This is a genomic window from Limnohabitans sp. Rim8 (assembly GCF_945901735.1).
Lineage (GTDB): Bacteria > Pseudomonadota > Gammaproteobacteria > Burkholderiales > Burkholderiaceae_C > Limnohabitans_A.
Window position 1 is genome coordinate 111,716 of the sequence record NZ_CAMDLM010000002.1, and the last position, 57,671, is coordinate 169,386.

At 57.6% G+C, this 57,671-nt stretch carries 50 protein-coding genes, 1 tRNA gene and 1 pseudogene (1 of these 52 cut by a window edge); 37 read left to right on the plus strand and 15 right to left on the minus strand.

The features are described 5' to 3' along the window. The 7 genes in view from Q0O99_RS01780 to bchF are tightly spaced (at most 13 nt apart) and all read right to left on the minus strand, a layout consistent with a single transcriptional unit that may run on beyond the window. A protein-coding gene (locus Q0O99_RS01780) for a BCD family MFS transporter (protein WP_293747921.1) crosses the window boundary here: on the minus strand, positions 1 to 358 show its 5' end (the start). Its footprint begins 1,079 nt before the window's first position; only the first 358 of its 1,437 coding nucleotides appear in the window; the start codon lies at positions 356 to 358; the stop codon falls past the left edge of the window. Beyond that, positions 355 to 1,053: a magnesium protoporphyrin IX methyltransferase gene (bchM, locus tag Q0O99_RS01785; protein WP_293747923.1), complete on the minus strand. Its 699-nt coding sequence runs from the start codon at positions 1,051 to 1,053 to the stop codon at positions 355 to 357. Before bchM ends, Q0O99_RS01780 begins: the two co-directional genes overlap by 4 nt. Before the next feature lie 11 nt (positions 1,054 to 1,064). Continuing rightward, positions 1,065 to 1,973, minus strand: coding sequence for a ferredoxin:protochlorophyllide reductase (ATP-dependent) iron-sulfur ATP-binding protein (bchL, locus tag Q0O99_RS01790; RefSeq protein WP_293747925.1), 909 nt, complete (start codon positions 1,971 to 1,973; stop codon positions 1,065 to 1,067). Next, on the minus strand, positions 1,970 to 5,767 hold the full coding sequence (locus Q0O99_RS01795) for a magnesium chelatase subunit H (RefSeq protein ID WP_293747927.1): 3,798 nt from the start codon (positions 5,765 to 5,767) through the stop codon (positions 1,970 to 1,972). Before Q0O99_RS01795 ends, bchL begins: the two co-directional genes overlap by 4 nt. After that, the gene (bchB, locus tag Q0O99_RS01800; protein ID WP_293747929.1) at positions 5,736 to 7,322 is read right to left on the minus strand and encodes a ferredoxin:protochlorophyllide reductase (ATP-dependent) subunit B; all 1,587 of its coding nucleotides are present in this window, start codon (positions 7,320 to 7,322) and stop codon (positions 5,736 to 5,738) included. Before bchB ends, Q0O99_RS01795 begins: the two co-directional genes overlap by 32 nt. A 13-nt stretch (positions 7,323 to 7,335) precedes the next feature. Beyond that, positions 7,336 to 8,625 carry a ferredoxin:protochlorophyllide reductase (ATP-dependent) subunit N gene (locus Q0O99_RS01805; protein ID WP_293747931.1) on the minus strand — a complete coding sequence of 430 codons (1,290 nt, stop codon included), beginning with the start codon at positions 8,623 to 8,625 and terminating at the stop codon, positions 7,336 to 7,338. Then, a complete protein-coding gene (bchF, locus tag Q0O99_RS01810) occupies positions 8,622 to 9,125 on the minus strand; it encodes a 2-vinyl bacteriochlorophyllide hydratase (protein WP_293747933.1) in 504 nt (167 codons plus the stop codon). Before bchF ends, Q0O99_RS01805 begins: the two co-directional genes overlap by 4 nt. Before the next feature lie 52 nt (positions 9,126 to 9,177). On the opposite strand from bchF, the gene Q0O99_RS01815 reads away from it, so the two are divergent. From Q0O99_RS01815 to Q0O99_RS01835, 5 genes are all read left to right on the plus strand, one after another. Continuing rightward, positions 9,178 to 10,134: a B12-binding domain-containing protein gene (locus tag Q0O99_RS01815; protein ID WP_293747934.1), complete on the plus strand. Its 957-nt coding sequence runs from the start codon at positions 9,178 to 9,180 to the stop codon at positions 10,132 to 10,134. Between the two features lie 78 nt (positions 10,135 to 10,212). Continuing rightward, positions 10,213 to 11,607: a transcriptional regulator PpsR gene (gene ppsR / locus Q0O99_RS01820; RefSeq protein ID WP_293747936.1), complete on the plus strand. Its 1,395-nt coding sequence runs from the start codon at positions 10,213 to 10,215 to the stop codon at positions 11,605 to 11,607. Positions 11,608 to 11,684: 77 nt separating this feature from the next. Continuing rightward, complete coding sequence (gene chlG, locus Q0O99_RS01825; RefSeq protein ID WP_293747938.1) at positions 11,685 to 12,608, plus strand: chlorophyll synthase ChlG; 924 nt, start codon at positions 11,685 to 11,687, stop codon at positions 12,606 to 12,608. After that, positions 12,605 to 13,951: a BCD family MFS transporter gene (locus tag Q0O99_RS01830; RefSeq protein WP_293747940.1), complete on the plus strand. Its 1,347-nt coding sequence runs from the start codon at positions 12,605 to 12,607 to the stop codon at positions 13,949 to 13,951. Before chlG ends, Q0O99_RS01830 begins: the two co-directional genes overlap by 4 nt. Beyond that, positions 13,948 to 15,156 carry a geranylgeranyl diphosphate reductase gene (locus Q0O99_RS01835; protein ID WP_293747942.1) on the plus strand — a complete coding sequence of 403 codons (1,209 nt, stop codon included), beginning with the start codon at positions 13,948 to 13,950 and terminating at the stop codon, positions 15,154 to 15,156. The genes Q0O99_RS01830 and Q0O99_RS01835 overlap by 4 nt, the downstream gene beginning before the upstream one ends. Positions 15,157 to 15,308: 152 nt before the next feature. On the opposite strand, the gene bchO is transcribed toward Q0O99_RS01835, so the two are convergent. The 3 genes from bchO to bchI are packed head-to-tail and all read right to left on the minus strand — an operon-like array spanning position 15,309 to position 19,155. Continuing rightward, positions 15,309 to 16,211, minus strand: a complete 903-nt coding sequence (bchO, locus tag Q0O99_RS01840; RefSeq protein WP_293747944.1) for an alpha/beta fold hydrolase BchO — start codon at positions 16,209 to 16,211, stop codon at positions 15,309 to 15,311. Between the two features lie 7 nt (positions 16,212 to 16,218). Continuing rightward, positions 16,219 to 18,105, minus strand: coding sequence for a magnesium chelatase subunit D (locus Q0O99_RS01845; protein ID WP_293747946.1), 1,887 nt, complete (start codon positions 18,103 to 18,105; stop codon positions 16,219 to 16,221). A 9-nt stretch (positions 18,106 to 18,114) separates the two neighbouring features. After that, a complete protein-coding gene (gene bchI / locus Q0O99_RS01850; protein WP_293747948.1) occupies positions 18,115 to 19,155 on the minus strand; it encodes a magnesium chelatase ATPase subunit I in 1,041 nt (346 codons plus the stop codon). Between the two features lie 281 nt (positions 19,156 to 19,436). Between bchI and dxs the strand changes: the two genes are divergently transcribed. The 11 genes from dxs to ccmI all read left to right on the plus strand — a co-directional run bounded on the left by dxs (position 19,437) and on the right by ccmI (position 29,734). After that, on the plus strand, positions 19,437 to 21,314 hold the full coding sequence (gene dxs, locus Q0O99_RS01855) for a 1-deoxy-D-xylulose-5-phosphate synthase (RefSeq protein ID WP_293747950.1): 1,878 nt from the start codon (positions 19,437 to 19,439) through the stop codon (positions 21,312 to 21,314). Continuing rightward, the gene (gene hemA, locus Q0O99_RS01860; protein ID WP_293747952.1) at positions 21,315 to 22,568 is read left to right on the plus strand and encodes a glutamyl-tRNA reductase; all 1,254 of its coding nucleotides are present in this window, start codon (positions 21,315 to 21,317) and stop codon (positions 22,566 to 22,568) included. Positions 22,569 to 22,645: 77 nt separating this feature from the next. Further along, on the plus strand, positions 22,646 to 23,260 hold the full coding sequence (ccmA, locus tag Q0O99_RS01865; protein WP_293747954.1) for a cytochrome c biogenesis heme-transporting ATPase CcmA: 615 nt from the start codon (positions 22,646 to 22,648) through the stop codon (positions 23,258 to 23,260). Then, on the plus strand, positions 23,257 to 23,925 hold the full coding sequence (gene ccmB, locus Q0O99_RS01870; protein ID WP_108352454.1) for a heme exporter protein CcmB: 669 nt from the start codon (positions 23,257 to 23,259) through the stop codon (positions 23,923 to 23,925). The genes ccmA and ccmB overlap by 4 nt, the downstream gene beginning before the upstream one ends. Positions 23,926 to 23,943: 18 nt before the next feature. After that, entirely contained in the window at positions 23,944 to 24,705 is a 762-nt protein-coding gene (gene ccmC, locus Q0O99_RS01875) for a heme ABC transporter permease CcmC (protein WP_293747959.1), read from the plus strand. Then, positions 24,702 to 24,896: a heme exporter protein CcmD gene (ccmD, locus tag Q0O99_RS01880; protein ID WP_293747961.1), complete on the plus strand. Its 195-nt coding sequence runs from the start codon at positions 24,702 to 24,704 to the stop codon at positions 24,894 to 24,896. Before ccmC ends, ccmD begins: the two co-directional genes overlap by 4 nt. Beyond that, a complete protein-coding gene (gene ccmE / locus Q0O99_RS01885) occupies positions 24,893 to 25,345 on the plus strand; it encodes a cytochrome c maturation protein CcmE (RefSeq protein ID WP_293747963.1) in 453 nt (150 codons plus the stop codon). Before ccmD ends, ccmE begins: the two co-directional genes overlap by 4 nt. 16 nt (positions 25,346 to 25,361) lie before the next feature. Continuing rightward, a complete protein-coding gene (locus tag Q0O99_RS01890; protein WP_293747965.1) occupies positions 25,362 to 27,290 on the plus strand; it encodes a heme lyase CcmF/NrfE family subunit in 1,929 nt (642 codons plus the stop codon). 15 nt (positions 27,291 to 27,305) lie between these two features. Further along, the gene (locus Q0O99_RS01895) at positions 27,306 to 27,893 is read left to right on the plus strand and encodes a DsbE family thiol:disulfide interchange protein (protein ID WP_293747967.1); all 588 of its coding nucleotides are present in this window, start codon (positions 27,306 to 27,308) and stop codon (positions 27,891 to 27,893) included. A gap of 18 nt (positions 27,894 to 27,911) precedes the next feature. Then, positions 27,912 to 28,409, plus strand: a complete 498-nt coding sequence (locus tag Q0O99_RS01900) for a cytochrome c-type biogenesis protein (protein WP_293747969.1) — start codon at positions 27,912 to 27,914, stop codon at positions 28,407 to 28,409. After that, complete coding sequence (gene ccmI, locus Q0O99_RS01905) at positions 28,406 to 29,734, plus strand: c-type cytochrome biogenesis protein CcmI (protein ID WP_293747971.1); 1,329 nt, start codon at positions 28,406 to 28,408, stop codon at positions 29,732 to 29,734. The genes Q0O99_RS01900 and ccmI overlap by 4 nt, the downstream gene beginning before the upstream one ends. A 97-nt stretch (positions 29,735 to 29,831) precedes the next feature. On the opposite strand, the pseudogene Q0O99_RS01910 reads toward ccmI, so the two are convergent. After that, positions 29,832 to 30,209: pseudogene (locus tag Q0O99_RS01910) on the minus strand (uroporphyrinogen decarboxylase family protein); the annotation flags it as partial. 265 nt (positions 30,210 to 30,474) lie between these two features. On the opposite strand from Q0O99_RS01910, the gene dusA reads away from it, so the two are divergent. After that, complete coding sequence (dusA, locus tag Q0O99_RS01915) at positions 30,475 to 31,503, plus strand: tRNA dihydrouridine(20/20a) synthase DusA (RefSeq protein ID WP_293747973.1); 1,029 nt, start codon at positions 30,475 to 30,477, stop codon at positions 31,501 to 31,503. A gap of 1 nt (position 31,504) precedes the next feature. Here dusA and Q0O99_RS01920 read toward each other — a convergent pair whose 3' ends face one another. Further along, entirely contained in the window at positions 31,505 to 32,140 is a 636-nt protein-coding gene (locus tag Q0O99_RS01920) for a GntR family transcriptional regulator (RefSeq protein WP_293747975.1), read from the minus strand. A 184-nt stretch (positions 32,141 to 32,324) separates the two neighbouring features. On the opposite strand from Q0O99_RS01920, the gene scpA reads away from it, so the two are divergent. The 7 genes from scpA to Q0O99_RS01955 all read left to right on the plus strand — a co-directional run bounded on the left by scpA (position 32,325) and on the right by Q0O99_RS01955 (position 40,511). Continuing rightward, positions 32,325 to 34,502 (plus strand): methylmalonyl-CoA mutase, encoded by a 2,178-nt coding sequence (gene scpA / locus Q0O99_RS01925; protein WP_293747977.1) that lies wholly within the window; start codon positions 32,325 to 32,327, stop codon positions 34,500 to 34,502. A gap of 51 nt (positions 34,503 to 34,553) precedes the next feature. Continuing rightward, positions 34,554 to 34,886, plus strand: coding sequence for a hypothetical protein (locus Q0O99_RS01930; protein ID WP_293747978.1), 333 nt, complete (start codon positions 34,554 to 34,556; stop codon positions 34,884 to 34,886). Beyond that, a complete protein-coding gene (locus tag Q0O99_RS01935; RefSeq protein ID WP_293747980.1) occupies positions 34,883 to 35,290 on the plus strand; it encodes a hypothetical protein in 408 nt (135 codons plus the stop codon). Before Q0O99_RS01930 ends, Q0O99_RS01935 begins: the two co-directional genes overlap by 4 nt. A 2-nt stretch (positions 35,291 to 35,292) precedes the next feature. Then, positions 35,293 to 36,336, plus strand: a complete 1,044-nt coding sequence (gene meaB / locus Q0O99_RS01940; protein WP_293747982.1) for a methylmalonyl Co-A mutase-associated GTPase MeaB — start codon at positions 35,293 to 35,295, stop codon at positions 36,334 to 36,336. 17 nt (positions 36,337 to 36,353) lie between these two features. Then, the gene (locus Q0O99_RS01945; protein WP_293747984.1) at positions 36,354 to 37,886 is read left to right on the plus strand and encodes an acyl-CoA carboxylase subunit beta; all 1,533 of its coding nucleotides are present in this window, start codon (positions 36,354 to 36,356) and stop codon (positions 37,884 to 37,886) included. Between the two features lie 91 nt (positions 37,887 to 37,977). Further along, complete coding sequence (locus tag Q0O99_RS01950; RefSeq protein ID WP_293747986.1) at positions 37,978 to 40,026, plus strand: acetyl/propionyl/methylcrotonyl-CoA carboxylase subunit alpha; 2,049 nt, start codon at positions 37,978 to 37,980, stop codon at positions 40,024 to 40,026. Further along, a complete protein-coding gene (locus tag Q0O99_RS01955) occupies positions 40,026 to 40,511 on the plus strand; it encodes a VOC family protein (protein WP_293747988.1) in 486 nt (161 codons plus the stop codon). Before Q0O99_RS01950 ends, Q0O99_RS01955 begins: the two co-directional genes overlap by 1 nt. A gap of 55 nt (positions 40,512 to 40,566) precedes the next feature. Here the strand turns inward: Q0O99_RS01955 and rsxB are convergent, their stop codons facing one another. The 3 genes from rsxB to Q0O99_RS01970 form a co-directional block, all read right to left on the minus strand. After that, positions 40,567 to 41,253: an electron transport complex subunit RsxB gene (rsxB, locus tag Q0O99_RS01960; RefSeq protein WP_293747990.1), complete on the minus strand. Its 687-nt coding sequence runs from the start codon at positions 41,251 to 41,253 to the stop codon at positions 40,567 to 40,569. A 5-nt stretch (positions 41,254 to 41,258) separates the two neighbouring features. Beyond that, complete coding sequence (locus tag Q0O99_RS01965) at positions 41,259 to 42,860, minus strand: polyhydroxyalkanoate depolymerase (protein WP_293747992.1); 1,602 nt, start codon at positions 42,858 to 42,860, stop codon at positions 41,259 to 41,261. Positions 42,861 to 43,029: 169 nt separating this feature from the next. After that, positions 43,030 to 44,226 carry an amino acid aminotransferase gene (locus Q0O99_RS01970; RefSeq protein WP_293747994.1) on the minus strand — a complete coding sequence of 399 codons (1,197 nt, stop codon included), beginning with the start codon at positions 44,224 to 44,226 and terminating at the stop codon, positions 43,030 to 43,032. A gap of 130 nt (positions 44,227 to 44,356) precedes the next feature. Between Q0O99_RS01970 and uvrB the strand changes: the two genes are divergently transcribed. The 13 genes from uvrB (at position 44,357) to istB (ending at position 57,669) form a co-directional block, all read left to right on the plus strand. Continuing rightward, the gene (gene uvrB, locus Q0O99_RS01975; RefSeq protein WP_293747996.1) at positions 44,357 to 46,474 is read left to right on the plus strand and encodes an excinuclease ABC subunit UvrB; all 2,118 of its coding nucleotides are present in this window, start codon (positions 44,357 to 44,359) and stop codon (positions 46,472 to 46,474) included. A gap of 114 nt (positions 46,475 to 46,588) precedes the next feature. Next, positions 46,589 to 47,125, plus strand: a complete 537-nt coding sequence (iscR, locus tag Q0O99_RS01980; RefSeq protein WP_108352476.1) for a Fe-S cluster assembly transcriptional regulator IscR — start codon at positions 46,589 to 46,591, stop codon at positions 47,123 to 47,125. Between the two features lie 20 nt (positions 47,126 to 47,145). Beyond that, complete coding sequence (locus tag Q0O99_RS01985) at positions 47,146 to 48,363, plus strand: IscS subfamily cysteine desulfurase (protein WP_293747998.1); 1,218 nt, start codon at positions 47,146 to 47,148, stop codon at positions 48,361 to 48,363. A 111-nt stretch (positions 48,364 to 48,474) separates the two neighbouring features. Continuing rightward, positions 48,475 to 48,861: a Fe-S cluster assembly scaffold IscU gene (iscU, locus tag Q0O99_RS01990; RefSeq protein WP_100174076.1), complete on the plus strand. Its 387-nt coding sequence runs from the start codon at positions 48,475 to 48,477 to the stop codon at positions 48,859 to 48,861. Position 48,862: 1 nt separating this feature from the next. Continuing rightward, positions 48,863 to 49,186, plus strand: a complete 324-nt coding sequence (gene iscA / locus Q0O99_RS01995; protein ID WP_108352478.1) for an iron-sulfur cluster assembly protein IscA — start codon at positions 48,863 to 48,865, stop codon at positions 49,184 to 49,186. A gap of 82 nt (positions 49,187 to 49,268) precedes the next feature. Continuing rightward, the gene (hscB, locus tag Q0O99_RS02000; RefSeq protein ID WP_293748003.1) at positions 49,269 to 49,787 is read left to right on the plus strand and encodes a Fe-S protein assembly co-chaperone HscB; all 519 of its coding nucleotides are present in this window, start codon (positions 49,269 to 49,271) and stop codon (positions 49,785 to 49,787) included. Between the two features lie 16 nt (positions 49,788 to 49,803). Further along, positions 49,804 to 51,669, plus strand: a complete 1,866-nt coding sequence (hscA, locus tag Q0O99_RS02005) for a Fe-S protein assembly chaperone HscA (RefSeq protein ID WP_293748005.1) — start codon at positions 49,804 to 49,806, stop codon at positions 51,667 to 51,669. Between the two features lie 14 nt (positions 51,670 to 51,683). Beyond that, positions 51,684 to 52,022, plus strand: coding sequence for an ISC system 2Fe-2S type ferredoxin (gene fdx, locus Q0O99_RS02010; protein ID WP_108352481.1), 339 nt, complete (start codon positions 51,684 to 51,686; stop codon positions 52,020 to 52,022). Between the two features lie 13 nt (positions 52,023 to 52,035). After that, positions 52,036 to 52,746 carry a DNA polymerase III subunit epsilon gene (gene dnaQ, locus Q0O99_RS02015; RefSeq protein WP_293748007.1) on the plus strand — a complete coding sequence of 237 codons (711 nt, stop codon included), beginning with the start codon at positions 52,036 to 52,038 and terminating at the stop codon, positions 52,744 to 52,746. Positions 52,747 to 52,852: 106 nt separating this feature from the next. After that, positions 52,853 to 52,927 (plus strand) — tRNA-Val (locus Q0O99_RS02020). A 529-nt stretch (positions 52,928 to 53,456) separates the two neighbouring features. Beyond that, positions 53,457 to 54,983, plus strand: coding sequence for a caspase family protein (locus Q0O99_RS02025; RefSeq protein ID WP_293748009.1), 1,527 nt, complete (start codon positions 53,457 to 53,459; stop codon positions 54,981 to 54,983). Positions 54,984 to 55,343: 360 nt separating this feature from the next. Beyond that, positions 55,344 to 56,864 (plus strand): IS21 family transposase, encoded by a 1,521-nt coding sequence (gene istA / locus Q0O99_RS02030; RefSeq protein WP_293748011.1) that lies wholly within the window; start codon positions 55,344 to 55,346, stop codon positions 56,862 to 56,864. Continuing rightward, entirely contained in the window at positions 56,857 to 57,669 is an 813-nt protein-coding gene (gene istB, locus Q0O99_RS02035; protein ID WP_293748013.1) for an IS21-like element helper ATPase IstB, read from the plus strand. Before istA ends, istB begins: the two co-directional genes overlap by 8 nt. Positions 57,670 to 57,671 lie beyond the last annotated feature (2 nt).

Sequence of the window (57,671 nt, forward strand, 5' to 3'; positions counted from 1 at the left end):
GCATGACCGCAAGCCCCAAAAATTGAATCATGGTGCCGCCCCACATGTAAGGCACTCGGCGCCAGCCAAAGGCGGAGATGTGGACATCGGATTGGTAGCCTGTGACCGCTCTGAAAGGCGCCACCAGCAGGGGAAGGGCCAACATCAAGGACACCAACCAAGCGGGGACGAACAATTCCACAATCATGACCCGATTCAGCGTGCCGATCATCAAGGCCGTGGTGATGCCCATGGTGAATTTGAACAGTGACAAACGCAACAAACGCGCCATCGGCAAGCCAGGGCTGGCCACATTCGCAAACGGCAGCCAATTTACCGGCATTTGCTTGGCAAACTTGGCAAACGGTTTGGCTCTCATGAACGGATCCACTCCATCGCTTTGGATTTGTAAAAACCACTGGATACTCTGTGCGCGCGGGCACAATGCCAGTCATTCAATGACTCGTGTGTCTTCATGAGATCGGCAATGCGTGTCTCAGCCATCGGCTCCAGCCATGGTGCACGGTCTCCCCTGGGGAGCAAACGACCTACAGAGATCATCAAGGCCAACATGGGTGTGCGGGGTGCAAAGGTAAACACAATGGACTGGCTGGTGCGCTCAGCCAACTGTGCCAGTGCATGGACAGCATCTTCGGTGTCATAGTGAATGATGGAATCCATCGCCACCACATGGTCAAAGTGCCCCAATCCTTTGTCGAGCATGTCGCCGCTTTGAAACTCAACCAAATGTGCGACATCCGCTGGAATTCTTTCACGCGCCAGTTCGACCAAGGTGGGGGACAAATCAATGGCCATCACTTCAGCGCCGAGACGGGCAGCCTCTACAGCCAAAGCACCTGTGCCACAGCCTGCATCCAAGATGCGTTTGCCCTTGAGGTCTTGACCTAACCATGACACCAAAGTCGACCTCATTTGATCGCGCCCTGCACGCACTGAGGCGCGAATGCGGCCCACCGGCGCATCGGAGGTCAATTTGGCCCACGCGGCAGCGGCTGTGCGATCGAAATAGTTTTCGATTTGGCCGCGGCGTTGTTCGTATGTGATGTCGCTCATGGTTCAAAGCCTCAATCGAAGCCCAACAGGTCAAAAATATCCCGGTCTTTCATGGGCACCGCAGAATAGGCTTCTCCGCCCAACCACATGTTCGCCGCCAGTCGCATGTATTCTTTTTGCACGGCCTCGAGTTCGGGCGAGTGCTCCATCTCAAACAGGGTGGATTTTTTCAAACGGCTGCGGCGAATCACATCCAGATCGGGGAAATGGGCGGCCAGCTTCAAACCGATGCGGTCGTTGTACTTGTCAATTTGATCGGTGGCCGCACTGCGGTTGGCAATGACACCCCCCAAACGCACGTTGTAATTTTTGGCTTTGGCACCAATGGCTTGCACAATGCGGTTCATCGCGAAGATCGAATCGAAATCATTGGCGGTCACGATCATTGCGCGATCGGCGTGTTGCAACGGTGCGGCAAAACCACCGCACACCACATCGCCCAACACGTCAAAAATCACCACATCGGTGTCTTCCAGCAGGTGATGCTCTTTGAGCAATTTCACCGTCTGACCGACCACATAACCGCCGCAGCCTGTGCCTGCGGGCGGGCCGCCGGCCTCTACACACATCACGCCGTTGTAACCCTCAAACACAAAGTCTTCCACGCGCAATTCTTCTGCGTGAAAGTCTACGGACTCCAGCACGTCGATCACGGTGGGCAACATTTTCTTGGTCAAGGTGAATGTGCTGTCGTGCTTGGGATCGCAACCGATTTGCAGCACCCTTTTGCCCATTTTGGAAAAGGCGGCCGACAAGTTAGACGATGTGGTGCTTTTGCCAATACCGCCCTTGCCATAAATGGCAAAGACTTTGGCGTTGCCAATTTTCACATCCGGGTCCAGCTGAACTTGTAAGCTGCCCTCTCCATCCAATTTTGGATTGCGTTTCACTGTGGGAAACGGTAAGGTTTCAACGTTCATGCGGGAACTCCTTCATATACACCTTCTAGGCGATCTTCCAATTCGTCACTGGCTTGGCGAAGTGCTTGCAAGGTTTCGGCATCGGGCTGCCAATAGTTGCGTTCAGACGCTTCGATCAAACGGTTGACCACGCGGGCAGAGGCCGTCGGATTCAGTTTGGCCAGGCGATCACGCATGGCGGGGTCCAGCATGAATGTCTCAGACAGTTGCTTGTAAACCCAGGGTTGTACTTGGCCAGTGGTGGCTGACCAACCCATCGTGTTGGTCACATGGGCCTCTATTTGTCTAACGCCTTCGTAGCCATGCTCCAACATGCCTTCAAACCACTTGGGGTTGAGCATGCGGGTGCGAATTTCTATAGACACTTGTTCTTTAAGTGAGCGCACAGCGGCATTGCCTTTGGTTTGATCGCCGATGTAGACGGGCGGTGTTTTGCCGCCTTTGGCCATCTTCACCGCTTGGGTGATACCGCCCAAGGTGTCAAAGTAGTTGTCCACGGTGGTGACGCCCAACTCGACAGAATCGAGGTTTTGGTAGGTCAGTTGCACATCGGCCAAAGCGGTTTGCAAAAGCGCTGTTTGCTGCACGGCACGACCTGTGCGGCCGTAGGCAAAGCCTTTGCGGCGCTTGTAAGTTTCAGCCAGTTCGCCTTCATCGTCCCAGCGGCTGCTTTCCACCAGGTTGTTGACATTGGAGCCGTAAGCGCCTTCGGCATTGCCGTAAACCCGCAAAGACGCAGTTTCCAAAGTGCAGCCATGCTCTTGCTGATAGGCCAGTGCATGCTTGCGGACCCAGTTCATTTCCAGCGGCTCGTCCGCAGATGCGGCCAGATAAGCAGCCTCTGCCAGCAGCCTGATCTGCAAAGGCATGAGGTCGCGGAAGATGCCTGACAGCGTCATGATCACGTCAATGCGAGGGCGTCCCAATTCCTCTAAGGGGATGAGCGTGGCACCTGCGATGCGGCCATAAGTGTCAAAGCGGGGCATGGCGCCCATCAAGGCCAAGGCCTGTGCAATGGGCGCGCCTTCGTTTTTCAGGTTGTCGCTGCCCCACAGCACCATGGCAATGGATTCTGGCAAAGGGTTGCCATCGGCACAGTAGCGGTCAATCAACAACTGGGCGTGTACTTTGCCATCCCGAACGGCCATGGCACTTGGAATTCTGAAAGGGTCAAATCCGTGGATGTTGCGGCCCGTTGGCAACACAGCCGGTGTGCGCAAAATATCCCCGCCCGGTGCAGGCCGAATGTAGCAAGCGTCCAAAGCGCGCAGCATGGCAGAAACTTCGGTATCCACAGCCAAATGCGCTTGAGGTTCCACCAACGCACGCAAAACATCCAAGCTGGGGTGGTTGCGTGTCAATCCGGCGGCCACTAAAGCACGCTCTGGTGAGTGTCCTGCCACCAAGGCCTCGACAGCTGCCCGCTCCAGTTGTATGCCATGGTTGGCGTCGGCCATGGCCAACAACATGTCAACCTGTTGTGCTGGGCTTGGCACACGACCGGCCACATGCAAACCATGTGGAATCAGCGTGTACTCCAGCTCCAGCACTTGTTCAGCCAAGTGCATCACTGTGATGTCCAATTCAGAACCCATGACGGCGGCGTCCCACGCAGGCTCTGCAGGCACCAAATCCAGTTCTGCAGCTTGCGCTTGGATGACCACGGCCAAATCAACACGCTCGGCATCCACACTGGCGATGGAGCGCCAACGCTCAAGCGATGACTTCAGTTCGTTCAAACCTTTGTACAAACCCGCTTGGGTTATGGGTGGTGTCAGGTAGCTGATCAAGGTGGCGCCAGATCGACGTTTGGCAATGGCACCTTCTGATGGGTTGTTGGAGGCATACAAATAGATGTTGGGCAAATCGTCAATCAAACGATCGGGCCAGCATGCGCCGCTCATGCCAGATTGCTTGCCCGGCATGAATTCCAGCGCACCATGGGTGCCAAAGTGGAGCACCGCATGGGCTTTGAAGTCTTCACGCAAATAGCGATAGAAAGCAGAGAAGGCATGCGTAGGTGTCAGACCTTTTTCAAACAACAAGCGCATCGGATCGCCTTCGTAGCCAAAGGACGGTTGCACGCTGATGAGCACATTGCCAAACTGTTTACCCAACACAAATATGGAACTGCCGTTGCTCAACTGACGGCCAGGTGCGGGGCCCCACTGCGCTTCAATCTCTTTGAGCCAGCGCTCACGCTTGATGTGTTCGTCAGCAGATATCAAAGCATGCACATTGGCATCTGCGCCGTGTTGAGCAGCGTTACCGTGAAGCAAGGCATCGCGCAAATCGTCCACACTTGCAGGGACATCGACTTGATAACCCTGCACCTTCATGGCGTTCAGGGTGTGCCACAAGGACTCAAAAACAGACAGAAAAGCAGCTGTGCCGATGTTGCCTGCATTGGGCGGAAAGTTGAACAGCACAATGGCCACGTTGCGGTCTTGCCGCTGGCTGCGTTTCAAGGCCACCAACTTGCTGACACGCGCCGCCAACATGATGGCGCGCTCTGGACACGAGTGCATGTCTTGCGCGTTGGTACTTTCACCAAAAGTACAAGCATGGTGACAGCCTGTGCAGGTCACGCCTGCTGCGCCTGGGCGTCCACCAAAAACGATGGGGCTGGTGGAGCCGTCCAGTTCTGGAATGGCCACCATGATGGTGCTCTCAACCGGCAACAAGCCACGGTCAGAGCCGCCCCATTGGTCAAGCGTCTGAAATTCAACGGGGTGCGCCGCCACGTAGGGCACATCCAATTTGGCCAATACCTCTTCTGCGGCTTTGGCATCGTTGTAAGCAGGGCCACCGACCAGCGAAAAACCACTGAGCGAGACCACGGCATCCACGCAGACTTGGCCGTTTTTGATGAAAAAAGCATCGATCGCTGGGCGGGAGTCCAAGCCGGCTGCAAAAGCCGGAATCACGCGCAAACCCTTGGCCTCCAAGGCAGCAATCACGCCATCGTAATGACCCGCATTGCCCGACAGTAAATAGGAACGCAACAACAAAATACCGACGGTGCCTTTGACAGGAATGCCTTGCGGTAAGGGCAAGGCATGGGGGTCTTCACTGAACCTGCCCGTCATGCGGGGGTGGTACACACCCACCTCGGGATAGTCCACAGGGGCTTGAACCTTGACCGAGCCTCGCAGTGATTTGCGAGGGCCATCGGCACCGCGGTCAATCAGGTGGCGCACCATGTTCAAGACATTGTCGTCCGAGCCACCCAACCAATACTGAAGGGTGATGAAGTACGAACGCACGTCTTGCGCTGTGCCTGGAATGAAGCGCAACAACTGGGGCAAGCGGCGCAGCATTTTCATTTGTGCAGCGCCACCTGCTGCGGGCTTGTCTTTGCTGCCGCCACGCAGTTTCTTCAACAAGGCCATGGGGCCGCTAGCGGGTTTACTCATGTCAAACTGACCAAAGCGTGTCAGTTGCGTGACTTCTGTGGCACTGGCCATGCAGACCATGGCATCGCAGTTCATGCGACGGGCGCGCAAATCGTCCAGGATGGGCAAAAAGTGGTCTTCAAGGAACAGCATGCCGCACAACACAATGTCGGCAGAGGCAATGTCGGCCTTGCATTTGGCGATGAGCGCATCGTTGCCAGCGTATTCAGAGGCCGCATGCAAATTCCAAGTCAGGCCTGGAAAGTCACGCTTCAATTGGTCATTGGCGCGGTTGAATGAACTCGCAAAGTGCGTGTCCATGGTCACCACCACCAATTTGATGGGTGTGGTGTCTCGCAGCAGCGGTTTACGACTGTGAGAAGTGAGCTTTAGATTCATAAAGTGTCTCCGTCGTGATCACCGAGATGCCGCGTTCGGTGGCGTATCTCTCGGTATTCCGCCGGGCCTTGCCTCGGACGAAAAATGGTATTTTTTTGAGCTCTTTCTCTGCGCCTGCATCCCAAACTGATACGGTGATGCTTTCTGAAGTGGTGGATGCATTGGTTTTTTGTGCCTGATCCAAGGGCATCGCTTTCGTTGTGTCTTGAAGGCTTTGCGCGTGAACGCCACCACCCAGGTGGGAGGGCGCAGCATCTTCATGGAACTCAGAGTCGCCACGAAACATCCCAATCAAGTGCTCTTCCAAGCCCATCATCAGTGGGTGGACCCAGGTGTCGAACAGCACGCTGGCGCCCTCAAAGCCCATTTGCGGTGAGTAGCGGGCAGGGTAATCTTGCACATGCACTGGCGCTGAAATGACCGCACACGGCACACCCAAGCGCTTGGCAATGTGGCGCTCCATTTGGGTGCCCAGCACCAACTCAGGATTCAATTGCGAAATGTGTGCTTCTATTTCCAAATAGTCGTCGCTGATCAATGGCTCTACACCGTAAATCTTTGCGGCGTCACGAACTTCCCGTGCAAACTCTCGGCTGTAAGTGCCAATGCCCACCACCGTGAAGCCCATTTCTTGCGCTGCCACTTTGGCGGCGGCCACGGCATGTGTGGCATCGCCAAACACAAACACCCGTTTGCCCGTCAAGTAGTTGGAATCGACCGAGCGGCTGTACCAGGCAGCTCGCGACACGGCCTTGGACAAGGTGACTTCTGGATCGAACCCGGCAAGTTCCGCCACTTCCCGAATAAAAGCACAGGTTGCGTTGTGCCCAATGGGAATGGTTTTGGTGAAGGGCTGTTGAAAAGTACGTTGCAGCCACTGCGCGCTCAATTGGGCAATTTCAGGGTAGAGAACCACATTGAAATCGGCATCGGCCAGGCGCGCGATATCGTCAGGCGTGGCCGTCAAAGGGGCCACCACATTGATCTCCACGCCCATGTCGGTCAGCAGCTTGCGTATCTCTGCCAAGTCATCGCGGTGCCTGAATCCCAAGGCGGTGGGGCCCAAGATGTTGCACCGTGGCTTGGCAGGTTCTGCCCTTTGTTCGGCGGATTTGGGAGCAGCCAGGTGACGAACCAGTTGGTAGAAAGTTTCTGAAGCGCCCCAATTTTCTTTGCGCTGATACGACGGCAACTCCAGTGCCACCACCGGTATCGGCAATTGCAGGGCTTTGCACAAACCGCCTGGGTCGTCTTGAATCAATTCGGCCGTGCAAGAGGCACCCACCAGCATGGCTTTGGGGGCGAATCTCTCAAACGCATCGCGCGCAGCGGTCTTGAACAATTCGGCGGTGTCGCCGCCCAAATCACGCGCTTGGAATGTGGTGTAAGTGACGGGCGGGCGTTTTTGCAAGCGCTCGATCATGGTGAACAGCAAATCGGCGTAAGTGTCACCTTGCGGTGCGTGCAACACGTAGTGCACGTCCTCCATCGCCGTGGCCACCCGCATCGCGCCCACATGTGGCGGTCCTTCGTAAGTCCAGAGTGTCAATTGCATGGTGTGGACTCCTTTATGCGGCCAAGCGCAATCGGCGCACCAAAGGTCTGGTGAAGAGCTCGGCCAGATCGCCCGCTTGGTCAAAGCCCTGAATGGGGGTGAAGACCAATTCAATCGCCCACTTGGTGGTCATGCCCTCGGATTCCAAGGGGTTGGCCAAACCCAAGCCACACACCACGATGTCGGGGCGCAGATTTCGGCATCGGTCCAGTTGCTTTTCTACATCTTGGCCTTCAGAGACCAAGGTGCCTGCGGGCAACCATGCCAATTCCTTGGCCATGTGCTGGCGGTGCAAGTACGGTGTCCCCACTTCTAGCAAACGCATGCCCAGTTCGCGTGATAAAAATCTGGCCAAGGGAATTTCCAGTTGCGAGTCAGGGAAGAAGAAGATGCTTTTTCCATCCAAGTGCAGTTTGGCTTTGGCCAGCGACGCCATGGCCCTGGCTTGGGGTGCGCTCACAGCGCCTTCAAACCTTTCAGGCGAGACCTCAAATGCCGTGGCCGCTGCTTGCAGCCACGCCCTGGTGCCTTCCACGCCCAATGGGAACGGTGCGGGCAACAGCTTGGCGCCACGTTCTTGCAGAACTCGGGCGGTATCGGCCAAAAAGGGTTGCGCCAACAGCAAGCGCGTGTGGGCACCGATGCTGGGTTGGTCATCGGCACGGCGCGGCGGGAAAAAGCGCACACGTTCAATGCCCATGTGGTTCAGAATCCGCACAAATTGGTCTTCCACCACATCGGCCAAGGTGCCGACGATCAGCAATTCAGGGGCGGGATTCAATGCGGGTGTTCGAAGTTCAGGCACCATCGAGGCCAAGCAAGCATCTTCACCTTGCGTGAAAGTGGTTTCGATGCCGCTGCCCGAATAATTCAGGATGCGCACCGAGGGAGCGTATTGCGTTGACAGCCTTGAGGCTGCACGCGACAAATCCAGTTTGATCACTTCCGAAGGGCATGAGCCCACCAAGAACAGCAATTTGATTTCGGGGCGGCGCGACAGCAGTTGATTGACCACCCGATCGAGCTCGGTATGGGTGTCTGCCAAGCCAGCCAAATCGCGCTCGTCGATGATGGCGGTGCCAAAACGGGGTTCGGCAAAAATCATCACGCCAGCTGCCGACTGAATCAGGTGGGCACAGGTCCGTGAACCCACCACCAAAAAGAAAGCGTCTTGGATTTTTCGGTGCAGCCAGATGATGCCGGTCAATCCGCAGAACACTTCTCTTTGCCCGCGCTCGACCAGCGGGATGACATCGGTGCAGCCTTGGGCGGATTCGGCTCGAATGGGGATGACAGGGCTCATGAGATTGCCTGCGCATTAGAAGCCATGGTTACTGCGGGGATTTTTTGCAGTCGGGCCATGCGCAATTTGCGAATGTATTGCGCCGCATTGATGGAATAGGTGCCGTAAGCGGCGAGTGCCAGCCACAGTTGCTCAGTGGAAGACCATTGGCCTTGCCACCATACCCACAGGTAGGCGGTATGCAAGGCCAGGACCACCATGCTGACCAGGTCTTCCCAGAAAAATGCGGGTGCAAACAAGTATTTGCCGTAGACCACTTTTTCCCAGATGGAACCCGTGACCATGATGGCGTAAAGCACCAGGGTCTTGATCACCACCGACGCCAAGGCCCAATCGGTGTGCTCACCGGTTTTCAGGCTGTTCAACACCAAGTACAAACTGACCAAAAAAACCAAAAATTGAACCGGCGCCAAGACACCCTGGACCAGCGTCCACTTCGTTGCATCACGCCGAGCGCGTTGCTCTGGCGTGTACAAAGCTTGGGGTTGGGACTGCTGCATTTCTGACCTTTTTGAACATCAACTGAGCTCACTTTAAGGACTGAAGCAGTGAGTGTCAATAAAAATTGACAATAACTGTGACATTCAGGGTTTACACCTAAATGGGTTGGCGCCAATTTACTTCACACTAGAGCGTCAATTCGAAGAAGAGGTGGTTGTAGTGGCTCAATTTAAATTTGAGAAGGCGGCTGTTTCTCAGAACAATCGGTGGACGTTTGAAAGTCAAGTTTCAAAGGCCAACTTTCGTCTGGGCGCCAGTCCACGTCTGGTTGGTGGCTCGACGTTTGACCAAAAGTCAGCGCTCGATCACCGCCAGGTGGTCTTGCTGGCTGAGGCTGCCCTCAAAAGCATGGATGAAACTCGTGAGACCTTGATGGGGTGGCACCGCCAGGGCCACGCATTGGTGGACATTTACCTGAGCGGCATTGGTCTTGCAGCCCAATTATTGGGGGAGCGTTGGTTATCCGACGAGGTCGACTTTGTCCACTGCACCATTGCCCATTCTCGGCTGCACCAAACTTTGCATGAATTCAGCGCTGAATTTCTATCGGAAGGCTGCGCAAAGCCGAATGGCTTGAACTTGCTGCTGATGACCGAACCCAGCTCACAGCATGGTTTGGGGGTTTTCATGTTGAGTGAATTTTTCCGTCATGCGGGCTGGAACGTGACCCTCAGTGCCCCACAGGACATGGCCGAATTCAAGCGCACCTTTCATTCAGATTGGTTTGATGCGGTGGCCCTGTCCCTGTCCACGGATCGGCATTTAGACGCCGTGGCCCAGGCGTTGTCAGACATCTTGCCCTTGGTGGTGAATCCGAATTTGAAAGTGTTTGTCGGTGGTCCCATGGCGCAGATTGCGCCCTTGAGCCTGAGTTTCTCTGGAACCCATCTGTTGAATTGCAATGCCGCCCAAGCCGTGGCTATTGTGACGCAGTCGGTCAAAAAGACCGATCGTCAACCAAATGTGACATCGGGACTGTCCAAAAATTCCCTTATTCCTAATGTGTGATCTCAGCACATACCACAGTGAGTATAATCACCCTTATATGTAAAGGGTTTTTCTGCCCAACATCACTCAAAGTCATCCATGAACATTGATCAGCTCGAGCCACACACTTTTTCCAAGTTATTGGGAGTGGTGTCGGATTTGAGCCTGATCATCAATGGCCAAGGTGTGGTCGAGGATGTGTCAACAGGACAAGACACAATGGCTTCCCTGGGCTGCCAAGCTTGGATTGGCAGGCGCTGGACAGACACGGTCACGGTGGAAAGCAAACAAAAGATACAAGACTTGCTCCGAGTGCAAGCCGATACCCCGTCCCTCCTTTGGCGGCATGTGAACCATCCCACCCCCTCGGGTGGGGAGGCCGCCATCCAGTACATCACGGTCAATATCAAAGGGCAGAAGCTGCTGGCCGTGGGGCGCAACATGGAGCGTTTAGCCGAACTGCAACGCCGTTTGGTGGAGACGCAACAGTCGGTGGAGCGTGATTATTTGAGACTGCGGCACATTGAGGCGCGTTATCGGGTTTTGTTCGAAACCTCCCCTGAAGCCGTGATGATGGTCGATGCCCATTCTTACCGCTTGTTGGAAGTCAATGTCGGTGCGCAAGCGCTTTTCAAAGACGCTGGCAAGCGCTTGGTTGGGCGTGATTTTCGTGAATGTTTCTTGGTGGGGAACCAGGGTGAGGTTCAGGCCTTGCTCAGGACCGCGCTGGCTACCGGTCGGATTGAAATGTGCTCAGCGAGCATCTTCGGTTCATCGTTGGTCATGACGGTCTCTGCCACGGTCTTCAGGCAAGAAGGAGGTGCTCAGTTTTTGGTGCGATTGACCCCGCAAGAAGGCTCGGCGGCTTTGGGCCTGGAATCAGACACGTCGGCCGTTTTGAGCCAGGCCATGGCGCATTTCCCAGATGGCTGGCTGCTCACGGACACTTCAGGCACGGTCAAAAGTGTCAATGAAGAGGGTATGGCCCTCCTGGGGTTGACGGCCGCATCCCAAGTGATCGGACAACCTCTTGAGCGCTGGTTGGTCAGGGGCGCAGTCGATTGGGGTGTTCTCAGTACTTCGTTGAAGCAACAATTGACGGTGCGCAATTTCGCCACCGAAGTGACCACGTTGTCGGGCATGACCTTGCCCGTAGAAATTTCGGCGGTGTATTTGGCCAAGCCTGAGCCTTTGTACGCTGTGTTTGTTCGCGACATGGACCGCCGCATGCAGGGGACTTCCCTTGCTGCCCAGGCGCTTCCCAACCCCTTTTTGGAGCTGTCGCAGTTGGTGGGACGTCGCCCCATCAAGGACATTGTGGGCGATACGGTGGACACCATTGAGCGCATGTGCATTGAGGCGGCCTTGGAGCTCACGCACAACAACCGCGCCTCTGCCGCTGAAATGTTGGGGCTATCGCGGCAAAGCCTGTATGTCAAGTTGCGTCGCTTTGGCATTTTGTCGGACAACGACCCTGATTCATCAGCCCTTTGATGACTGAGTGTCTCAATTTTTTTACACATCGTGTAAACATTGATTGACAACACCGGAAGTCTTCTCATAATGGGCGCATGGACACCCAGAGCCTTGAACTGACAAAACCACTGATCCGGCCGCGTTTGCGCACCGTGGCGGAGTTGCTCAAACCGATCACTTGGTTTCCACCGGTATGGGCTTTTGCATGTGGTGCCGTCGCTTCGGGCCAAAGCCTGTCAGACCATTGGTTGTTGATTTGTTTGGGGCTGATTTTGACCGGACCCTTGGTTTGCGCCAGTAGCCAAGCGGTGAATGACTGGTTTGATCGCCATGTGGACGCCATCAATGAACCGCAAAGGCCCATCCCTTCAGGCCGCATGCCTGGCCAATGGGGCTTGGGCATCGCTGTCTTGTGGACGGTTCTGTCTTTGCTGTGGGCCACCTTAATGGGCACCTGGGGCTTTGTGGCTTGCGCACTGGCCATTGCCCTGTCTTGGGCCTACAGCGCGCCACCAATGCGGCTGAAAAACAACGGTTGGTATGGCAATGCGGCATGTGCACTCAGTTACGAAGGCTTGGCATGGCTGACCGGCACGGCCGTCCTGTTGGGTGGTGCGTGGCCGGGTGAGAAGGCGATTTACTTGGCCATGCTGTACAGCTTGGGTGCCCACGGCATCATGACCTTGAACGACTTCAAGGCCATCGAGGGAGACCGGAAAATGGGCGTGGCCTCTTTGCCCGTTCAGCTGGGGGCCTCGGGCGCGGCGCGCGTGGCCTGTGTGCTGATGTGGCTGCCCCAAGTGGCGGTGGCTGCGCTCCTGGTGCATTGGCAATTGCCTGGGCATGCCTTGGCTGTGCTGGTCTTGAGTTTCTTGCAGTGGCCCTTGATGTGGAAATTTCTGAAGCAACCGATTGAGCGGGCTCTGCATGTGAGTGCTTTTGGGGTGCCCTTGTTTGTCAGCGGCATGATGGTCAGTGCCTGGGGCTTGCGTCAGATCAATGCGCTGGGGGTCTCATGAACGCTCAAACCTTTGGTTGGTTGGACATCATCCGTTTGGGCCTGATCCAAGCCTGTTTGGGGGCTGTGGTGGTGGTGACGACCTCTACCCTCAATCGCATCATGGTGGTTGAGTTGGCGCTGCCCGCGTTGTTGCCGGGGTTTTTGGTGGCTTGGCATTACGCGGTGCAAATGGTGCGTCCACGCATGGGCTTTGGCGCAGACCAGGGTCGGCGCAGTACGCCTTGGATGATGGGGGGCATGGTCGTCTTGGGGGTGGGCGGTGTGCTGGCGGCCTTGGCCACCTTGTGGATGGCGACTTCGCTGTGGCAAGGCATGGCCTTGGCCATGCTGGCTTTCAGTCTGATCGGCTTGGGTGTGAGCGCCTGTGGCACGTCACTGTTGACGCTGATGGCCAAGCGCGTACCGGCTGAGCGTCGGGCGCAGGCGGCCACCACCGTGTGGCTGATGATGATCATGGGTTTTGCCATCACCGCTGGCGTCGTTGGCAAGCTGATTGACCCCTACACACCCGATATATTGTGGCGGGTGTCGGCAGGCTTGAGCATTTTGACCACGGCGCTGACGGCCCTGTGTCTTTGGGGTTTGGAGAAACCCGATGCACAGGGGGTGTCCGCGAAACCCAGTATCCCTGTCAATTTCAAGCGCACCTTGCAGGGCATTTGGGCCGAGCCGCAGGCGAAAACCTTCACGATTTTTATCTTCCTGTCGATGCTGGCCTACAGCGCGCAAGATTTGATTTTGGAGCCGTTTGCAGGGGCTGTTCACGGCATGTCGCCTGGCCAGACCACGCAGCTTTCTGGGTGGCACCACATGGGGGTCTTGGTGGGCATGCTGTCTATGGCAGCGGCCAGTTCGCGCTGGGTTGCTGGGCGCCTGGGTTCTGTGCAGGTCTGGATGTGGGGCGGTTGCTTGCTGTCTGCCTTGGCCACGGTGGGCTTGTCCCTCTCGGCGACAGCCACCTTGGCGATGCCCTGGCCCATCAAAGCCAATGTGATTTTCTTGGGCGTGGCCAATGGCGCGTTCTCCATTGCCGCCATTGCCACCATGATGCGTCTGGCGGGTGAAGGCGGTTCTGGCACCGAGGGCACGCGCATGGGCTTGTGGGGCGCTGCACAAGCCATGGCGTTTGCCATGGGGGGATTGGTCGGCACCGGTGCGAGTGATTTGGCGCACTGGGTGTTGGGTGAGTCTGAGTCCGCTTATCAGGCGGTATTTGCATTTCAAGCACTGATGTTTTTGGCTTCAGCATGGGTGGCTTTGCGCGTTCGCACAGCGTACGCCACGGCCCAGCACAAAGCACAAGATCATCAAGTCTTATGGAAAGATGGGGCAACCACATGACAGCAACTGATTTTGATTTCGTCGTCGTTGGGGGCGGCCCGTCTGGCGCCACCGCTGCACATGATTTGTCGAGCGAGGGTTGGCGCGTCTTGTTGCTGGACAGGCAAGGGCGCCCCAAGCCGTGTGGGGGTGCCATCCCCCCTCGCTTGATCAAGGACTTTGATATTCCAGACCATTTGCTGGTGGCCAAAATCAAATGTGCCCGCATGATCTCGCCGGCGGACAAGCAAGTCGACATGCACATTGACAACGGTTATGTGGGCATGGTGGACAGGCAAGATTTTGATGAATTTTTGCGCGTGCGTGCGGCGCAATCGGGCGCGATTCGCCAGCAGGCCATTTTTGACAAAGTTGAACACGATGCCGAAGGCACTTTGTGGGTCGAGTACACACCTGTCTCAGGCAAGGAGCATGCGGCCATTGAGCCATCCAAACCGGTCAAGGTCAGCGCCCGAATGGTCATCGGTGCCGATGGGGCGCGCTCTGAAGTGGCGAGGCAACAAATCCCATTGTCCGATCGCACAAAGTATGTGTTCGCTTACCACGAGATCATCCAAGCACCGTTGGAAAAGCAATCGCACGATGGCGAGCGTTGTGATGTTTACTACCAGGGCGAAGTTTCACCAGACTTTTATGGCTGGGTATTTCCGCATGGCAAAACCATGAGTGTGGGCACGGGCAGTGCCGACAAAGGTTTTTCTTTGCGCGGTGCAACAGGCCACCTGAGAAAAGCAGCCGGGCTCGCCGACATGCCCACACTGCGTCGTGAAGGGGCACCGATTCCTCTGAAGCCCTTGCCGCATTGGGATAACGGCCGCGATGTGTTGGTGATCGGCGATGCGGCGGGGGTGGTGGCACCCTCTTCAGGAGAGGGTATTTATTACGCTATGGACTGCGCGCGCACCATGGCGCATGCAGCGCACATGGCTTTGAAAACAGGTGACCCCAAGTGCCTTAAAAAAGGCCGTCAGCGCTTCATGAAACAACACGGCAAAGTGTTTTGGATTCTGGGCATGATGCAGTATTTTTGGTACCAAAATGACAAACGGCGTGAGAAGTTCGTCAAAATTTGCGAAGACAAAGACGTGCAGCGGCTCACCTTTGAGTCCTATATGAACAAAGAGCTGACCCGCAGGGATCCCATGGCGCATTTGAGGATTTTCCTGAAGGACACGGCCCATTTGCTGGGACTGGCCAAAACCTGATGGGGGCGATGACTGAGGGCGCAAGAAAAACTCGGGCAACCCTCAGGTCAAGGTGCTGCTGGGCGGGCCTATGTTCATGCGGGTGAATACCGTGCCGCCCATGTTTGGGGCCGATGCCATCTCCAACAACCCCCTCAAGGTCTTGTCTTTCCTCAAGGGTTTTGTGCCCAAGCCCGACCGCAGTCTTTGAAAATCAGAGCGGCTGTTCCCTGAGGGTCTTCCTCATGTGCCAAGTGGCCCAAGTGGTGCTGCAGATGCAGTTTGGCGTGTGGCATCAAACTGCAGGCTTCTTGCGCCAGTTGGGGCGGCACCGTTTTATCGGCCGAGCCGACCAAAATCGACACCGGGTTGGCGATGCGGTGAAGGGCGGTGGACAAAGCTTGCAGTTTCCAAGCGGCCATCATGGCCAGCACACTGTGCACGTGGCCTGGGTGACCGAAGACACGTCGGTAAAGGGCCATGCCTTCCTCGTCCAGTTGTGAGCCCGTTTGTGCCATTGATTTGGCCAACAGGGCGGGGCGGTTGGCCAATTTGGCTGTGGCCCAAGCAGACAGGGGATTGAGGGCGGCCAATTTGGCGGTGGGGCCGAAAATCCAAGAAGGCAATCCGGGAATGGGCAGCCAAGCCGGATTCATGCCAATCAAATGCGTCTGCGACAGCGCGCCTTGGTGCAAGACCATGTGGGCGGCAATGGCCGCACCTGCGGAGTGGCCTGCGATCACGGTGGGCGTGATGTCCATTTGCAGCAGCAAAGCCCTCAGCCCTTCGGCCATGCCGTGCAGTGACAGACTGTCGCCACTGCCTCTGCTGGTGAAGGCGTGACCGGGCAAATCTGGCGCAATGACTTGAAAGTGTTGGCTCAGCAAGGGCATCAGTCCACGCCAGCTGAAACTGCCCGAACCTGTGCCGTGCAACAGCAACAGGGCGGGGCCTTGTCCCATGCGCTGAACATGCCATCGAACTCCACCCGCGTTGACAAAATGGCTCTGCGCCGAATGAGGCCAAGCGTGGCGATGTTCGGCCCAGTCCATGGTGGGGTAAAACCGCTTGTACATCATGCGCTCAGAGTCGTCTTAAGTTGTCCATCGCCGAGGCCATCCGTTGCGCTTGAACCTGCGGCATGGGCAGGTAATTGCCCCCCATGGTGCTGGCCATGTTTTGCACTTGCGCATCCGGTTTAACCGAGGTGTCTATCCACATGGACCGGTGCCCAGTGAGCCGCCACTGCGTCGCCCACTGAACCGCATCGGCTTGGGCTTGCGCGCGCCCACCCACCCCGGCCAATGAGATATTGGCGCGGCCGTCACTCAAGACCACCAACAGGGGGGTGACCCCTTGCCTGTGCAACTGCTGGGCTTGCTCGCAGGCCATTTTCAGTGCCAAAGCCAAAGGCGTTCCACCGCCGCCGGGCAGTCCCGTCATGGCCCGCTTGGCGCGCACCAATGAGCGCGTCATGGGCAACAGCAATTGGGCTTGCGCGCCTCTGAACGCCACGATGCACACGCTGTCGCGTCGGGCGTAGGATTGTTGCAACAGCAGTTCCACCGCCCCTTTGGCTTCTGCCAGGCGTTGCAGTGCGGCCGAGCCGGAAGCGTCCAGGGCCAAGATCAGGCAGGTGGCGCTGTTTTGTTGGTAACGGTGGACATGAAAGTCTTCTGAACGAATGGCCACGCGGGCTGTTTGGGTGCCGTTTCTCAATCGCTGCTTGGGTGCAGCAGCGCGCAAGGTGGCCAAGACGTGCAAGCGCGCCAGCCCGCCCGGTCGGCCTGGCCGAGGGGGCAGGGGTCTGCCGCGCTGCATGCCTGATCGCACGGTGCCGCTGCGCCCCGAGCTTTGGCCGGTGTTGCTGCCTGTCTTGGTCATCAGGCGTTCCAAAATATGAGAAGGCAAACTCGCCAGCGCGGCCGCGATCAGCAACTCCTTCAGATCTTGGGGACTCGGTTGATTCACCGCTGCGCTGTCCTGTTCGCTTTCATCGGAGGAGGGCGGTGGTGGGTCTTCCTGTGAAAGGGGCTGATCGGGCTTGGTTTCTGAATCTGACGCAGGCTCTGAAGCCGTTTGGGGCTCAGGTTCTTGGGGTGTGGTCTCAGTGGGGTCGGACGCGTCTTCAGGGGGGATGGGCCATAGGGTCGCCCGAGGTGCCAACACAGCGCGGGTGGCAAATGCCAAATCAGCTTGCACCACTTCGCTTCTCAAATGCAAGGCGGCGTGGACGCAAGCCACCCTCAGGGCCAAGCTGGGCACACGCAAGGAGTCGATGCCCAGGCCCATGGCGGTGGCGCAGATGGCCGTGGCCTGCTCATCGTTGAACTGCATGCGCTGCAGCAATGGGCGCATCTCGGCCAAGGACTGCGCCGGCAATACGGCATGGACAGCAGCTTCGTCGCTGTCCTTGTTTTGTAACGCGAACGCCAGATCGGAGACCGCGGAGGGGGGCAGTTCTTGCAGGTTCAGCCATAGCCCCAGGCGTTCTTGCAGCGCCGGGCTGATGGGCGGATCGTCGCCCATGGACTCGTCCAAGGCAACGACACCAAAGGTGGTCTGAACGGGCGGACTGGCGCTGTCGCTCATGCGCAGCGGTGGCAAGCATTGGGTGTCCATGGCTTGCGTCAATGGGGCCATCAAGGACGCAGGAAACCGCTCCGCCATGCTGATGCAAACCAAGCCCTGGTGAGCCTGCGCCAACAAACCCGATTGCAGGTGCAACTGACCGGTTTGCAGCGTGTGCGACAAATCGATGCCCCCCAACAAACGTTCCAAGTCGATACTGCCTGGCAGCTTGATGGTGTTCATCTTTGTGCCGGCGAGCTGTCGCAGCCATTGATCGCGCACAGGGCCAAAGGGGGCTCGAAGCCACACACCGCCAAAGCCGTGGGGGTCAATTTGCAGCAATTGCAACGCGGTCAGGGCATCGTTCCAGGTTTCCAGATCTTGCAGCGCGTTGGTCATGGTGGGCCCTCAGGTCGCCAAAATGTCTTGCAGGCACCTTTGCACGCGTTCGCCTGAATCGGTGTCATCCAAAGGGTTGCGGCGCAGGCGATGGCGCAAGGCCAGAGGGGCAATGGTTTTCAGGTGTTTCGGTTGGACCGCTTTGTCACCCTGCATGGCCGCCAGCGCTCGCGTGGCGCGCAGCAGCGTCAATTCGGCACGCAGTCCATCGGTGCCAAGTTGCTGGCACAGCCGAGCGCACAAAGTGAGCATCTCATCGTCCACCACCACCGTCGCCAGTGCTTTTCTGGCTTTCACGATGCGCTTTTGCAGCTTGTTGTTTTCCGATTGCCATTGGGCTTTGTAAGCCAAGGGGTCTTTGTCAAAAGCATCTCGGCGTTTGATGACTTCGACCCGCAAGGCCACGCCTTGAGGGGTCTTGACATGGACCGAGAGACCAAAACGGTCCAGCAGCTGCGGGCGAAGTTCGCCTTCTTCGGGGTTGCCGCTGCCCACCAGCACAAAGCGGGCAGGGTGGCGAATGGAAAGGCCTTCGCGCTCCACCAGGTTTTCACCCGAAGCGGCTACGTCGATCAACAAATCCACCAAGTGGTCGTCCAGCAAATTCACCTCATCGATGTACAAAAACCCCCGATGGGCCTGCGCCAGCAAACCGGGCGAAAACTCTTTGATGCCCTGCGACAAGGCTTTCTCTAAATCCAGTGCACCCACGATGCGGTCTTCGGTGGCGCCCAAGGGCAGGTCTACCACGCTCACGGGGCGTGTCTCAGAAATTCGTTTGGTGGCCTTGCCCGGTGGAACGCTGGCAGGGGGTGCGCAAACAGGGCAAGCCTCGGCCGTTTTCGTCGGATCGCATTTGTAAGGGCAACCCTTGACCACTTGAATCGGCGGCAACAAGTCGGCCAAAGCCCGCACTGCGGTGGATTTGCCCGTACCCCTGTCACCCAAAACCAAAACACCGCCCACCGTGGGGTCGATGGCCACCACTTGGATGGCCAAGGTCATTTCGTCTTGTCCGACGATGGCTGCAAAGGGAAACGTAGAGGCCATGAAAGTGTTCAGAGGGATTGCGGAGTGATCATCATCCAAAAATCAAGAAGAAATGTCAAGTTTAATTGACACACTGTCATTTTGCTCAGTTAACGATGCGGGGAATTTGCATCGGCTTGTTTGGGATTTTTTGAAGCGGTTCTCCAATAGAAATGGCTTTATGGGTGTCTTTATGACCCCAGAGATTTTTTAAATAAATTGGAATAAAGTGTCAATTTTGCTTGACGTTTTTGGAAATGGCGGTAAATTGCAGGTCTGTCTATCACCTTTTCAGGCCCACTATGGATGCTTTGCTGGAATGGATTCAGTCGCCATCGCAATTGAAAAAGCTTTCGCGTGAAAACCTGCCGTCTTTGGCCCAAGAGTTGCGCGAGCGCTTGGTGGAGACCGTGTCTCAAACCGGCGGGCATTTCAGTTCCAATTTGGGGACGGTGGAATTGACCATTGCCCTGCACTATGTGTTCAACACCCCCGAAGACCGTTTGGTCTGGGATGTGGGCCACCAAACTTATCCCCACAAAATACTGACTGGCCGCAACGCGCTGATGGGCTCTTTGCGTCAAAAAGGGGGTTTGAGCGGTTTTCCCCGAAGAGAAGAAAGCGTCTACGACGCCTTTGGCACCGCGCATTCTTCAACCAGTATTTCTGCCGCACTGGGCATGGCGGTGGCGCACAAGCAAACCGGCAGCCAACGCAAAGCGGTGGCCATCATTGGCGATGGGGCCCTGACCGCAGGCATGGCCTACGAGGCGATGAACAACGCGGGCAACAGCCCCTATGACTTGTTGGTCATTTTGAACGACAACGACATGTCGATCAGCCCGCCTGTGGGCGCCTTGAACCATTACTTGGCTGAGTTGATGGGCGGGCGCTTTTATGCCCAAGCCAAAAAATTGGGTGAGCAGGTGTTGCGCAATGCACCTCCTTTGTTTGCATTGGCCAAGCACCTGGAGGAACAGACCCAAAACCTGATTCAGCCGCATACGATTTTTGAAAAACTGGGATTCACCTACACCGGGCCTGTCGATGGCCATGATGTCCAGGGCCTGGTCGATACCTTGCAAAAATTGCACAAGACCCCCGGCCCGCAGTTTTTGCATGTGGTCACGCGCAAAGGCAAGGGTTATGCCCAGGCCGAGTTGGACCCTGTGGCCTACCACGGCCCTGGCAAATTTGATCCGGTGGTGGGCTTGCGCAGTGCGGGCCAGTCCCCAGTCACGTTCACCCAGGTGTTTGGCCAATGGCTGTGCGACATGGCAGACAAAGACCCACGCCTAGTGGCCATCACGCCCGCCATGCGAGAAGGCTCGGGCATGGTGGCCTTCAGTCAACGCTTTCCCAACCGCTACCATGATGTCGGCATTGCAGAGCAACACGCCGTGACGTTTGCCGCGGGCTTGGCCTGTGAAGGCCTCAAACCGGTGGTGGCCATTTACTCGACGTTTTTACAACGCGCTTATGACCAGTTGATCCACGATGTGGCCTTGCAGAAACTGCCCGTCGTCTTTGCCTTGGACCGCGCCGGTTTGGTGGGCGCCGACGGCCCCACCCATGCGGGCATGTACGACATCGCCTTCACCCGCTGCATTCCCAACATGAGCGTGGCTTGCCCGGCCGATGAAAAAGAATGCCGACAATTGCTCAGCACGGCTTACACACTGGACCACCCGGTCACGGTGCGCTACCCCCGAGGTGCCGGTGTGGGCAAGCCCGTTGACGCCGACTTGTCCCCTTTGCCATGGGGAAAGGCAGAAGTGAAGCGGCAGGGAGAAGGCGTGGCTATTTTGGCGTTTGGCCCCTTGCTTTACGAAGCTTTGAAGGCTGCCCAAACCTTGAACGCTACGGTGGTCAACATGCGCTGGGCCAAACCCTTGGATTTGCGAGTGTTGAAAGACATGGCCCTCACGCACGACCGCTTGGTCACGGTGGAAGACGGTACCCGCAAAGGCGGTGCAGGCGCTGCTGTGCTGGAGGCCTTGCAAGACATGGGCCTCGTCAAGCCGGTGTTGGTCATCGGGTTTGAAGACGAGTTCACGGAACACGGTGACCCCAAGGTGTTGATGAAGGATTACGGCCTCACGGCTGAAGGCATTGCGCAGCGGATTTCGAAGCAATGGCCGGATGTACAAAGTACACCGATGCTCAGAAGGGTTGTCTGAATGGCTGTTTGGACACTGGGCCTGAACCACCGGACTGCCCCCATTGATTTGCGGGAACGTTTTGCGTTCGCGTCTGAAAAACTCGAGCAATCCTTGCAGGGGCTGCGTCAAAGCTTCTCGACGCACAAAGAAGTGGCCATTTTGTCCACTTGCAACCGGACAGAAATTTACTGCGCAGGGGATGCGGTGCATTGGCCAGAAACACTGGCGTGGTTGGCGCAAACCGGACAAACGCAGGTGGACGTGCTGCAGTCGCACACCTACCGAATGGAGGGGGATGCTTCGGCACGCCACGCGTTCAGGGTGGCCAGTGGGCTCGATTCCATGGTGCTGGGCGAGTCCCAAATATTGGGCCAACTGAAAGACGCCGTCAGATTGGCCGCCAACACGGGGGCCTTGGGCACCACGCTGAACCAACTGTTTCAACGCTCATTTGCGGTGGCCAAAGAAGTCAGAAGCTCCACCGACATTGGCGCGCATTCCATCAGCATGGCGGCCGCATCGGTTCGATTGGCCAGCCGCATTTTTGAAAGAATCCAAGACATCCATGTCTTGTTTGTGGGCGCTGGCGACATGATTGAGCTGTGTGTGGCGCACTTTGCCGCCAAGTCGCCGCGCAGCATCACCATCGCCAACCGTTCTGCCGAGCGGGCCCAGGCATTGGCCGCTCTGCATGGCGGGCGCTGCATGGCTTTGGCCGATTTGCCGACCCGTTTGCACGAATTTGATGTGGTGATCAGTTGTACCGCCAGCACCTTGCCCTTGATTGGGCTGGGGGCGGTGAATCGGGCTTTGCGGGCCCGGAAAAACCGGCCCATTTTTATGGTCGATTTGGCTGTGCCCCGCGACATTGAGCCCGAAGTCAAGGGCTTGTCGGATGTGTATTTGTACACCGTGGACGACCTGACCGAAGTGATCAACAGCGGGCAATCGCACAGGAGGGAAGCGGTGGTGGATGCCGAGGCCATCATCGACGAGGGGGTTCAAAAATTCATGTCTTGGTTGGACCACCGCACCCATGTGCCTGTGATCCAAGAACTCCGTGTGCAAGCCGATGCTTGGCGACAAACAGAATTGGCCCGCGCCCGCAAGCAAATTGAAAAAGGCCAAGACATTGAGAGTGTTCTCGAGTCGCTGTCAGTGGGGGTGATGAAAAAAATGCTCAATGGCCCTTTGCGTGAATTGCACCATGCCGAAGGCGCGCACAGGCAGCACACCCTTGAAACCGTGCGGCACATGTTTTTGAATACCTGATGGCGCGCAGCTGTGTAGGTGTTTTTTTTTGACACATGGTCCTTCCATGCGGGCATGATCTGCGAAGATTCAGTCACATGCTCACCGTATCCCACCTTTCACTCAGTCGGGGCCACCGCCGACTTTTTTCCGATGTCTCCTTCAGCTTGATGCCGGGGCAATGGCTGCATTTGGAGGGAGACAATGGCGTTGGCAAAACCAGTTTGCTGCGCCTGCTGTGTGGCCTGGGCGTTTGTGAGCAAGGCGAAGTGACGTGGAAAAACCAGTCCATCGTTCAAGAGCCCGAAAACTTCAGGGCCGATTTGCTTTATTTGGGCCACCAATTGGCCCTCAAAGAAGATTTAAGCCCACTTGAAAACCTGCGCACGGATGCTCTCGTGGCGGGTCGTGATGGTTCTGTGGACCGTGTGATGGCCGCTTTGGGCCAAATGGGTTTGCGGGGGCGTGAGCACCTGCCTGTTCGGGTGCTGTCTCAGGGGCAAAAAAGGCGCACGGCTTTGGCCCGTTTGCTCATCAGTCGCGCACCCCTGTGGATTTTGGACGAGCCTTTTGTGGCCCTGGATTCGCCCGCACAAAATGCTTTGTCAGGTGTGATCAACGCGCACTTGAACGACGCCGGCATGTTGCTGGTGACCAGCCACCAGCCCCTGTCGTTGCAAGGCCAGGCGCTTTCTTACCGGTTGACCGCATGAGCGCTTTTTGGGCCGTTGTTCAGCGCGATTTGGTTCTGGCCATGCGGCGCAAAACCGAGGTCATCACCGCCGTTTTCTTTTTTGTCGTGGTGGCCGCCTTGTTCCCTTTGGGCATTGGTCCGGAAATCAACACTTTGCGCTTGGTCGCACCCGGCATCTTGTGGGTGGGGGCTTTGCTGGCCAGCATGCTTTCTCTGGGGCGCTTGTTTGCGGCAGACTTTGCCGATGGCACGCTGGAGCAAATGGCCTTATCTCCGAACAGTTTATCGGTTCTGGTGGCCGCCAAAATTTTGGCGCATTGGTTACTCTCTGGCCTGCCATTGGTCTTGCTGGCCCCTGTTTTGGGCTTGCAATTTGACCTGACCGAAGAGGCTTTGTGGACCCTGACGATCGGTCTTTTGCTGGGTACGCCCATTTTGTCTCTGATCGGGGCCGTGGGCGCGGCACTCACCTTAGGGGTTCGAGGGGGGGATGTTTTGCTGTCTTTGTTGATCTTGCCTTTGTACGTGCCTGCTTTGATTTTTGGTGCTGGCGCGGTTCAGGCACAAATGAGTGGCTTAGGCGCTGCGGCACATTTGTCCATTTTGGCCGCCATGGCTTTGGTCGCTGCCGTGTTCAGCCCGTGGGTGAGCGCAGCCTCGCTTCGCATTGCGCTGGAATCATGAGCCTTGCTTGATTGAACGATGAATAAAATTTTTTTTCACTACGCTGCGCCGCAAAACTTTTACGGCTTGGCTGGTCGTCTGTGGCCTTGGGTGGCAGCCTTGGCTTCGGCGCTGGCGGTTTGGGGTTTGTGGTTGGGCTTTTTCGTGGCACCCACCGATTTCCAGCAAGGTCAGGGGTACCGCATTATTTTTGTGCATGTCCCTGTGTCTTGGATGTCCATGATCATTTACCTGGCCATGGCTTTCTGGGCTTTTTTAGGCCTCACCTTCAACACACGCTTGTCCGGCATGATGTGCCGCGCTTTGGCACCCACTGGGGCCATTTGTGCTTTCTTGTCGCTGTGGACGGGCGCGCTCTGGGGCAAACCCATGTGGGGCACTTGGTGGGTCTGGGATGCTCGCCTGACTTCTGAGCTGATTTTGTTTTTCTTGTACTTGGGCTACATCGCTTTGACCAATGCCATCGACGACACCCGTCGCGCTGACAAAGCTGGTGGCATCTTGGCCTTGGTGGGGGCGCTCAATGTGCCGGTGATTTACTTCTCCGTGAAGTGGTGGAACACCTTGCACCAGGGCGCGTCGGTGTCCTTGACGCAAGGTTCGAAAATGGCGGAAATCATGTTGCAAGCCATGCTCATCATGGCGGTTGCATTTTGGCTTTATGCCATTGCCATCGCTTTGTACAGAGTCAGGAGCATGATTTTGATGCGTGAAAGGCACGCGCAATGGGTGGCTGACTTACCAGAAATCAAAGCCCAAGTCAAAAGGACTTCGCCATGATTTGGAACAGTGCGGCCGATTTTTGGGCCATGGGTGGGTATGGGTTTTATGTCTGGGGCAGTTTTGGTGTCACTGCCCTCCTCATGGCCCTCGAAGTGGGCTGGGTCAGGCAGCAGCGCCAACGTGCCTTGGTACAAGTGGCTGCAGAATCGGCCTCTGAACAAGGCTTGAGCAAGGATTGGCAATCATGAAGCCCCGTCATCAACGCATGCTGTGGATCAGCGCCGGCTTGCTGGCATTGGCCGCAGCGGGCACGCTGGTTTTGAATGCATTTCAAAGCAACTTGGTTTTCTTTTTCACCCCCACCCAAGTCGCGCAAGGGGAGGCCCCTCAAGGCCGTGCCTTTCGCGTGGGCGGCATGGTCAAAGAGGGCAGTGTGAAGAAAGACGGTGAGAACGTGCAATTTGTGGTGACTGACTTTGCACACGAAGTCGCCGTGTCGTACACCGGTTTCTTGCCCGATTTGTTCAAAGAAGGCAAAGGCGTGGTGACTCAAGGGAAAATGCAAGAGGGCCGAGCATTCAAGGCCTCCGAAGTTTTGGCCAAACACGACGAAAACTACATGCCACCTGAGGCGCAACATGCCTTAGACCAGGCTGCAGCCGACAAAGCGGCAAAGTCGCTCAAGCTGCCTAACTGAGAGAAAAGAGCTTTCAATGATTGTTGAAATTGGTCACTTTGCGCTGATCCTCGCCACTTGCGTCGCTTTTTTGCAAGCGGTGTTGCCCCTGGCGGGCACGATGTTGGACCGACCCCGTTGGCAGGCGCTGGCCAAACCCACGGCTTGGCTTCAGTTTTCACTCATCGTATTGGCCTATGCGGTGTTGACGCATGGGGCAGTCACCGACGACTTTTCCATCAAATACATTGCCGGACACTCTAACTCGCTCTTGCCCATGGAATTCAAGGTGTCCGCAGTGTGGGGTGGCCATGAAGGCTCTTTGCTGTTGTGGGTGCTGATGTTGTCGGGTTGGACGGTGGCCGTGGCCTGGTTTTCGAAAACCTTGCCCTTGGCCATGGTGGCTCGGGTGATTGGGGTTTTGGGCTGGGTGTCTGTCGGGTTTTTGTCTTTCACTGTGATCACCTCCAGTCCGTTTGAGCGCCTGATCCCAGCACCCGCCGACGGGCGCGATTTGAATCCATTGCTGCAAGACCCGGGCTTGATCATTCACCCGCCGATGTTGTACATGGGCTATGTGGGGTTTTCAGTAGCCTTTGCCTTTGCCATAGCCGCCTTGTTGTCGGGCCGCATGGACGCAGCTTGGGCTCGCTGGTCACGGCCGTGGACGATCGTGGCCTGGATGTTCATGACCGCCGGCATCGCGCTGGGCTCTTGGTGGGCTTATTACGAGTTGGGCTGGGGCGGCTGGTGGTTTTGGGACCCGGTGGAAAACGCCTCGCTCTTGCCATGGTTGTTTGGCACGGCTTTGATTCATGCTTTGATGGTGACTGACAAGCGCGGTGGCTTCAAGGCTTGGTCGATCTTGTTGGCGATTGGGGCGTTTTCATTGTCTTTGCTGGGCACGTTCTTGGTGCGCTCGGGCGTGCTGACCTCGGTTCACTCGTTTGCCTCAGACCCCAAACGGGGGGTGTTCATCTTGATCTTTTTGGCCCTGGTGGTGGGCATTTCGCTCACGCTGTTTGCCTGGCGTGCACCGAAAGCCACCTTGGGCGGCAAGATGGGTTTGGTGTCCCGCGAGTCGATGCTGTTGGCCAACAGCGTGCTTTTGGTGGTGGCCACCGCTGCCGTGTTGCTGGGCACGGTTTACCCCCTGATCGTGGACGCCTTGAACTTGGGCAAACTCTCGGTGGGGGCACCTTATTTCAATGCGGTGTTTGTGCCTTTGATGGTGCCTGTGGTGTTTCTGATGGTGCCAGGGGGCGTTGCGCATTGGCGCGAAGCCCGATGGGCAGAGTTGGCGCATGCCATGCGTTGGCCGGCTTTGGCCGCTGTGCTGGTGGGCTTGGGTGTCTTGTTTTTCAGCACCCGCGGTACTTGGCTGACCGCCATGGGCATGGCCTTGGCCACATGGGTGGTGGCGGGTTTGCTGCACCAGATTGTCAACCGCATGCAAAAACCTGGCCGCATACCGCCGTCTTTTTGGGGCATGCACTTGGCGCATCTGGGCATTGCGGTGGTGGTGGTGGGCATCACTTTGGTCAAGGGCTACGAAGTCGAGCGCGATGTGCGCATGGGCGTGGGCGACACCGTTCAAATTGAAAATTACAGTTTTGAGTTGATGGGTGTCTCGGAAGTCAATGGCCCCAATTTCAAAGCGCTGCGAGGCGAGGTGCGGGTCAATAAGGATGAAAAACTGCTGGAGGTGTTGTATCCAGAAAAGCGCCGCTATTTCTCCAGCAACATGCCCATGACCGAGGCGGCCATTGATTCGGGCTTTTTCCGCGACTTGTATGTGTCATTGGGCGAGCCCATTGAAGGCGAGCGTCCACAGTGGAGCGTGCGTGTTTATTACAAGCCGTTTGTGGCCTGGCTTTGGTACGGGTCCATCTTGATGGTCTTGGGTGGTTTGTTGGCGGTGAGCGACCGTCGCTACCGCAAGTCCCCGGCTGCTATTGCCGCCTGAGGGAAGAGGCTTGGCATGAAAAAGTTTTTGATTCCCCTGGGGCTGTTTTTGGTTTTGGTGGGTTTTCTGGCGGTCGGTTTGACCCGCAACCCGCAAGAAATCCCTTCGCCCTTGGTGGGCAAGCCAGCGCCTGCATTTGCCTTGCCGACTTTGGACCGCAGCGCGCCCCCATTTGGGCCGCAAGACATGCGAGGCCAAGTTTGGATGCTCAACGTGTGGGCCACCTGGTGTGTAGCCTGCAGGGAAGAACACCCCTTGTTGGTGGCCTTCTCAAAAGTCAATCAACTGCCCATTGTGGGCTTGAGTTACAAAGAAATTCAAAGCCAAGACATGCCCTCGGGCAGCAAGCTGTCACCCGACGACAAATTGCAACGGGCGCGTGAGCGCAGCGCGCAGTGGTTGCAACGTTATGGCAACCCGTATGCCGCGACTGTGTTTGATTTGGATGGTCGTGTGGGCATTGACTACGGCGTATACGGCGTGCCCGAAACCTACGTCATTGATCAAAAAGGCGTGATCCGCTACAAACGCGTGGGGGTCATCACGCAGGAACTGTTGGACGCCCAAATCTTGCCTTTGGTGAAGAAGTTAAACGCCTTGTGAGGCAGGTTGAAAGAGTCCATGAGCACGAATTTTCTCGGAATCAAGCGGCTAATGCAGGGAGTTTTGTTTCTGCTCGCCGCAGCGGCAGCAGCGACTGCCCAAAGCAAAGAGGCTGAACTTTCGGCCAAGGAGCCGCTGATCGAGCAGCGTTTGATTCATATTTCTGAAGAGCTGCGCTGTTTGGTTTGTCAAAATGAATCGCTGGCTTCTTCGCGGGCTGAATTGGCCAACGACTTGCGCGAAGAAGTTCGCCTGCTGATTCGCCAAGACAAAAGTGATGCCGCCATCAAAGCCTACTTGGTCGAGCGCTATGGCGACTTTGTGCTTTACCGACCCGAAGTCAAACCCCTGACTTGGCTGTTGTGGTTTGGGCCTTTTGCCTTACTGCTGTGCGGCGTGGTGGGCATGGTCCTTTATGTGCGTCAGCGCCAGGCGGTTCAGAAGTTGGCCCAACCTTTGAGTGAAAAAGAACGCGACCAAGTTCGTGTCTTGTTGAAAAACGGAGAGTCGCCATGACTGAACTGCTGATGTTTCTGGCCGTTACGCTGGGCATGGCGCTGTGTGTGGCAGGTGTGGTGGTGTGGGTCTTGCTGCGCCAGGGCCCAGTGGTCACCTCGGCCAGCCAGTCGCAAGCCAACGTCAAGGTCTACCGAGAGCAAATTTTGGACTTGGACCGAGAGCACGCCAACGGCCACCTCAGTGATTCTGAGTGGCAACAGTCACGCGATGAGTTGAGTGTGCGCTTGCTGCAAGACACAGCGGTTGAAGACGAACCCCATGTCATCACCCAAGCGCAGTCATGGCGCACAGCGGTGGTGATCGCTTTGGTCTTTCCCATGTCGGCTTTGGCCTTGTACATCTGGCTGGGCGCTCCTGAGGCTATCAGTCCGATGCCGCCAGCGGCAGTGTCTGCCGAAGCAGCGACAGAGCAGGCAGCGCCCCCAAACCTCGACCAAATCGTAGAGAATTTGGCGAGCAAACTGCAGGCCGATCCGAACAACCTGGAAGGCTGGGTCTTGCTGGGGCGGACTCACCGCAGCATGGGCAACTTGGATGCGGCTTTGTCCGCCTTTGACCGTGCGTTGAAACTCAATGCAGACGACGAGCTGATTTTGGCGCGGGCCGAGGTGTTGGCGGCCAAGAACCAAGGCCGATTTGATGGAGAGCCTTGGCGCGTGATTCGCGAAGTCTTGCAGCGTGACCCCCAAAACTATGCCGCTTTGTTGTTGGCGGGCAGCGCTTCTTATGCAAACAACCGCTATGCCGATGCCCTTGAATTTTGGCAGCGTGCTCGGCTTCTTCTCGCAGCAGATCACCCCGATGTCCCGAACTTGATCGAAGCCATGTCGACCGTTCAAGCCAAAATGAAAAACCAAGCAAGCCCGCCGGCCACCCCGGCTGCGCAGGGAGCGCCGTCGGCACCTGCGTCAGGCGGCGCTGCTGCAGGAACGGCGCCAGCAGCTGCCGTCGCCTCTGCTGCAGGGGGCGCTGCATCGGCGCTGAATGTCTCAGGGCAAGTGCGACTGTCAGCGGCATTAAAAAGCCAAACCAGCCCCACGGATGTGGTGTTTGTCTATGCCGTACCCGCCAATGGCGAGCGGATGCCACTGGCGTTGTTGAAGACCACCGTGGCCCAATTGCCTTTGAAATTCACCCTGGACGACAGCAGTGCCATGCTGCCCGATCGCAAGCTTTCTGGTGCCAGCCAGGTGCTTGTGAAAGCCCGCGTTTCGAAATCGGGCAATGCGATCCCGCAGTCGGGTGATTGGGAGGGCAGCTTGGGTCCTGTCAAAGTGGGCGCAACCGGCTTGGATCTGGAAATCAAAACCCAACGGCCCTGAGACACCCAGAGCTCAGTGAAGCGGCGCGGCGCAAATCGATCAGGGGCACACGGCCGTTCAGCGCCTTGCGAATTGAAGTTACCGCTTCTAACACCTAGCGCAGCTTGTTCATGTCGGGCACGGCCAGCGCATTGACGGCCGCTTCGTTCCGGACATTTTTTTCGAATTTTGGGCCTTCGCCCAAAGCGAAGCTCAGGCCCAGGCCCATGGCGTCGGGCACGGTGAGGATGTCGCTGAACAGGATGGACGCGTCCAGTGCATAACGTTCCAGCGGCTGCAGGGTGACTTCGGTGGCGCAGTCGACATTGGTGGCCAGGCCCATGAAGCTGCCGGCTTTGGCGCGGGTGTCGCGGTACTCGGGCAGGTAACGCCCGGCTTGGCGCATGAGCCAGACGGGGGTGTGGTCAGTGGCTTGGCGCAGGCAGGCGCGCAAGAAGCTGTCGTTTTGGAGGGAGGCAAAAGATGCATCACTCATGTCCAGATTGTCGCAGGCTCCAAGCCATGGATCGATGACCCGCTGCCCCTGGGTTGCGTGGTTCGCGCCCAGAGTTTCCGTCTCGTGTCGCTGATACTGGCGCATCAGGAGGTTGTTCGCGCCAGCATGGGGGGCTCTATCGCAGGGGAACTGCGAGAATGTCGTTCATGCCTTCGGTCTGGGTGTTGCAACCGGTTGACCCTTGCGATCCAGATATTGACTTTGTGCGCAGTGCGTGTGCACTTCATGTTCAAAAATGCCTTCCATGCAGCCCATTTCAGAAAACAAAGACAGCAGCCATCCCCCCCTGAGAACGTGGCGACTCAGTGTCGCGCCGATGATGGACTGGACCGATCGCCATTGCCGGTTTTTCCACCGTTTGCTGACCCGCCACACCTTGCTGTACACCGAAATGGTGACGACTGGCGCTTTGCGTCACGGCAGCGTGCAGCGGCATTTGCGATTCAATGCCGAAGAGCACCCTGTGGCCCTGCAACTGGGCGGCAGCGACGCCGCCGACTTGGCCCACGCTGCCAAGCTGGGGCAGGATTGGGGCTATGACGAAATCAACTTGAACTGCGGCTGCCCCAGTGACCGGGTGCTGCGGGGCGCGTTTGGCGCTTGCCTAATGAACGAGCCGCGCACCGTGGCCGATGGCGTGAAAGCCATGTTGGATGTCGTCGATGTGCCCGTGACCGTGAAACACCGCATTGGCTTGGACCGGATCGAGAGCTACGATTTTGTGCGCGACTTTGTGGGCACCGTGAGCGAGGCCGGCTGTCGCGTTTTCATTGTGCATGCGCGCAACGCCTGGCTCGATGGCCTGTCTCCGAAAGAAAACCGCGAGATCCCGCCGCTGCGCTATGAACTGGCCTACCAGCTCAAACAAGACTTTCCGGGACTGGTAATTGCCGTGAACGGCGGCATCAAGACCAACGAAGACATCGCAAACCATTTGCAGCAGGCCGATGGCGTGATGGTGGGGCGTGAGGCCTATTACAACCCCTGGCTTTTGGGGACTTGGGACGCCGCATTTTTTGGTGACACGCATGAAGTGCCCAGCCGCGAAGCGGTAGAGGAGGGCATGGTGGCCTACATGGAGCGGGCCTTTGCCGAAGACGGCTGCCCTTGGTACGCGATCGCGCGGCACATGCTGGGCCTGTACCACGGGCAGCGCGGCGGGCGTTTGTGGCGACAGGTCTGGAGTGACCACAAGCTCAAGCCTTTGCCACCGCGGGAAGTCTGGCTTCTGGCCCGCGCTGCGTTGGCACGGGGCGCGGTGGTGACCGACTGATTTACTGGGCGGCCTGCAGGCCGTTCATGAAGTGCGCGGTCATGCGTTCGGCGGCAACTTCCGGCTGGCGCTGGGTCAGGGCCTGCACGATGGCACGGTGCTCGGCCAAGGATTGTTCAATCCGTCCTTCCTTGAACAAGGAGCTGTGGCGGTTGAGCTTCATCACCTTGCGCAGGTCGGCCACCATCTGGTCGCGCCAGCGGTTGTCGGCCAACTCCAGCAGCAACATGTGAAAAGCTTCGTTGATCTCGAAGAATCGGTCACGGTCGCCCACGGCCTCTTCCAGGTCCAGGTGCAAGGCCTGGATTTTCGCCATTTGTTCGGCGCTGGCGCTTTGCGCCACCACGCGGGCCGCGTCCGATTCCATCAAGGCCAGCAGGTGGTACACATCGCGCAGGTCTTTGTCACTGACCTCGGTCACATAAGCACCCCTGCGCACCTTCATGGTCACCAGGCCTTCGGCGGCCAGTACCTTGAGGGCTTCGCGCAAGGGGGTGCGGCTGATGCCCAATGCTTCTGCGATGCGCAACTCGTCGATCCAGCTGCCGGGCTCCATTTCGCGCGCAAAGATACGCTGCCGCATCAGTTCGGCAACTTCTTCGTACAGGGCGCGGGGGGCAAGAGACAGGGCGGACATGGGGCGTGGCGTGCCGGGGAAACCGGTTTTTGAGGCGTTGACAGAAACTTTTTCAGATGCTGAATTGTAAGCCGGTTAAAATATTCTGCATCAATAATTATGAATCACGGTACTTGTCAGCTGGTAGGCAGCCCCAGGATGCCAAAATCCGGCTCAGCCATTTTTGTCCCGAAAGCACAGCGCCATGACGTCCAAACCCTTTGAATTCAACGCTTCCAGCCTGGAAGCCTGGCAAAAAGCAGCGGTCAAATCCGCCCCCGGTGGCGATGTGAACGCGCTGAACTGGAAGACGCCCGACGGCATCGTTGTCAAGCCTTTGTACACAGCGGCCGACACGGCCAACTTGCCTTACACCAACACGCTGCCGGGCTTTGAGCCTTTCTTGCGCGGCCCCCAAGCCACCATGTACGCGGTGCGCCCCTGGACCATCCGCCAGTACGCCGGTTTTTCCACCGCCGAAGAATCCAACGCCTTCTACCGCAAGGCCTTGGCTGCGGGCGGGCAGGGCGTGTCGGTGGCGTTTGACCTGGCCACGCACCGGGGTTACGACTCCGACCATCCCCGCGTGACGGGCGACGTGGGCAAAGCCGGTGTGGCGATTGATTCGGTCGAAGACATGAAGATCCTCTTTGACCAAATCCCGCTCGACAAGGTCAGTGTGTCGATGACCATGAACGGCGCGGTGCTGCCGGTGCTGGCCGGTTATGTGGTTGCAGCCGAAGAGCAGGGCGTGTCGCAAGACCAATTGAGCGGCACCATTCAGAACGACATTCTGAAAGAGTTCATGGTGCGCAACACCTACATCTACCCGCCCGAGCCATCGATGAAGATCATTGGCGACATCATCGAGTACACGGCCAAGAACATGCCCAAGTTCAACTCGATCAGCATCAGCGGTTACCACATGCAAGAAGCCGGTGCCAACCAGGCGCTCGAGATGGCCTTCACCTTGGCCGACGGCAAGGAATACGTGAAGACCGCGATTGCCAAGGGCATGGACGTGGACGCGTTTGCGGGTCGCCTGTCCTTCTTCTGGGCCGTGGGCATGAACTTTTACTTGGAAATCGCCAAGATGCGCGCCGCCCGTTTGCTGTGGTGCCGCATCATGAAGGGCTTTGACGCCCAAAACCCCAAGAGCCTGATGCTGCGCACGCACAGCCAGACCTCGGGCTGGTCGCTCACCGAGCAAGACCCCTACAACAACGTGGTGCGCACCACCATCGAGGCCATGGCGGCCGTGTTTGGGGGCACCCAATCGCTGCACACCAACTCGTTTGACGAGGCGATTGCATTGCCGACCGAATTCAGCTCGCGCATCGCCCGCAACACACAGCTCATCATTCAAGAAGAAACCCACATCACCAATGTGATCGACCCGTGGGCCGGTTCTTACATGATGGAGAGCCTGACCCAAGAGATGGCCGACAAGGCCTGGGCCATCATCGAAGAGGTTGAAGCCTTGGGTGGCATGACCCAGGCCGTGGGCAGCGGCTGGGCCAAGCTCAAGATCGAAGCGGCAGCGGCCGAAAAGCAAGCGCGCATCGACTCGGGTAAAGACGTCATCGTGGGCGTGAACAAATACAAGCTGGCCAAGGAAGACCCGATTGAGACCTTGTCGATCGACAACGTGCGTGTGCGCGACGGGCAGATTGAGCGTTTGGCCAAGATCCGCGGCAGCCGCGACAGCGCCAAGGTGCAAGCCGCTTTGGACGCTTTGTCCGCGTCGGCTGAATCCGGTCAGGGCAACCTGCTCGACTTGTCGATCCAGGCGGTGCGCTTGCGCGCCACGGTGGGTGAGATTTCTGATGCGCTGGAAAAAGCCTTCGGCCGCCACCGCGCCGACACGCAAAAGGTGACGGGCGTGTACGCCGCCGCCTACGACGACGGTGACAACGTGGGAGACACCATGGAATACTGGAACCAGCTCAAAGCCGACATCGCCGCCTTTGCCGACGCCCAGGGCCGTCGCCCCCGCGTGATGATTTCCAAGCTGGGCCAGGACGGCCACGACCGCGGGGCCAAAGTGGTGGCCACCGCCTTTGCCGACCTGGGTTTTGATGTGGACATGGGCCCGCTGTTCCAGACCCCCGAAGAGTGCGCTCGCCAAGCGATTGAAAACGACGTGCACGCCGTGGGCGTGAGCACGCTGGCCGCTGGCCACAAAACCCTGGTGCCCGCCATCATCGCCGAGCTGAAAAAGCAGGGCGCCGACGACATCATCGTGTTCGTGGGCGGTGTGATTCCGCGCCAGGACTACGACATGCTGTATGAAGCGGGCGTCAAAGGCATCTACGGCCCCGGCACCCCGATCCCGGTCAGCGCCAAGGATGTGCTGGAGCAGATCAAGAAGGCTTTGGCCTGAATGTTTGTGATACAGTAATACCGTATTGCAAACATCTTCAAGGAGTCTGCCATGGCTGTATCCGTTCGACTGGAGCCGTTGCTTGAAAAAGAGCTGGAGCTGACCGCCAAACGCATGGGCGTGACCAAGTCACAGTTCATCGTTTCGGCGCTGGAGAGGGCATTGGGGCGCAAGAATCCCTATGACCTGCTGCTCAAGGTGCAAGCGGAGGTGCGAGAGTCTTTGCCTGAGGGCAATGAATTCCTTTCGCCAACCAAGGCGGCCATTCGGTCCAAACTCAAAACCAAACGGGATGCCCATCAAGCCGATTGGCTGGCTTTTCAAGAGGCCAAAAAGCAGGGCAAAGAGTGGTCTGGCTCAGACCTGGAAACGGACGCGAAGTGAAGGTGGCTTTGATCGACACCGGCCCCATGGTGGCGCTGTTTGATGCCAGTGATGTGGCGCATCGGCACTACACCAGTTTGTTGGCTGAAAACTGGCGTTTGACGACCACTTGGCCGTGTGTGGTGGAGGTGTGCCATTTTCTGGGTGCCAATGCCGTTCAGCGATTTTTGAGATGGGTGTCCGAAGGTGGCGTCATCGTGTTCCCGTTTGATGTGTCGAACCTCCCCGACATGGCGGAGCTGATGGCGCGTTATACCGCTGAGCCTCGCACAGAAATGGACTTGGCCGATGCCTCTTTGGTTTGGTTGGCGCAAGACACGAACACCCTCAACGTGATGACCATGGATGTGCGCGACTTCTCGCGTTATCGCCTGCCCGATGGGCGCAGATTCGAGATCTTATGAGCATGCCAAGCACTGACCAGCTTTTGCAGGCCATGCGCCGTGGCACTGCCTCCCTGCAGCGCCGCGCCATGGCCAAAGCCATCACGCTGCTCGAATCCACCCGCACCGACCACCGCGCCCAGGCCGACGAGTTGCTCACCGCCATGCTGCCGCACACGGGCAACTCGTTCCGACTGGGCATCAGCGGTGTGCCGGGCGTGGGCAAGTCCACCTTCATCGAGGCGCTGGGTTTGTACTTGATTGGCCAGGGCCACCGCGTGGCGGTGTTGACCATCGATCCGTCTTCCACCGTGTCGGGCGGCTCGATTTTGGGCGACAAGACGCGCATGGAATTGCTGAGCGTGCACGAGCGCGCCTACATCCGCCCCAGCCCCAGCAGCGGCACCTTGGGTGGTGTGGCCGAAAAAACCCGCGAGTCCATGTTGGTCTGTGAGGCCGCAGGCTATAACGTGGTGATCGTCGAGACGGTGGGCGTGGGCCAAAGCGAAACGGCCGTGGCCAACATGACCGACATGTTTGTGCTGATGCAGCTGCCCAACGCAGGCGACGATTTGCAGGCCATCAAAAAAGGCGTGATGGAAATCGCCGATTTGGTCGTCATCAACAAGGCCGACATCGATGCGATTGCGGCCACCCGCGCCGAGTTGCAAATCACCAGCGCCTTGCAACTGCTGGGCATGCACGGCGGCTCGGGTCACGCGCACGCCGATGCCACCCAGTGGCACCCCAAGGTGGTGCAGCTGAGCGCTTTGCTCGGCCAGGGCGTGGACAGTTTTTGGCTGGCGGTCAGCGAGTTCCGAAGCCTGCAAACAGCCAATGGCCGACTGACCCTGCGCCGCCAGCACCAAGCGCTGTCGTGGATGTGGGAGCGCATCGACGCGGGGCTTAAACAAAATTTCCGGGCGCAGCCGCGTGTGCAAACGCTGTTGCCCCAACTCAGCCAACAAGTCGCTTCTGGCCAGTTGGCCGCATCGACGGCTGCGCGCCAGTTGCTGGCCGCGCACGCGCATTCCCAACCCGTTCGCGCGGATGCGCGCCCCACCTGATTTTTGAGAGAGTAAGCATGCAAGACATCATTGAACAATTGGAGAATAAACGCGCTGCGGCCCGCTTGGGCGGCGGGCAAAAGCGCATTGATGCGCAGCACGCCAAAGGCAAACTCACCGCCCGTGAGCGCATCGAAGTCTTGCTGGACGAAGGCACCTTCGAAGAGTGGGACATGTTCGTGGAGCACCGCTGCACCGACTTCGGCATGCAAGACAACAAGATCCCCGGTGACGGCGTGGTTACCGGCTACGGCATGATCAACGGCCGCTTGGTGTTCGTCTACAGCCAGGACTTCACGGTGTATGGCGGCGCTTTGTCCGAGACGCACGCCGAGAAGATTTGCAAGGTCATGGACCAGGCCATGAAAGTGGGCGCCCCCGTGATCGGCCTCAACGATTCGGGTGGTGCCCGCATTCAAGAAGGCGTGGCCTCTTTGGGCGGTTATGCCGACGTGTTCCAGCGCAACGTGATGGCCAGTGGCGTGGTTCCGCAAATCAGCATGATCATGGGCCCATCAGCAGGCGGCGCGGTGTATTCGCCAGCCCTGACCGACTTCATCTTCATGGTCAAGGACACGTCGTACATGTTTGTGACGGGCCCTGAAGTGGTGAAAACCGTGACCCACGAAGAAGTCACGGCCGAAGAATTGGGCGGTGCATTGACCCACACCACCAAGAGCGGCGTGGCCGACATGGCATTTGAAAACGATGTGGAAGCGCTGCTCATGGTGCGCCGGCTGTACAACTACTTGCCGTTAAATAACCGCGAAAAAGCACCTATCCGCAAGAGCGGTGACACCATCGACCGCATCGAGATGAGTCTGGACACTTTGGTGCCCGAGAATCCCAACAAAGCCTATGACATGAAGGAGCTCATCCTCAAAACCGTGGATGACGGCGACTTCTTTGAATTGCAGCCCGATTACGCCAAGAATATCCTGATCGGCTTTGCCCGCATCGACGGCCAAACCGTGGGCATTGTGGCCAACCAACCCCTGGTGCTGGCCGGTTGCCTGGACATCAAAAGCGCCATCAAAGCGGCGCGCTTTGTGCGTTTTTGCGACGCGTTCAACATCCCTGTCATCACCTTTGTGGACGTCCCCGGCTTCATGCCCGGTACCAGCCAAGAATACGGCGGCATCATCAAGCATGGCGCCAAGTTGCTTTATGCGTATGCCGAGTGCACCGTGCCCAAAATCACCGTCATCACCCGCAAGGCCTACGGCGGCGCATACGACGTGATGGCCTCCAAGCACCTGCGCGGCGACGTGAACTTTGCCTGGCCCAATGCCGAGATTGCGGTGATGGGGGCCAAGGGCGCGGTGGAAATCATTTTCCGAGAAGACAAAGGCGACCCCGAAAAACTGGCCGCCAAGGAAGCTGAATACAAAGCCCGCTTTGCCAATCCGTTTGTGGCGGCGAACCGGGGTTATATCGACGACGTCATCATGCCCCACAACACCCGCAAACGCATTGCCCGTTCGCTGGTCATGCTCAAAGACAAGAAGATTGAAAACCCATGGCGTAAGCACGGGAACATACCGCTGTGAGGTTCAGCGTTTGGCGTTCAGTGTTCAGGGTATTGAACCGACGCCTCGCCTGATTTTTTGCTCAACACTCAACGCTTAACGCTCATCGAATATGTTTACCAAAATCCTGATTGCCAACCGTGGTGAGATTGCTTGCCGCGTCATCGCCACCGCCCAGAAAATGGGCATCCAAACCGTGGCGGTTTACTCTGAAGCCGACAAAGAGGCGCGCCATGTTCAACTGGCCGACGAGGCCGTGCTGATTGGCCCTGCGGCCTCGCGCGAGTCGTATCTGGTGGCCGACAAAATCATTGCGGCGGCCAAAACCACGGGCGCGCAAGCGATTCACCCCGGCTACGGTTTCTTGAGCGAGAACGCGGAGTTCTCCAAGCGCTGCGAAGAAGAAGGTATCGCTTTCATTGGTCCGCGCCATTTTTCGATCGCCGCCATGGGCGACAAGATCGAGTCCAAAAAACTGGCGGGCGCTGCGGGCGTGAATTGCATTCCCGGCGTGAACCACGCGATTGAGACGGCTGAAAAAGCGGTCGAGATTGCCAAGGGCATTGGCTACCCGGTGATGATCAAAGCCTCGGCGGGCGGCGGTGGCAAAGGTCTGCGCGTGGCCTTCAACGACAAAGAAGCCTTTGAAGGTTTCACCTCGTGTCGTAACGAAGCGCGCAACAGTTTTGGCGATGACCGCGTGTTCATCGAGAAGTTCGTCGAAGAGCCCCGCCACATCGAGATCCAGGTGCTGGGCGACAGCCACGGCAATGTGGTTTACCTGAACGAGCGCGAGTGCTCGATCCAGCGCCGCCACCAAAAAGTCATTGAGGAAGCCCCGTCGCCATTCATCTCCGAGGCCACCCGCAAAGCCATGGGCGAGCAGGCGGTGCTACTGGCCAAGGCGGTCAAATACCAGTCGGCTGGCACGGTGGAGTTTGTGGTCGGCAAAGACCAAAGCTTCTATTTCCTGGAGATGAACACCCGCTTGCAAGTGGAGCACCCTGTGACCGAAGCGATCACGGGCCTGGATTTGGTGGAGCAGATGATCCGCGTGGCTGCGGGCGAAAAACTGTCCTTTGCCCAAGCCGACGTGCAGCGCAATGGCTGGGCCATCGAGTGCCGCATCAACGCCGAAGACCCCTTCCGTAATTTCTTGCCTTCCACGGGCCGTTTGGTGCGCTTTCAGACGCCCCATCAAACCATGTTCCAGGGCAATGTCCAAGACCTCTATGGGGTGCGAGTGGACACGGGCGTGCAAGACGGTGGCGAGATCCCGATGTTCTACGACTCGATGATTGCCAAGTTGATCGTTCATGGCAAAGACCGCCACGAGGCGATTGCCAAGATGCGCGAAGCCTTGAACGGTTTTGTCATCCGCGGCATCAGCTCCAACATCCCGTTTCAAGCCGCGTTGTTGGCGCACCCCCGTTTCGTCTCAGGTGACTTCAACACCGGTTTCATCGCCGAGCAATACAGCCAAGGCTTTCGCGCGGAAGATGTACCGCACGACGACCACGATTTCTTGGCGGCATTGGCAGCCTTTGTGCGCCGCAAGTCGCGTGAGCGTGCTGCAGGCTTGAGCGGCCAATTGCCGGGCTATGACGTTCAGCTGGGTCAAGACTATGCCGTGGTGGAATTGGGCAAAGAAGGCAACAACCGCTATGTGCCAGTGCATGTCGATGAATTGGTGGGCAAGCATGGCGAAGCACGCATCACGGTGAACGGGAAAACCTACGCGATTGCCAGCAACTCGCGCCTGAACGACATCCGCATTGTGGGCACCTGCAATGGCCAGCCGTTCACTGCACAAATCGAACGCGGCACCTTGAAAAACCCGCTGGCTTTGCAAGTGCAGCACAACGGCACGCGCATCCAAGCCCTGGTCATGTCGCCCCGAATGGCCGAGCTGCATCAACTCATGCCGTACAAGGCACCCCCCGACTTGAGCCGCTTTGTGCTCTCACCCATGCCAGGCCTCTTGGTCGATGTGGCCGTGTCGGTGGGCCAAAAAGTGCAAGCGGGTGAACGTGTGGCCGTGATCGAAGCCATGAAGATGGAAAACGTGCTCTTTGCTGCGCGAGACGGCGTGGTCAAGAAAGTGATGGCCGCCAAAGGTGAATCGCTCACGGTGGAACAGATGATCGTGGAGTTTGAATAATGAGCAACCTGCGCCCCTTCAAAGTGCTGGGCATCCAGCAAATTGCCATTGGCGGGCCTGACAAAGGGCGCTTGCAAATGCTCTGGGTCGATATGTTTGGCCTCGAGGTGACCGGCACCTACACAAGCGAACGCGAGAATGTGGATGAAGACATCTGCGCCATCGGCACCGGTCCCTTCAAGGTTGAGGTCGATTTGATGCAACCACTCGACCCCGAAAAAAAGCCTGCGGTGCACACCACGCCGCTCAACCACATCGGCTTGTGGATTGATGACTTGCCGGTGGCGGTGGATTGGCTCACGGCGCAAGGCGTGCGCTTTGCGCCGGGCGGTATCCGCAAGGGTGCGGCCGGTTTTGACATCACGTTTTTGCACCCCAAGGCGAACGAGGAGTTCCCGATTGGCGGCGAGGGCGTGTTGATCGAGTTGGTGCAGGCGCCACCGGAGGTGGTCAGTGCTTTCGAGAAATTGGCTGCAGCCGTCTAAAACAGGTTCGGTGTGGGAGCGGTCTTAGACCAAGATCAAGACCGATGTCGGGCGGTCAGCCTTGATTTTGTTTTGCACGGGCTTTGGCCAGCGCCGCTTCGATGATGGCGCGTTTGCGGTCCACTTCGGGGGCGTTGTCGGTGCCCTGGGTGTGCGTGGCCAAGTCGGCCAGTTTGTGCTCGGCCTTGGCCACTTGTTGCTGTTGGTGGGCGGCTTCTTCGCGCACCAGACGCTGCTGGCGAGAGGTGTAGCGCTCGCGTGCGGTATGGGCTTGATCGGCAGACCAAGCGGCCCAGCCAGCATCTGCGCCGGTCACATTCTCCAGCGCAATGCAGTCCACCGGGCACACCGGAATGCACAGCTCGCAGCCCGTGCACCAAGGCTCGATCACGGTGTGCATCAGCTTGTTGGCCCCCAAAATCGCATCGGTCGGACAGGCTTTGATGCACAGCGTGCAACCGATGCACCAGGCCTCGTCAATGATGGCCACATGCCGTGGGCCTTCAGTGCCATGCTCGGGGTTCAGCAAGACCATGGGCTGGCCAGTCAGTGCAGCCAAACGCTCAATACCGGCTTGTCCACCCGGCGGGCATTGGTTGATGGCCGCTTGCCCCTCGGCCATGGCGCGGGCATAGCTGGCGCAATCGGGAAAGCCGCAACGGGTGCACTGCGTTTGCGGCAGGACATCGTTGAGGGCAATAAAAAGCGCCTGGGTCTCAGGCGCTGTGAGCTGCAGGGGCATGGGCCTCAGGCTTTTGGGGCCACCCAAGTGGTTTTGACGGTGCCTTTTGGCTGGGCTGCCGCTTTGCTGTTTTTTGCAGAGGCTTCGGCTGCGGCCTTGGCCTGTGTTTTGGTCGCAGCTTTGACAGGCGCTGCGGCTTTGGCAACAGGTTTGGCTGCTGGTGCTGCCACGGCTTTGACGGCAGCTTTGGCCACAGGCTTGGCTGCGCTTGTGGCTGCTGGCTTGATCGCTGGCTTGACTTGAGCCTTGACCGCAGCTTTCGCAGCTTTGGTCGCCACAGGCGCTGCAGCGGCGATCATGGTGGGCGCTGCAGCAACGGCCTTGGGCGCTGGCGCCTTGTCCTTGGGTGCATGGCCCTGGATGAATTTGACCACCTGCGGGTACACGATGTCGCGCCAACGGCGGCCGCTGAAGATGCCGTAGTGGCCTGCGCCAGGCACTTCCAGGTGCTGGCGTTCGCTGGCGGGTACGCCAGTGCACAGGTCTTGTGCAGCGCGGGTCTGGCCCGAGCCCGAGATGTCGTCCAGTTCGCCTTCCACAGTCATCAGCGCGGTGTTCATGATGTCCTGAGGGCGAACGCGCTCCACTTTGCCGTCCAAACTCTTGACATCCCAAGTGCCCTTGACCAGTTTGAAGTCTTGGAACACGGTGGCGATGGTCTCAAGGTAGTAATCAGCGTCCATGTCCAGCACGGCGTTGTACTCGTCGTAGAACTTGCGGTGCGCCTCGGTGTTGGCGTCGTCACCCTTGATCAGGTCCTTGAAGTAGTCGTAATAACTGGTGGCGTGGCGGTCCGGGTTCATGGCCACAAAGCCGGTGTACTGCAAAAACCCAGGGTAGACACGGCGCCCGGCGCCCGCGAAGTTGGCCGGTACGCGGTAAATCACATTGTTTTCAAACCAATCAAAACTCTTGTTGGTCGCCAAGTTGTTCACCGCTGTGGGTGATTTGCGTGCATCGATGGGTCCGCCCATCATGGTCATGGTCAGCGGGGTCTTTTCGCCACGGCTGGACATGAGCGACACCGCAGCCAGCACCGGCACGGTCGGCTGGCACACGCTCACCACATGGCAGTGGCCATAAATGGCTTGCAGGTGGCGGATGAATTCCTGCACGTAGTTGATGTAGTCGTCCAGGTGGAACTCGCCATCCGACAAAGGCACCAGGCGCGCGTTCTTCCAGTCGGTGATGTAGACCTTGTGATCTTGCAGCATGGTCTTGACGGTGTCGCGCAGCAAGGTGGCGTAGTGGCCCGATAAGGGGGCCACGATCAGGACCACGGGCTGGGCCTTGAGCTGGGTCAGGGTGGCGGGGTCGTCTGAGAAACGCTTGAAGCGGCGCAGCTCGCAAAAAGCCTTGTCGATTTCGATGCGCTCGTGGATCGCGACATCGACTTTGTTGACCTTCACGGTGCGGATACCGAACTCGGGCTTTTCGTAATCTTTGCCCAGCCGGTGCATCAGCGCATAACCGGCAGATGCATGCTGAGCCAACGGCGTTTGTGCCATGGGGTTCAGGGGGTTGCTGTACAACTTGGCAGCTGCTTGGGCCAGATCGGAAAAAGGCGCCATGATCGAGCGTTGGGTTTCAAAAATCTGATAAAGCATGTGACAATTTCCCTTGCAACAGAATGGTGCACTGCAGCAATACTACAGGAGACCCGTTGGTATTTTTTGAGTTTGCCCCCTAATTGACAGTCACCTTCCGGACCGTCCAAAAAGAAACCGCCCCGTCAGGGGCGGTTTCAAACCGGATTTCAGCCTTGAAAGGGTGCGGTCAGACGACTTTGGCGATCGATTCGCAGACATAGTCGATGTTTTTGCTGTTCAGCGCGGCGACGCACATCCTGCCGGTGTCGGTGCCGTACACGCCAAACTCGCTGCGCAGACGCACCATTTGGTCTTTGGTCAGGCCCGAATAGCTGAACATGCCGATCTGGGTGGTGATGAAGCTCATGTCCTGCTGCACGCCAGCGGCTTTCAGGCTGTCCACCAGTTTTTGGCGCATGGCCTTGATGCGCAGACGCATCTCGGCCAATTCGCTTTCCCACTGGGCGCGCAGCTCGGGGTTGTTCAACACCGCCGCCACGACCGCACCACCGTGGATGGGTGGGTTGGAGTAATTGGTGCGGATCGCGATTTTCAGTTGCGACAGCACGCGCGAAGCTTCTTCTTTGTCAGAAGCGACCACCGACAAGGCACCCACACGCTCGCCGTACAGGCTGAAGCTCTTGGAGAACGAGGTGGACACAAAAATATTCAGGCCGGCGGCCACAAACTTGCCGATCACCGCGCCGTCTTCGGCAATGCCGTGGCCAAAGCCTTGGTAAGCCATGTCCAAAAAGGCGGTCAGGTTTTTCTCCTTGACGACGGCAATGACCTGGTCCCACTGGGCTGCTGTGATGTCGTAGCCGGTCGGGTTGTGACAGCAGGCGTGCAGCACCACGATGGTGCCTGCATCTGCAGCATTCAGGCTAGCCAGCATGCCGTCGAAGTTGACGCCACGCTTGACCGCGTCGTAATAGGCGTAGTTGTCCACCTCAAATCCAGCGTTCACGAAGATGGCGCGGTGGTTTTCCCAGCTGGGGTCGGAAATCAGCACTTTGGCGTTGGGGCTGACTTTTTTCAGAAAGTCGGCACCGATTTTCAGGCCGCCGGTGCCTCCAATGGCTTGCACGGTGGACACGCGGCCGGATTGGACCACGTCAGATTCAGCGCCAAAGACCAGGGCCTTGACAGCGTTGTCATAGGCCACGATGCCGTCAATGGGCAAGTAACCGCGTGCGGTGGGCGTGGCCATCATGGTTTTTTCGGCCGCTTGCACACACTGCAGCAGGGGCAGTTTGCCGTTGTCATCGAAATAAACGCCCACGCCCAGGTTCACTTTGTTGGGGTTGGTGTCGGCGTTGAATTGCTCATTCAGACCCAGGATCGGGTCGCGGGGGGCCATTTCGACGGCGGAAAACAGAGACATGGAAAGTCCTTGGATTGTGTTCAGTGGTGGCAGGAAACCCGTTCCTCGGTTAGGCTTTGGGGTTGTCCCTGATTTTAACGACCCCCGCCGTCTGGTTTGGCCAGGCGGTCTTAACAAAAAGATGTCCACCGTGTCTGAAACCCCTGTTGTTGAAGCCGTGTCTGATACCTACAAGTATGCGGAGGGGGAATTCATCAGCTATCCGGGCTCGCCCTTTGAGCTTTATCAGCCTTACCCACCCGCAGGCGACCAGCCCGTGGCCATTGCGCAGCTGGTCGAGGGTGTCCAAGACGGCGAGGTGTTTCAAACCCTTTTGGGCGTGACTGGCTCGGGCAAGACCTTCACCATGGCCAATGTGATTGCACAAATAGGCAAGCCAGCCATTGTGTTTGCGCCCAATAAAACGCTGGCGGCGCAACTGTACAGTGAATTCCGTGAGTTTTTCCCCAAGAACGCGGTCGAGTATTTCGTCAGTTATTACGACTATTACCAGCCCGAGGCCTATGTGCCCCAGCGCGACCTGTTCATTGAAAAAGACAGCGCGATCAACGAGCACATCGAGCAGATGAGGCTGTCTTGCACCAAAAGCATCATGGAGCGGCGCGATGTGGTGATCGTGGCCACGGTCTCGGCCATCTACGGCATTGGCGAGCCCGAAAGCTACCACCGCATGATCATGACGCTGCGCACCGGCGACAAGCTGGGCCAGCGCGATGTGATCGCGCAGCTGATCCGCATGCAGTACCAACGCAACGACATGGAGTTTTCCCGCGGCAAGTTCCGGGTGCGGGGCGACACGATCGACGTGTTCCCGGCAGAGCACTCCGAGCTGGCGATTCGCATCGAGCTGTTTGACGACGAGATTGAGAGCTTGCAACTGTTTGACCCGCTCACCGGGCGAATCCGGCAAAAGATCCCGCGCTTCACGGTTTACCCCTCCAGCCACTATGTGACGCCACGCGACAAGGTGTTGGCGGCGGTCGAGACCATCAAGATCGAGCTGGCTCAGCGCCTCAAAGAACTGGTGGGTATGGGCAAGCTGGTCGAGGCGCAGCGGCTGGAGCAGCGCACTCGGTTTGACTTGGAAATGTTGTCCGAAGTGGGCCACTGCAAGGGCATTGAAAATTACACGCGACATTTGTCGGGCGCGGCCCCGGGCGACGCGCCCAGCACCTTGACCGATTACATGCCGCCCGATGCCATCATGTTTCTGGACGAAAGCCACCAGATGATTGGCCAACTCAATGCCATGTACAACGGCGACAAGGCGCGCAAAACCACGCTGGTGGAATACGGCTTTCGCTTGCCCAGCGCTTTGGACAACCGCCCGCTCAAGTTCGAAGAATTTGAAAAACGCATGCGCCAGTGCATTTTTGTCTCGGCCACGCCGGCTGACTATGAAAAGACGCACGCGGGCAAAGTGGTCGAGCAGGTGGTGCGCCCCACGGGCTTGGTCGATCCAGAGGTGGAGGTGCGTCCCGCCACCCAGCAGGTGGACGATGTGCTGCAAGAAATCCGCATTCGTGTGGACAAGCACGAGCGCGTGCTGATCACGACGCTGACCAAGCGCATGGCCGAGCAGTTGACCGATTACCTGAGCGACAACGGGGTGAAGGTGCGTTTCTTGCACAGCGACGTGGACACGGTGGACCGGGTGGAGATTTTGCGTGACCTGCGCCTGGGCGCTTTCGATGTGCTGGTGGGCATCAACTTGCTGCGCGAGGGCTTGGACATTCCCGAAGTCTCGCTGGTGGCGATTTTGGATGCTGACAAAGAAGGCTTCTTGCGATCCGAGCGCAGCTTGATTCAGACCATTGGCCGTGCGGCCCGAAACCTGAATGGTCGGGCGATTTTGTATGCCGACCGCATCACCGATTCTATGAAAAAAGCCATGGGCGAGACCGAGCGCCGCCGCATCAAGCAAGTGGCGCACAACGAGGTCATGGGCATCACGCCCAAGAGCATTGTCAAAAAGGTCAAAGACCTGATCGACGGCGTGTACAGCGAAAAATCGGGCAAAGAAGCCGAGCGCTTGGAGCAAGCCGCGGTGCAACGGGCCAAAGTGGAGGACATGAGCGAGAAAGACATCGCCCGTGCCATCAAGCAGCTGGAGAAGCAAATGATGGAGCACGCCCGCAACCTGGAGTTCGAAAAGGCCGCTCAGGTGCGCGACCAGCTGACCATCCTGAAGGAGCAGGCCTTTGGCGCGGCAGGGGGCGACCCCATCGTGCCGCTGATACGGGCTTGAATAACCCTATAACCCGAGTGATTTGATCGGGTATGTCGTATACTTGACTCGTTTAGTCGGGATCCCGCTCAAGCGGTTTTCAGACAGCGCTTTCACACACTTCAGGAGTCTGCCATGCGTTTAACCACCAAAGGCCGTTTCGCCGTCACCGCCATGATCGATTTGGCCCTGCGCCAAGACGCGGGCCCCGTGACATTGGCCGCCATCAGCCAGCGCCAACAGATTTCACTCTCTTATTTAGAGCAGTTGTTCGGCAAGCTGCGCCGTCACAACTTGGTTGAGTCCACCCGTGGCCCTGGCGGCGGTTACACCTTGGGCCGCAAATCCACCGACATCACCGTGGCCGACATCATTTTGTCCGTGGATGAGCCCATTGACGCCACCCACTGCGGTGGCAAAGAAAATTGCAATGGCGGCGATGGCCGGTGCATGACACACGACCTTTGGGCCTCGCTCAACTCCAAAATGGTGGAGTTTCTGGACTCGGTGTCCCTGCAAAAGTTGGTGGACGACCAATTGGCCAAAGGCTTGGTCGTTGAAAACAAGCCCAGCCTCAAGCGCGCGATTGCCCCCATGCCGATCAGCCAGCCCATCCGCGTGAATGTGCCCAATTCAGTTTTTGACTTGGGCAACATGTTCGCCAAATCCTGATTCCCGAAGAAGAGCAGACCATGAACACACCCCATTTCCCCATTTACCTTGATTACGGTGCCACCAACCCCTGCGACCCCCGTGTGGTGGACGCCATCGTCCCTTGGTTGAGAGAGCACTTTGGCAACCCCGCATCCCGCACCCACGCTTGGGGCTGGGAGGCCGAAGCCGCCGTCGAAAAAGCCCGCGAGCAAGTGGCTGATCTGATCGGTGCCGATCCACGTGAAATCGTTTGGACCAGCGGCGCAACCGAGTCCAACAACCTGGCCATCAAGGGCGCTGCGCAGTTTTACAAGTCGCGTGGTAAGCACCTGATCACCGTCAAGACCGAACACAAAGCTGTACTCGACACCATGCGCGAGCTGGAGCGCCAGGGTTTTGAAGTGACCTACATGGACGTGCAGGCCGATGGCTTGCTGAGCTTGGACGCCTTGAAAGCGGCCATTCGCCCCGACACCATTTTGATCAGCGTGATGTTCGTGAACAACGAAATCGGCGTGATCCAGGACGTGACCGCCATCGGCAAGCTGTGCCGCGAAAAAGGCATCATCTTCCACGTCGATGCCGCGCAAGCTACTGGCAAGGTGAAGATCGACATGACCCAGTTGCCCATCGACCTGATGAGCTTGGCTTCGCACAAAACCTATGGCCCCAAGGGCATTGGCGCTTTGTATGTGCGCCGCAAACCCCGCATTCGCCTCGAAGCGCAAATGCACGGTGGCGGCCACGAGCGCGGCATGCGCTCGGGCACCTTGCCCACCCACCAGTGTGTGGGCATGGGCGAGGCCTTTCGCATTGCCAAGCTCGAGATGGCCCAAGACAACGCCAAGGCGCGTGCTTTGCACGACCGCCTGATCAACGGCCTGAGCGACATGGAGCAGGTGTTCCTGAACGGCCACGCCACCCAACGCGTGCCGCACAACATCAACATGAGTTTCAACTTTGTCGAAGGCGAATCGCTGATCATGGGCATCAAGGGTCTGGCGGTGTCGTCGGGTTCGGCCTGCACTTCGGCGAGCCTTGAGCCCAGCTATGTGTTGCGCGCCCTTGGCCGCAGCGACGAGCTGGCCCACAGCAGCCTGCGCATGACGATTGGCCGCTGGTCCACCGAAGAGGACATCGACTACGCGATCAAAACCATCCGCGAGAACGTGGCCAAGTTGCGCGATCTCAGCCCCCTGTGGGAAATGCACCAAGATGGCATTGACCTGAGCACGATCCAGTGGGCTGCCCACTGAACGTTTTGCTTTAAGAGTTAAGAGTTGAGCGTTTAGTTTTTTGAAGGCGCTGAACGTCCAACACTCAACCCCAAACGCAAAAGTACAAGCAAACAAAACCAGGAGTTCAACATGGCATATTCTGAAAAAGTGGTTGACCACTACGAAAACCCCCGCAATGTCGGCTCGTTTGACAAAGGCGACGACAGCGTAGGCACCGGCATGGTCGGCGCACCGGCTTGCGGCGACGTGATGAAGCTGCAGATCAAGGTCAACCCGACAACCGGCGTGATCGAAGATGCGCGATTCAAGACCTATGGCTGCGGCTCGGCCATTGCCTCCAGCTCGCTCGTGACCGAATGGGTCAAGGGCAAAACGCTCGATCAAGCTGCTGCCCTCAAGAACAGCGAAATCGCCGAAGAGCTGGCGCTGCCACCGGTCAAAATCCACTGCTCCATCTTGGCCGAAGACGCCATCAAAGCGGCCGTGGAAGACTACAAAAAGAAACACCTGAACTGACATGGCCATCTCACTGTCTGCCGCTGCAGCGCGGCATGTGACCCGCTACTTGGCCAAACGTGGCTCGGGTGTGGGTGTGCGCTTGGGCGTTAAGACCACGGGCTGCTCGGGCCTGGCCTACAAGCTGGAGTACGTGGACGACATTGCCCCAGAAGACGTGGTCTTTGAAGGCCACGGCGTCAAGGTGTTGGTCGACCCGAAAAGCCTGGCCTACATCGACGGCACAGAGTTGGACTTTGTGCGCGAAGGCCTGAACGAGGGTTTTCGTTTCAACAACCCCAACGAGCGTGACCGCTGCGGTTGCGGTGAATCCTTCCGCGTGTGAGTGTGTCTTCATCGAGAGGAGCGCAGCGACGTGGCGAGCCATGCTTGGATGGCCGCGTTTCCCTCGCCATGGCAGTGACCGCATGATTAACCTTCAAGCCAACGACTTCGTCCTGTTCGATGTGCCTGTGCAGTTTGCACAGGACCGCGCTCAGCTCGATGCCCGCTGGAAAGCCCTGCAACGCGAAGCCCACCCGGACCGCTTTGCTGCCGATGGCGCCGCCGCCCAGCGCGTGGCAATGCAGTGGTCGGTGCGCATCAACGAGGCGTATCAACGCCTGAAAGACCCGCTGAAACGCGCCGCTTATTTGTGTGAGCTGCAAGGTGCGCCCGTGCAGGCCGAAAACAGCACGGCCATGCCCCCAGCATTTTTGATGCAGCAAATGGAATGGCGTGAAAACCTGGAAGACACGGGCAGTGCCCAAGGCCTCGAAGCCCTGGCAGGCCTTGTGGCCAACGAGCAGCGCCGAGTTCAGCAAACCCTGGCCCAGTTGCTCGATGTGTCCAAAGACCCCGCCCAAGCCGTGGGGCAGGTGAGGGCGCTGATGTTCATCGAGCGCTTCACGCAAGAAGTGAAAGCTAAACTCGACCGATTGACCTGAATTTTCCCCACTGAACATGGCCTTACTGCAGATTTCCGAACCGGGCCAGTCGCCCGACCCGCACCAGCGCCGCATCGCCGTGGGCATCGACCTGGGCACCACGCACTCGCTGGTGGCGTCGGTGCGCAACGGCGTGGCCGAATGCTTGCCCGACGACGATGGCCGGGTGATCTTGCCGTCTGTGGTGCGCTTCATGCCGGGGCAGGGCCGTCAAATTGGTTTTGATGCTGTGCAGTCTGCCGCCAGCGACCCGGTCAACACGATTGCCTCGGTCAAGCGCTTCATGGGCCGTGGCCTGCAAGACATCGTCGACCGCAGCAAACTGCCCTACGAGTTCACGGCCAGCGAACAGGGCATGCTGTCCATTCAAACCGTGCAGGGCCCCAAGTCGCCCGTCGAGGTGAGTGCCGAGATCTTGGCCACGCTGCGCTACCGCGCCGAAGACACCTTCAACGACGACCTGTACGGCGCGGTCATCACCGTGCCTGCGTACTTTGACGACGCTCAGCGCCAAGCCACCAAAGACGCCGCGCAACTGGCAGGCTTGAACGTGCTGCGCCTGATCAACGAACCCACCGCTGCGGCCATTGCCTATGGCCTGGACAACGCCAGCGAGGGTGTTTACGCCGTGTTTGATCTGGGTGGCGGCACCTTCGACATTTCCATCCTGCGCCTGACGCAAGGCGTGTTTGAGGTCTTGTCTACCGGCGGTGATTCCGCCTTGGGTGGTGATGATTACGACCAAGCCCTGGCCGATGCCGCCATGGCCCGCCAGCCCGCCTTGCACGAGGCCACGGCCGAAGACAAAACCGTGCTCAAGGCCGCTGCCCGTGCGGCCAAAGAAGCACTCACCGCCGCCGATGCGGTCACGCTGAATGCCGCCCTGTCTACTGGCAGCTTGTCTGAGCAAATCAGCCGTGCAGATTTCGAGCAAGCCACCCAAGCCCTGACGGCCCGCTGCATCACCGCCGTGCGCAAAGCGCTGCGCGATGCGCAACTGGCCAAGGACGATGTGCAAGGCGTGGTCATGGTGGGCGGCTCGACGCGCATGCCGCAAATCCAGCAGGCCGTGGCCGAATTTTTTGGCCAAGCGCCGCTGAACAACCTCAACCCCGACGAAGTCGTCGCTTTGGGCGCATCCATCCAGGCCAACCAACTGGCGGGCAACAATGCCGATGGCGAATTGCTGCTGCTTGATGTTATCCCTCTGTCACTGGGTATCGAAACCATGGGCGGTCTGGTCGAGCGCATCATCCCGCGCAACCAGACCATCCCCACCGCCATGGCGCAAGACTTCACCACCTACCAGGACGGGCAGACCGCCTTGGCGCTGCATGTGCTGCAGGGCGAACGCGACCTGGTGCAAGACTGCCGCAGCCTGGCCCGCTTTGAGCTGCGCGGCATCCCGCCCATGGCGGCTGGCGCTGCCCGCATCCGCGTCACCTTCACGGTGGACGCCGATGGCCTGCTGAGCGTGGGGGCCAAAGAACAAATCAGTGGTGTCGAAGCCCGCATCGACGTCAAACCCTCGTATGGCCTGAGCGACGATCAGATCGCCACCATGCTGCAAGAGAGCTTCACGACCGCGCAAGCCGACATGAAGGCGCGCGCCTTGGTCGAGGCGCGAGTGGACGCCGATCGCATGCTGCTGGCCACGCGCAGCGCCTTGGCCGCCGACGGTCAATTGTTGAGCGCTGTAGAGCGCGCCCACATCGACGCCCTGATGGCTACCTTGCAAGCGGCCATCCCAACCGAACAAGATGCCCAAGCCCTGGAAGACTGCACCCAAGCCCTGGCCAAGGGCACCGAAGCCTTTGCGGCCGAGCGCATGAACCACAGCATCCAGAAAGCCCTGGCTGGCCAAAATATCCAGTCGATGTAATCCACAATACCGCCATGCCCGTCATCAAAATCCTGCCCCATGCCGAATACTGCCCCAACGGGGCTGAAATCACCGCGCCTGCGGGCACCAGCATCTGCGAAGCGCTGCTCGACAACCACATCAACATCGAACACGCCTGCGACATGAGCGCAGCCTGCACCACCTGCCATGTGGTGGTGCGCGAAGGCTTCAAAAGCCTGGGTGAAATGGAAGAAACCGAAGAAGACCTGCTCGACCGCGCCTGGGGCTTAGAGCCCAACTCGCGCCTGAGCTGTCAAGCCTTTGTGGCAAAAAGCGATCTGGTCATCGAGATCCCGCGCTACACCATCAACCACGCCAAAGAGCTGCACTGAGCGAAGGCGATCCATGCGTCAAATCGTTTTGGACACCGAAACCACGGGCCTGTCGGCCGAAGGTGGCGACCGCATCATCGAGCTCGGTTGTGTGGAACTCTATGCCCGCAAGCTCACGGGCAACAACCTGCATTTCTATTTCAACCCCGAGCGTGACAGTCACGAAGACGCGCTCAAAGTGCACGGTATCAGCAACGAGTTTTTGCGAGACAAACCCAAGTTTGCCCAGCTGACGGAAGACATCCTGAATTACCTGGCCGATGCCGAGCTCATCATCCACAATGCAGCGTTTGACATCGGCTTTCTGAACAAGGAACTTGAACGCGTCGGTAAAAAGCCCCTCAAGGCCTACGTCAGTGGTGTGATTGACACTTTGGCCATGGCCAAGGAAATGTTCCCCGGCAAACGTAACAGCCTCGACTCGCTGTGCGATCGCCTTGAGGTCGACAACTCTGGGCGTACCCTGCACGGCGCTTTGCTCGACGCCGAATTGCTGGCCGATGTCTACATCAACATGACACGCGGCCAAGAGGCGCTGCTGATCGATGCGGGCGACGCACCCACAGACACCCAGTCGGTCAAGGTGCAGGTGAACCTGAGCACTTATGCTTTGCCGGTACTTCCCGCCAATGCCCAAGAGCTGGCCGCGCACGATGATGTGCTGACCCAACTCGACAAATCGAGTGGCGGCAAAACCGTTTGGCGACTGGCTCAGTCGGCGTGAGCCCCATTGCCCAAAAGGCCATGTGTTTGGCGACGACTTTTCAGTTGCTAAGCGTCAAATGGTCCAGGTTTTCATGTCATAATTGCGCTCTTCGTCAAACGGCGCAGGGCGATTAGCTCAGGGGTAGAGCACTGCATTCACACTGCAGGGGTCGCAAGTTCGAAACTTGCATCGCCCACCAAAAATTCCGAATGAAATCAAGCACTTAGAGGAAACTCTAGGTGCTTTTTTCTTGTCGGTGTCCTAAAAGTGTCCTAAACGCCTGTTTTGGGAGCCCCAAAAGGTTTCACTTTTACTGCGGTGAACACGGCAGATTTGAAGGTACATGCATCAATGTGCTTTGGGGGCTCTTCAGAGATTTTTGGGATGTAGTGCTGTGGCCTCCTCATGTGCTGAGTTTCTACTTGGTATGCAAGGGTTAGCTATCGCGAGTGCTGGACTTGAGTGTTCAACCGGTGCCTTCCAAATTTCCTGCCCAGTCAGACCCCACCGTACCCCCACCCCCAAGTCCTGAGCAGGGACTCCCATCTGCCCTATGCACTGTGATTTGCTCGACCGATTACCCTTCGGGCCGAAAGCAACTACCCCCCCTTGCCTTTTAGACCGATGCCCCCCGGGGGTATGTAAAAAATTCCAAAATGATCAGAACGTTCGCAGGCTTGAGATGCGCGATCTCCCAAAACGTTACAAGATTGGTTACGATGGCACCCATGCTTAAACTCATCCGCCTCGTCTTGCTCTGCCTAATGGCTGGCAGTGCTGGAGCACAAAAAAATCTCCCTAACTGTCTTGGTAGCCAAACCTCGCAATGGACCAATTGTTTTGGTTCTAAATCCGTCGCAAGCGGCAATTACGAAGGTGAATGGAAAGATGGAAGGCGAAGTGGACATGGGACCTTCAAAAATATTGACGGTAGAAAGTACATAGGGGATTGGAAAAACGACAATCGCGATGGAAGGGGAATTCAATACAGTGCCGATGGAACTGTTGTTGCATCTGGTGAGTGGTACGAAGGAAAACTTGTCGGATCATTTGTGCTAGATGTAAGTCGGTATCCCTTTGTTTCCACTACAAAAGTCAGTTCATCGTCTGATGTAATCCGTACATCCGAAAATGAAATTGCAACAAATGGAAATAAGTACGTCGGAGAATGGAAAGGTAACAAACGAGATGGAAGAGGGATTGAATACAGAGCAGACGGGTCTGTTGCGCTTTCTGGCGACTGGTATGAGGGAAAACTTGTCGGCTCATATGAAATAGACAAAAACCTATTCCCATTCAATTCATCAACCCATTTGGGTCCGGCTTATGCGTTAAATAAAATTCCAACATATGACCCCAATGCAGGGCTTGAAGCCGAGCGCAAAAATCGTATATCGCCCGACGATCAAACCTCATTTAGTAAAGAGCGAGAGAGAATTACAGCAGAGTTAGATGCCGAACGCAGAAAAAGGCAAGAGCTTCAAGTCGAACTCGACCGCGCAAAAGAATTAGCCGAATCCCGACTGACTGAGCGGCCTCGTCCTCAGACTGTGCAAAGATCAGAACGCCGAGTGGCACTGGTGATTGGAAATGCTCAGTACAAATCCAGTCCCTTAGAAAATGCGGTCAACGATGCCACTGACATTGATCAAGCCTTGAAACGATTTGGATTCCAGACTACGTTCTTGCGTAATGCTTCGCTTGGTCAGATTCGGGAAGCTACCCGACGCTTTGCTGATCAACTCACCAACGCCGATGTTGCCCTAATTTACTTTGCTGGGCACGGCATTGAGTCCAAGAACAAAAACTACATGATTCCGGTCAACGCCGACCTCAAGTTTGAATACGAGTTAGCGGATCAAGCGTATGACGCTGCTGCGTGGCTTGAAATGTTGGAGATGATCAAGTCGAACAACGCAGAACGTGTCAACATCGTGATCCTTGATGCCTGCCGCAACAACAATCTGATTGGCTCCAGAAGTCTTAACCGAGGGCTGGCTCGCATGGACGCACCAACTGGCACCTTTCTCTCTTACTCAACAGCTCCCGGTAAGGTCGCTGCTGATGGTGGTAGAGGGGAGCGCAACAGCCCTTTTACGAAGAACCTTCTACGAGCCATTCAACAACCCGGACTGCCCATTGAGGAGGTCTTCAAAGAGGTTAGAAGAAACGTGACTCGAGAGACCAATGGCGCACAGGTCCCATGGGAAAGTACAAGTCTGACCGGCTTTTTTTCATTCAGGCAGACCAGATGAGCATATGTTCTAAATTCTTGCAGATAGTGGCGTGGGCAGTCTGTCGGATGACCAGCAGCGCCCTTTCGCGAAGTTCTTTACCGTCCAAATTCCGTCAGCACTCAGTGAAAAATTTGCTCCGTTTTTTTGTTTTCATGATGCCGCTATGGGCTGTGGCGAATTCACAGTTGCCGCCGTGTCCTGCAGATTTACCTGCTCGCAGGTGGAATAACTGCGTAGGTACTCTAACTTTCCATAATGCAATGTATTGTTGAATCACAACCAAATCTGAGCCAATTTCCGAGCTTTACACGTTGAAAATTGAGCCACGTTGAGAGCTACCCTGCTTATTTTTTATGCAGGGTGGCAGGAGTGATCAACGTGAGTACATTGAGTAAATTGCGCCGTCTTGTTCTTCGAGACGGCATATCCATCCGCGAGGCCAGCAATCGGCTTGGTATTTCTCGCAACACGGCCAAGAAGTGGCTGGAGCAACCCGAGATGGTGGAGCCCCGGTATCCCAAGCGGGCGTCAGGCCCGGGGATTCTGGGACCATTTGAGGAGGTGCTTGCGCAGTGGCTGAAGTCTGACAGTCACCGCAATAAACGTGAGCGTCGTGGCACCAAAGCTTTATTTGAGGGGCTTCGGGCGTTGGGCTATCCGGGCAGTCGGGGGCCGGTTTACACCTTCGCCCTAAGGTGGCGCAAAGAACAGGACTTGGCGGCCAAGGGGCAGGGTTATGTGCCGATGCACTTTGACATGGGCGAGGCGTTCCAGTTTGACTGGAGCACTGAATACGCGTTCATTGGCGGCTTGCGCAGGCGCTTGGATCTGGCGCACACCAAATTGGCGGCCAGCCGGGCGTTTGTGCTGTCGGCCTATTACAACCAAGCGCACGAGATGTTGTTTGAGGCGCACGCCCGGGCGTTTGCCGTGTTTGGCGGTGTCACCAAACGCGGTATCTACGACAACATGAAGACGGCGGTGGACAAGGTGGGCGATGGCAAGAAGCGCACCATCAACGCCCGATTTGAGACGATGACGGGGCACTACCTGTTTGATCCGGAGTTCTGCAATCGGGCGGCAGGCTGGGAGAAAGGCATCGTGGAGAAGAACGTGCAGGACCGGCGTCGGGGTATCTGGCGCGAGGCCAGCGAGCGGCGTTGGAACTCGCTGGAAGAACTCAACGCTTGGTTGCAGAAGGCCTGTGTTGATGCTTGGGAGCATTTGCAGCATCCTGAATGGGTGCACATGACGGTGGCCGATGTGTACCAGGACGAGCGGTTGCGCTTGATGCCTAACCCCAGACCCTTTGATGGCTACATCGAACACCCGGCGCGGGTCTCTTCCACATCGCTGATCAACTTCCAGCGCAACCGCTACAGCGTCCCGTGCGAATGGGTCAATGCAATGGTCAGCGTGCGGGTGTATCACGATCACTTGATGGTGGTCTCGCCGGAGGGGGAGTTCATCCGTCTCAAGCGCTGCTTCGAGCGGGACCAGACCCTTTACGACTGGACGCACTACATCGCGCTGATCGAGCGCAAGCCTGGCGCATTGCGCAACGGTGCACCGTTCAGAACGATGCCCGAGCCGTTGCGGCAATTGCAAGATCAGTTGCTGCGCCACTCTGGTGGTGATCGGGTCATGGCGCAAGTGCTCAATGCAGTCACCTTGCATGGGCTGGAGGCGGTATTGGTGGCCGTCGAGCTGGCCTTGCAGTCTGGGCGGGTCAGTGCTGAACACATCCTGAACGTTCTCTCTCGCCTGAAGGAGCCAAGCCGTAACAACGAGCCGGTGCACACCCATCTAAACCTGAGCAGGCCATCACAGGCCAATGTGGATCGGTATGACCGACTACGAAGTCAGCAATGGAGCGATCAGGAGATGAACGATGCTTGATCTGATTGCCGACTTCAAAGAGCTTGGGTTGCACGGTATGGCCAGTGCGTGGCCGGAGGTTCAGGGCACGGCCCGCATCAAGTCGCTGGACCACGATACGGTGCTGATGCAATTGATCAAGGCCGAGAAGGCACAACGCGAAGTGCGTTCCATGGCCTATCAAATGCGTGTGGCCCGCTTCCCGGCGCACCGGGATCTGCTGGGGTTTGACTTCACGCAGGCCCATGTGGACGAAGCCTTGGTTCAAAAGCTTCATGGACTGGAATTTGTGAACTCCGCGCACAACGTGGTGTTGGTGGGCGGCCCGGGCACTGGCAAAACTCACTTGGCCACAAGTCTGGGGGTTGAGGCAATCCGGACCCACGGCAAGAGGGTTCGATTCTTCTCCACGGTCGAACTGGTCAACGCATTGGAGTTGGAGAAGGCGCAAAACAAAACCGGTCAGCTCGCCTTCCGGCTGATGTATGTGGACATGGTGATTCTTGATGAAATGGGTTACCTGCCATTCACCCAGTCTGGCGGGGCGCTGCTGTTCCATCTGCTCTCCAAACTCTACGAGCGCACCAGTGTGGTCATCACGACCAATCTGAACTTCTCGGAATGGAGCAATGTGTTTGGTGATGCCAAGATGACTACGGCCCTACTGGACCGCCTGACGCATCACTGCCACATCGTGGAGACAGGCAATGAAAGCTGGCGGTTCAAGAACTCAACAGCCGCCACACCCACTAAACCTCAACGGGCAAAAGCTCAGAAAGGAGATGTCAAAACCACAGATCAGATAGACTTATCCACAACCAACTGAAC

Bases quoted from the DNA above. Each gene is read 5' to 3' on its own strand.
- bchM (WP_293747923.1), bottom strand. From the start codon at position 1,053: ATGAGCGACATCACATACGAACAACGCCGCGGCCAAATCGAAAACTAT.
- bchL (WP_293747925.1), bottom strand. From the start codon at position 1,973: ATGAACGTTGAAACCTTACCGTTTCCCACAGTGAAACGCAATCCAAAA.
- Q0O99_RS01795 (WP_293747927.1), bottom strand. From the start codon at position 5,767: ATGAATCTAAAGCTCACTTCTCACAGTCGTAAACCGCTGCTGCGAGAC.
- bchB (WP_293747929.1), bottom strand. From the start codon at position 7,322: ATGCAATTGACACTCTGGACTTACGAAGGACCGCCACATGTGGGCGCG.
- Q0O99_RS01805 (WP_293747931.1), bottom strand. From the start codon at position 8,625: ATGAGCCCTGTCATCCCCATTCGAGCCGAATCCGCCCAAGGCTGCACC.
- bchF (WP_293747933.1), bottom strand. From the start codon at position 9,125: ATGCAGCAGTCCCAACCCCAAGCTTTGTACACGCCAGAGCAACGCGCT.
- ppsR (WP_293747936.1), top strand. From the start codon at position 10,213: ATGAACATTGATCAGCTCGAGCCACACACTTTTTCCAAGTTATTGGGA.
- chlG (WP_293747938.1), top strand. From the start codon at position 11,685: ATGGACACCCAGAGCCTTGAACTGACAAAACCACTGATCCGGCCGCGT.
- Q0O99_RS01830 (WP_293747940.1), top strand. From the start codon at position 12,605: ATGAACGCTCAAACCTTTGGTTGGTTGGACATCATCCGTTTGGGCCTG.
- Q0O99_RS01835 (WP_293747942.1), top strand. From the start codon at position 13,948: ATGACAGCAACTGATTTTGATTTCGTCGTCGTTGGGGGCGGCCCGTCT.
- bchO (WP_293747944.1), bottom strand. From the start codon at position 16,211: ATGTACAAGCGGTTTTACCCCACCATGGACTGGGCCGAACATCGCCAC.
- Q0O99_RS01845 (WP_293747946.1), bottom strand. From the start codon at position 18,105: ATGACCAACGCGCTGCAAGATCTGGAAACCTGGAACGATGCCCTGACC.
- bchI (WP_293747948.1), bottom strand. From the start codon at position 19,155: ATGGCCTCTACGTTTCCCTTTGCAGCCATCGTCGGACAAGACGAAATG.
- dxs (WP_293747950.1), top strand. From the start codon at position 19,437: ATGGATGCTTTGCTGGAATGGATTCAGTCGCCATCGCAATTGAAAAAG.
- hemA (WP_293747952.1), top strand. From the start codon at position 21,315: ATGGCTGTTTGGACACTGGGCCTGAACCACCGGACTGCCCCCATTGAT.
- ccmA (WP_293747954.1), top strand. From the start codon at position 22,646: ATGCTCACCGTATCCCACCTTTCACTCAGTCGGGGCCACCGCCGACTT.
- ccmB (WP_108352454.1), top strand. From the start codon at position 23,257: ATGAGCGCTTTTTGGGCCGTTGTTCAGCGCGATTTGGTTCTGGCCATG.
- ccmC (WP_293747959.1), top strand. From the start codon at position 23,944: ATGAATAAAATTTTTTTTCACTACGCTGCGCCGCAAAACTTTTACGGC.
- ccmD (WP_293747961.1), top strand. From the start codon at position 24,702: ATGATTTGGAACAGTGCGGCCGATTTTTGGGCCATGGGTGGGTATGGG.
- ccmE (WP_293747963.1), top strand. From the start codon at position 24,893: ATGAAGCCCCGTCATCAACGCATGCTGTGGATCAGCGCCGGCTTGCTG.
- Q0O99_RS01890 (WP_293747965.1), top strand. From the start codon at position 25,362: ATGATTGTTGAAATTGGTCACTTTGCGCTGATCCTCGCCACTTGCGTC.
- Q0O99_RS01895 (WP_293747967.1), top strand. From the start codon at position 27,306: ATGAAAAAGTTTTTGATTCCCCTGGGGCTGTTTTTGGTTTTGGTGGGT.
- Q0O99_RS01900 (WP_293747969.1), top strand. From the start codon at position 27,912: ATGAGCACGAATTTTCTCGGAATCAAGCGGCTAATGCAGGGAGTTTTG.
- ccmI (WP_293747971.1), top strand. From the start codon at position 28,406: ATGACTGAACTGCTGATGTTTCTGGCCGTTACGCTGGGCATGGCGCTG.
- dusA (WP_293747973.1), top strand. From the start codon at position 30,475: ATGCAGCCCATTTCAGAAAACAAAGACAGCAGCCATCCCCCCCTGAGA.
- Q0O99_RS01920 (WP_293747975.1), bottom strand. From the start codon at position 32,140: ATGTCCGCCCTGTCTCTTGCCCCCCGCGCCCTGTACGAAGAAGTTGCC.
- scpA (WP_293747977.1), top strand. From the start codon at position 32,325: ATGACGTCCAAACCCTTTGAATTCAACGCTTCCAGCCTGGAAGCCTGG.
- Q0O99_RS01930 (WP_293747978.1), top strand. From the start codon at position 34,554: ATGGCTGTATCCGTTCGACTGGAGCCGTTGCTTGAAAAAGAGCTGGAG.
- meaB (WP_293747982.1), top strand. From the start codon at position 35,293: ATGCCAAGCACTGACCAGCTTTTGCAGGCCATGCGCCGTGGCACTGCC.
- Q0O99_RS01945 (WP_293747984.1), top strand. From the start codon at position 36,354: ATGCAAGACATCATTGAACAATTGGAGAATAAACGCGCTGCGGCCCGC.
- Q0O99_RS01950 (WP_293747986.1), top strand. From the start codon at position 37,978: ATGTTTACCAAAATCCTGATTGCCAACCGTGGTGAGATTGCTTGCCGC.
- Q0O99_RS01955 (WP_293747988.1), top strand. From the start codon at position 40,026: ATGAGCAACCTGCGCCCCTTCAAAGTGCTGGGCATCCAGCAAATTGCC.
- rsxB (WP_293747990.1), bottom strand. From the start codon at position 41,253: ATGCCCCTGCAGCTCACAGCGCCTGAGACCCAGGCGCTTTTTATTGCC.
- Q0O99_RS01965 (WP_293747992.1), bottom strand. From the start codon at position 42,860: ATGCTTTATCAGATTTTTGAAACCCAACGCTCGATCATGGCGCCTTTT.
- Q0O99_RS01970 (WP_293747994.1), bottom strand. From the start codon at position 44,226: ATGTCTCTGTTTTCCGCCGTCGAAATGGCCCCCCGCGACCCGATCCTG.
- iscR (WP_108352476.1), top strand. From the start codon at position 46,589: ATGCGTTTAACCACCAAAGGCCGTTTCGCCGTCACCGCCATGATCGAT.
- Q0O99_RS01985 (WP_293747998.1), top strand. From the start codon at position 47,146: ATGAACACACCCCATTTCCCCATTTACCTTGATTACGGTGCCACCAAC.
- iscU (WP_100174076.1), top strand. From the start codon at position 48,475: ATGGCATATTCTGAAAAAGTGGTTGACCACTACGAAAACCCCCGCAAT.
- iscA (WP_108352478.1), top strand. From the start codon at position 48,863: ATGGCCATCTCACTGTCTGCCGCTGCAGCGCGGCATGTGACCCGCTAC.
- hscB (WP_293748003.1), top strand. From the start codon at position 49,269: ATGATTAACCTTCAAGCCAACGACTTCGTCCTGTTCGATGTGCCTGTG.
- hscA (WP_293748005.1), top strand. From the start codon at position 49,804: ATGGCCTTACTGCAGATTTCCGAACCGGGCCAGTCGCCCGACCCGCAC.
- fdx (WP_108352481.1), top strand. From the start codon at position 51,684: ATGCCCGTCATCAAAATCCTGCCCCATGCCGAATACTGCCCCAACGGG.
- dnaQ (WP_293748007.1), top strand. From the start codon at position 52,036: ATGCGTCAAATCGTTTTGGACACCGAAACCACGGGCCTGTCGGCCGAA.
- Q0O99_RS02025 (WP_293748009.1), top strand. From the start codon at position 53,457: ATGCTTAAACTCATCCGCCTCGTCTTGCTCTGCCTAATGGCTGGCAGT.
- istB (WP_293748013.1), top strand. From the start codon at position 56,857: ATGCTTGATCTGATTGCCGACTTCAAAGAGCTTGGGTTGCACGGTATG.